Here is a 57,671-nt window from a genome sequence, read left to right as displayed (position 1 = left end):
GCTTTAGCTCTTTCCCAAGGCAGGCCTTTTTTCTTTAATGCGGATTGCAGATCCCTTTTGGTTAAATCCAAACCAAAACCCACCGCTACAAAGTTATCAGATTCAATCAGTAAGGATATTTCACCTTCGTAATGAATACTGTCTGTGTCATGAAGATAAAGGTGACTTGAGATAGCGGAATTGGGCTTTAAAAATATAACCGGCTCAGTCGGTACTTCATTATCGAGTTCTTTAATATGCTCGACATAATTTCTGCCAATGCATATGACTTTAGAAGGGGAGTATTGTTTATTTTGAAAACGAACACTATTTCTCATGAGTACGCCTTTTGGTACGTTTATTAATAATAAGCAACATGTTGCTACTCACAACGGTTTCAAGTGCAGTGTTTTTATGTGTAGTTTAAGTACTAAGCTCTACCCACCATGGTGGATTAAGTCGATTTTCGCCTACCCAATCATCTAATTGCTGGTGCTCAAAATATATCACTATGCCACCGCCTTCAGGGCATTCGAAGCGCGCATAGTGGGGGGACCGACTATTTGGGCGAAGCCTAAATCACGATAAAATTGAGTTGATATATCCATATCATTAACTGGCAGTGTTACTCGGTTTAAATTCATTCAATGTCTTTATTTGCTTGAAAAAACGGAGTTACCCCAAGATTTTTATTATCGATACTATAACAAGGTTTATATCACTGATAAAAACTACTCTAGCAAAGGTATATTAAAATAACGAGTTAGTATTATTGCGGTGTGGCATTGAATTATGCGGTAAGCGTTGGACATTTTAACTTCACTTTTGTTGGCCACATGGTTGATGCGCTCAAAGTTGTGGGTATAACTACCTATTGGATAAACACTAAAACGGATACAAAAGATCGAGTCACGTAGACTCGACCTCAAGCGTTGCAACTCGCAATAAGCAATTATGAACATTGATTGCTTAGCTAAGATTCTGAATCGAAATGATGTTTAACCTTTTGCATCATTTTCCCGACGAGTACGATGGTCACCGCACCAATGAGTACGGGAGTCACCAAAAATCCCCAGCTTTGCCCTGACAACATAATGAGTATTGGATTCGCTCCTGCTGGGGGATGGGTTGTTTTAGTGAATAACATGACGCTGACTCCCAACCCCGTCGCTATCGCTAAACTCATTGGCGTTACATCAATGAATTGAAAGAAAAACACTCCAATAAAAGAGGTGATTAGGTGACCTAGTATCACGTTTTTAGGTTGCGCTAGAGGGCTGTCATAAACACCAAAAACAAGTACCGCAGTCGCTCCAAAAGGCGCCATTAGTAGAGCTGTATTGGTTAGCGTTGCATCAAAATACGACAGCAATCCAATCGCGAGTGATGTCCCAAGCCCTGCAATCAGCGCTAAGGTAAATTTGTTCATATTTATTTCCTAAAGCCAAGGAGACAGATGTGTCTACTTGTTAATTGTAGACAAATCTGTCTCCTTTTGTCAATATAGAAACTATTGGAGAGGAATATGAATATTAAACGTCAATTACTAATCGATACCGCTTTAGAGCTTTTTTATGAAAATGGCATTAATTCCATTGGCATTAATGAAGTGCTTAAGGTCTCAGGTATCGCTAAAAAAACCCTGTATCGTCACTTTGAAAGTAAAGACGCTTTAATACTTGCAGCCCTAGAGCAAAGGCATGCAATATTTATGGTGTGGCTAGAGGAGAAACTGCTGGGAGCTGGTTCTAATGACCGTGTAGTAATACAACTGTTTAATGCATTAGAAAGCTGGTTTACCGACTCAGAACCTATGTTGGGGAATTTTCGCGGTTGTTTCTTTATTAATAGTTCCGCTGAGTTTAGTGATCCCAATAGTCATTTATCTCGGTTTTGCCAAAGCCATAAAGCGCAAGTAAGACAGTTGATTACACGGCATGTAAAAGACAGTGATCCTATGCTTGTGGATGCACTATGCATAATGAAAGAGGGCGCCATAACAACTGCTTATGTGACTGGTGACCATACTGTCGCCACTAAATGTATAGATATACTTAAGCGCTTGTAAATTGCCTTGTGAGCTATCCATTACAATTGCTGAAAACAAGGCTGGGTTTCTGGTTGTTGGCTATCTGGTAAAGTTTGACATTTTAAAACTCAGGAGTGGATTAAGCGCCACAACTTTCTAGGCCGAAGGGCCTCAGCTCTAGTTGCTGCAGATAAAATTGTGCAGCCAAAATACTCCAAGCTGATACAAAAAGACCCAGCTGAATTGGCTAGGTCTCTAAAGGGTATTGCTTACACAAAGGGCGAACTACATGCGAGAATCCATCTCTTTCATCTTCAAGCTCATCAGCTGCTTAGCCCACTGGGCTTTATCTATGCCTTCTATCCAGAACACACGGCTTTCTCGAGTTTGGCCTTTACGTAAATAAGAGTCAGGCATTCTAAATACTGCTTGCCATACATTGACCGTTTCTTTCTTAATGAGTGCACCAGAATCGGCAAATAAGCTGATCTCTAATTCGATCATCACATAATGCTCTGTGCTATTGCTCGATAGCTCGAAGGTCAAGCCAAGGCGGCCATCATCGTCCCACTGCTCATTAAAAAAGCTAACTTTTACGCCACTTTTACCCGTTGATTTAAGCAGGGATGCTTGAGCTATCGCATTTGAAGTCAGGTTGTCGGCATTGGCAGGTAATGTGGTCGGCACTGCTGGTGCTGTGTTAGCTACTGTGCTGGCGTCGGTTGCGACAGCGGCAGAAGTTGCTGCGATGGTGGCTGGTAGAGTGACTGCGGTTACAGTGCTGTCTTGAGTCTGACTTTCTAGGATCACATATTCCCAGGTAAAATCATCGTTGAGTTTGACTGTTGCGCCATTCTCTAGTGTGACTCGCCCGACTTCGTCTGCAAGTGCTGGTAAAGCAAAGACTAATAAGACGACAGAAGCGAAGGTTCGCAGAGTGTTATACATGACAATTTACCTGATAAAGGAGATTGTTCTAGCATAGTCAAACTGCAGATAAATTAATACTGACAAGATCAAAAATTCTCGCTTTAAGCTATCAGCCAAACTACATACTGTAACCAATGCTGAATACGGCAGATTCAGTGGCCGAATTATAACCAGCGCCTAAAGACAGGTGCTTACCCACTACATAGCGTAAGCCTATCTCAGCTCCCCAAGTGGTATCTTTGTCAGTTTCCCAAACGGGCTTACCGCCGACAATCAAGGGCACGATATTATTGGTATAGGTATACTCGCTGGAATAAGCGGCGGCGCCGCCATATAAGCTTAACTTAGGCAGCAAGGTATAGCTGAGACCAAAGCGCCACTGGGTATCTTTGGTGTGGGCTTCGCCAGGCTCTTCTACAATGACATCAGTCTCTTTGCTCCGCGCATAGCCAATGTAATAGCCCCAGTTGGCATAATCAGTGTCGTAATGGCTTGGTGCAATGGTGATGCCATACATGTCAGACGTCGCGGGTATGTAGTCTAGCGTAAGGGCGATGACAGGCTTAGGTAAGATGAGTTCATCAAAACTGAAGTCATTAGCACTAACTTGAGTGCTCATTAAAGCCAAAAGGCTGACAATTAGATATTTGGTCATGGTCTTCTCATTTGGCTATCAGGTAATAGAAAATGGATTGTTGTGAATCTTTAGATTACAGTCAACTCACAATGCTCAAATAGCTGTTAAAATTGATATTTGTAACGCTGTTGTTTGTTATTTGATTCTAGGGTGTTGGCTTTTTTTTATAAGATTGATGAGTTACTTTTTGTCTACTCACTATTTGGAGATTTAGATTTTGGATCAGGAATTACGAGCAACTATTACGCAATGGTTAGCCAGTGCTGGTATCGACAGCCAGCCTGCAGATGGGGTTTCAACTAGCATTTTGGTTGTAGCCTGTTTCATTGTGGCATTTATTGGCTACATTGTTGTTAAGCGGGGTGTCGTTAGCACGATGAACATGGTTATCCAGCGTTCTCGTGTCACTTGGGACGACATCTTCATGCGTTATCGCGTACTGGAGAAAATAGCCAAACTGGTGCCTGCGCTGATCCTCAATATTATTCTGCCGCTAGCGTTGACCGAACATGCTGTATTGGCGAGTTTGGCGGACAGATTGTTAGATGTCACTATCGTTATTTTGTTTGTGCGAGCAGTGTATAGCGGACTTGATGCCGCCAATGAAATTGCAGATGTAAACTTGGTCAGCCGCCGATTACCCATCAAAAGCTTTGTGCAGTTGTTTAAGTTATTCATGTTTTTCGTCGCCATTATCATCTCTGTTTCAGTGCTTGCTGACCAATCGCCAGTCTACTTTCTCAGTGGTTTAGGTGTCGCAACGGGTTTGGTGATGTTGGTCTTTAGGGACACCATATTGGGTTTTGTGGCCGGAATTCAGTTGGCCGCCAATAGAATGGTGAGCCCAACAGATTGGATCCAAATGGACAAGTATGGCGCCGACGGTGCGGTAGAAGAGGTGTCGCTGACCACGGTTAAAGTGCGAAATTGGGATCAGACGATTACCATGATCCCAGCTTATGCTTTGGTGTCTGATGCCTTTAAAAATTGGCGCGGAATGTCTGAATCAGGTGGTCGCAGAATCAAGCGTTCGGTGCAAATAGATATCTGTTCAATCGGTTTTTTAACCGAAGACGATAAACAACGCTTAGCTAAGATTAATCACCTTAAGTCTTATTTCACTGCTAAATCGCAGGAGATCGCTACATTTAACGCTCAAGTTGTTGATGCCGACATGCCCGTGAATAGTCGTCACCTAACCAACATCGGCACGTTCAGAGCTTACATGTTGTCCTACTTGAAACAGCATGAGCAAATACATAAAGACATGACATTGATGGTTCGTCAGCTTGCGCCGACATCATCGGGTGTCCCTATTGAGCTATATATTTTCACCAACGATACTCGGTGGACAGTGTATGAAGACATTCAGGCTGATATCTTTGACCATGTGTTCGCCATATTGCCGGAGTTTGGTTTAAGGGTTTACCAAGGGCCAACAGGCGCAGATGTTCGCAGCTTGCAAAGCCACTAAACCGAACTGAGAAGTTAATTTAAAGAAAAAAGGCACGTATTTACGTGCCTTTTCGATGGGCTATTTTTAAACTGAGCTCGGGTTTACGATCACATTGATGCCGTCGTTAAACTAAATGTCGACCCCCATCAATCTTGAGCACTTGTCCCGTCACATACTGACTCTGCAACAAGTAAGTCACCGCATTTAAAATCTCACTCTCGCCACCCTCTTTCTGTAGCAGTGATTTTTTGAGGGCTTTTTGCTTGTACTGCTCATCGTCATCGGGGTTAAACATCAGCATGGCGGGCGCAATACTGTTGACCTTAACACTAGGCGCTAACTTAGCGGCAAACGATAAGGTTAAGTTGTGCAGTGCTGCTTTACTGGCGGCATAAGCGGCATGCTTCTTACTGCCTTTTTCAGCGACATAATCGGTAATGTGAATAATATCAGCAGCGCCTCCGGTGTAGGCATTGAGCTGCTCTGTCAGGGCAAGGTTGATAGCATAAGGCACGCTGACATGAATACGCATCATCTTGTCGATAATGGATATGGCAGAGGCTGCATCACCGTCTGGTAACCAATCGGATGCATTATGGATAATGGCTCTGATTGCAGGTTGCTGTTTTAGCGTGACCAGTAGCTCATCAAGTTGTGATGCATCTTCAAAGTCACATCGATGCAGCTCGACACCTAAGGTTTCAAGCTCTTGCAGTTGCGGGTATTGGCTACGATAGGTGCCAATCACCTTGTGTCCTAGCTGGGCTAAATGTTTAGCAAGATAAAAGCCGATACGCTTACCGACTCCCGTAATTAAAATGGGGGCTGTCATTATACCACTTCCGTTAATCTAATTCCTTTAGGGCTTGATAGCCGAGGTGCTGATTTTATTTATCTTAAAAACTCTGCACGGGTTGAAGCATTCGATTTAAAGTTTCCACCCAGTGCTGTCGTTTGAGTTTTAGATTGAGTATCCATAACCCCTCTGGACTTTACGCAGTAGTGCGTGGCGTCAATGCTCACCGCTACATTATCGGTCGCCAGTAATGTTTGCAGTGCGACTAAAATTTGCTTGGTTAAGCGCTCCTGCACCTGAGGGCGTTGAGCAAAAAATCGCACAATGCGGTTGATCTTCGATAAACCGATAATGGTGTTATTGGGTATGTAGGCGACTTTTGCGAGCCCATCGATGGTGACAAAGTGGTGCTCGCAGGTGCTGACCACGCTGATATCGGTGATCCGTACCATTTCATCGATAGCCATTTTATTTTCAATTTGGGCAATTTTGGGGAAATTTGCATAATCTAAGCCTGCAAATATTTCGTTTACATACATCTTGGCAATACGATGCGGAGTTTCTTGCAAACTGTCATCGCTAAGATCGAGCCCTAGGGTGGATACGACTTCAGTCATTAAGCCTTTAATACGTTCATATTTTTGCTCGGCGGTCATATCCGAGGGCGTTAATGGCGTTTCGAGCCCTTGGGCAATGAGTGCTTCTCTCACTTGTTCAGCCTGTGATACATCCATAGTTGACTCCTGCTGTGAATGAATAATTTGGCAATTGGGCATTAGGATTTACGGTACTCGAGTGACAATGAAACAGAGTCTGCAAATCTTAATGCATGGGGTTTATCAATCGTCACACGGGCATATTGCACCCATGGATGTTGACTACTGATGTCGAGTACGTCAGACACGAGCTTTTCTAACAGTAGGAATCGTCCCTCTTCCACATGTTGGATAACCGCTTTGGTCACTTTCTTGTAGTTGAGCGCTTCGTCTACATTATCTTCTCGAATCGCATTGCTTGCGGGGTAGTGGATTTCAATGTTAATCACCACGTCCTGCATCTTCTCGCGCTCTTCGATATTGAAGCCGATGTAGGTGCGCAGGCGTAAATTGGTCACTTTTATAATGGCATTGCTGGTCGTCATTTAGAGTCCTTTTAAATGGATACTGATGGTATTCAGTATCTGTTCATTCAGTGGAAATTTAAAGCACTGAAAGCAAAAAGCTAATAGTTATTCTCGGCTAAGGCATCCATCCAGTCGTATATCGAACGTTAGCTTCCTTAGCTACGGGCTTTCAAACTCACGCGAGGCCAAAAGTACAATTATAGGCAAGAATACGGATAATCCCGCGATTAAGATCAACTCTTAACGACTCATTTACATCAAGCAGAGATCTAAAAGTCAACTGACATCGTACAGATTAGTCATGTTTAGCGCTGAAGATGAGTCCGCTATGGGGAAAAATGAACGTGTTTGGCTAGGACTGGGTTATGCCGGGCTGTTGCCTTTTATCTTATCCACATTAATGGTTTGGCTGGGTTGGCAGCTGCCGTGGTTTAGTGCCCATTTTGCGTTTATTAGCTACAGCGCGATTATCCTTAGCTTTATTTCCGGCACTCTTTGGGGCCGTGCGCTAGCCCTATCGACGAGTGGCACCATAGGTCGATTACTGATCCTCAGTAATCTTTATTCAATACTCGCTTGGGTCGCTTTATTACTCAATCAAGAGGTCATCAGTCTGGCAATTCTGTCGGTAGGTTATTTAAGTTTGCTTGCGGTTGAGAAAAAATCGCAAGCGCTATGCCTTAATGATGACTATCTCTCGATGAGACATCGCCTAACGTTGGTGGCTGTGAGTATGCATTTACTGATGTTGATCCATCAGTTGTTTGGAGGTTTGCAATGAAACTACGTATTTTTTATGACTCACTTTGTCCGCTTTGTGACGCTGAAATGCAGCATATAAAAGCCCGAGATATTGGCGATGATATAGAGCTACAAGATCTTAATCAGAGTGATTTCGCGAGTAAATTTCCAGAGATTGATTTCACTGTTGCTAACCGCATACTGCATGCCCAACGTCCAGATGGTTCAATTATTACCGGGCTTGATGTTACTTACGAAGCTTGGACAGTGGTCGGCAAAGAGAGGTGGGTTTCATTGTTGCGCTGCTCATTAGTGAAACCATTCTCCGATAAAGGTTATCTATTTTTTGCTAAGCATCGCTACCGTATCTCTTACCTGTTAACCGGTAAGAAGCGTTGCGAAAGTGGTACTTGTTCCCGCTAGCGTGAGTGGTTTACACGATTCATCTCGATTCAACTAGAATTAATTTTGACCACAATGCAATCAATCCCATGACTCAATCGTTATAGGGTTGAATGTGTTATCTATCAAAAGGAATAATCGATATGAAATCTACAACAGCACTCGGCGTAACCGTGGCAGGTATTTTGGCTGCCAGTTTATCTTTAGGTGCACAAGCGGTACCTGATCAACCGAAAGAGTGGGAAAAATGCGCTGGTATCGCTAAAGCGGGTGCCAATGATTGTGGTGCTTTAGATGGTAGCCATGGTTGTGCGGGCCAAGCTAAAACTGACAACTTGGCGGCTGAGTGGGTTTATGTGCCCGCTGGAACATGCGACAAGATAGCCGGCGGCGAAGTAAAAGCGGTTAAACCGGCTAAAAGCTAATGTTAGCTACGGCTATAGCAGGCGCAGGTATTGGCCTGCGCATTCCTCACGTACAACAGATTCTGGCTGACGACAGTGTTGAGATCCCTTGGCTTGAAGTATTGGTTGATAACTGGCTGGTGGACGGCGGACTGAATCAACATCTGCTCAATCGTATTAGCGAGCGTTTTCCGCTGGTGTTTCACAGCGTGGGCTTGTCTCTTGGCGGTGCGAATACGCTAGATGTTGATTACCTCAATAAGATCAAATCACTCAAGCAAGCGTGTGGCGGCCATTTGTATTCGGAACACGCGAGCTTTTCTGGCAACGACGATTTTAAGGTGGCTGACCTGCTACCGCTGCCCTATACCGCCGAAGCGGTAATGCATATCAGTAACAGGATAAAGCAAACTCAAGACATTATGGGTGAAAGAATATTGCTCGAAAATGTGTCTACCTACATGAGCTGTCAACATAATGAATTGAGTGAGGGGGAGTTTATCGCCGCGATTGCCGAAGAGGCAGATTGCTATCTGCTGCTTGATATCAACAATGCTTTTGTGACGAGCGTGAATCTTGATCAGCAGTTGCAGTCATTTTTAGATGCTGTACCTGCACAGCGGGTGAAACAGATCCACTTGGCAGGCTTTCATCAAAAAGGTGACTATCTGCTTGATGCGCATAACCACCCCGTCGATCCGCAAGTCTGGAACGCTTATCAGCGCTATATAGAGCTTAATGGCAATATTCCCACCATGATCGAGTGGGACAGCGAGATCCCTTCATTAAATAGACTGTTGCAAGAGCGACAGATTGCCGCTGATATCATGCAGTTCAACAGCAAGCCATCAGCGGGGGTTGACCAATGCGCTTAGCTGACTGGCAAGGGGCGTTTATTCAAGCGTTGCAAGCTGATGGCGATGATAGTGAGTTGCTCAGCATGGTCAATCAGCGTGAACAGTCGCGGCTGAGTGTCTATCGCAATAATGCATTTCAGGCGTTGTTAAATGGTTTACAGACCAGTTTTCCAGTGTGCCAAACGGTGCTAGGTGAGGGCTGTTTTAGTCAGTTAGCGCAGCAGTATTGCACCGCTTATCCACTTAACGACGCTAATTTAAATCATTATGGCGCACAGTTTTCACAGCTGCTCGCTAAAGAGATAAAGCAACATCAAGCGTTTGCGGGACTTGAGTATCTGCCTGAACTCGCGGCGCTAGAGTGGTTGTTAAAGCAAGGTTATTACGCACAGAACCGTACAGATTTTTTGCAACAACCGCAGGTGTGTAAACTTGAAGGGCTGGGACAACTGAGTGAAGTGCAGCAACAACAAGCGGTGTTGTTATTACAGCCTGACATGGAGTTACTTACCTGTAGGTATCCAGTGCATCGCATTTGGTTAAAGCATCAAGCTTCAGCTGATGCAGTGAAATATTCACAGTCGCAAAGCGACACATCTCCACTATACCTATTGACCTTTAGAGAGCGTTTTAAGACGACATTCACGCTGGTTTCAGCTGCTGAAGCACTGCTATTGCTGGCGATAAAGCGCGGCTTGTCTTTGGGGGCATTAACGGATGCTGATGTTGATTTGAACATACTGCCGCAGTTGATCCAACAAGGGTGGATTGCTGGCTATAGGTCAATGGTAACCCATGATGGATAGAGAGCTGTTACAGAGCTTATACCGTTATTGTTTATGTCTCACTCGGCATAATGCGCAAGCGGAAGACCTACTGCAAACAGCCATTGAACGTTGGTTAAAGAGCGAAGCAAAACCAGAGCACCCTAGGGCCTATTTACGCACCGTGATCCGTAATCAATTTATTGATGATTGCAGGCGCTTAAAAATAATTGATTTCGAACCCATAGATGATCATGCTCCCGCCTTACTCGATGAAACATGTTTGGAAGAGGTCGAGCTACAGCATGACTTAATCGAGTATCTGTTTTCGCAGCTAAACGCGGCGGAACGAGAGGTGCTTTATCTATGGGCGGTTGAGGGCTATAGCGCCGCTGAAATTGCTAAGGATTTAGGTCAACCCAGAGGCACCATTTTATCGAGATTGCATCGTATTAAGATTAAATCAGTCGATATTATGCAGCTGTCTGCTCAAACAAATACCACAGGTCAGGGGGGCTAACATCATGAGTAAAAAACACGGCGCCGCCGACAACAACTTTAAAGGCATGGTAAAGCAATATATTGAAGCACAAAGTCTTTCACAAGATGGGCTCGCACGCATGGAAGCGCTGTTAGCGGCTGACTCGTCAACGTTGGCCGCAGACACGCCGTCACTAGCGCAGCCTGCTACCCTGACCGATGCTCAGCTTACTGAATATAATCGTGCTCAGTGCAGCGAAGTACCTGGCGAAATATCTACAGGTGCAAGCGCGGGCAAGATCCCTAACAAAAAATCTCGCAGTATCAGCAAAATGGTTTACGCCATGGTCGCCAGCTTATTGCTGCTGGTGGCAGGATATCAGTTGTCTTCGAGTGTGGAGTTACGCCGTTATTTACACTCAGGTTCACCGGCCATTGCGGCTAGAGATATGAGCTGGAAAATAGCCGATGAAGTCGCCCGTAATCATGTGAAGATGAAACCACTGGAAGTGCAAACACAAAACTTAAACCAGCTTAGAGAGTATTTCACTCAACTGGATTTCACCTTGGTTAATTCGAGTTTGTTAGATAACTCCGCAAGTAAAATGTTGGGCGGCCGCTACTGCTCCATTCAAGGGCTAACAGCCGCGCAGATCCGCTTTAAACAGGATAACGGTGCACCCGTTACTCTGTATGAGGTGCAATACGATCCCAGTCTTTATGGAGAGCTGCCAGTGCTAGAGCAAGGACAGCAACCCATTGAACAAGTCGTAAGGGGCGTAGAGGTATCAATCTGGATTGAGAAGGGCTTACTGATGGCAACGGCTCGTTCGGTCGATTGAATTTATCTTATTGGTGGACTTGCTGCTGAGCTATCTGTTTTGTGGGTCGATAAACAGGTGATCTCGGCGAAATAGTTGCCACTGATCAATTTTTTTGCCATTTGGCAAAATACAATTACCGCTGGAAAGATCTGAAGTACCGCCCAGTTTTAAGCAGTATTCAGCTGCTGGATTCGGAGTTTGTAGCATCTCGGTCACTTCAATATCCTCATTACTCTCTTTGTGGTCACGCTTATACAGCTGCCACTCTTCCACTCTCTCACCACTGGGCAAGGTGCAATAACCAACTTGCCCATCTTCTTCAGATTCAATCGAGAGGGTACCGCCTTGAGCGACACAATAAGTAGATGCGGGGTTTGCCAAGCTGATAGAGCCCGCTGACGCTTGTTCTGTTTTCTGAGCATCGCAGCCTAGGAGAAATAATGTTGTGATGGTTATAAGACTAAGTAAGGTTATTTTTCTCATGTTGCGTTCTCTGCTGTGTGTTGGCTGATAAGTATCGTTGTAAGTACTAACGCACTGAATACGCAAAAGGGTTAGTTGAGGCTCGACTATAGAAAGAATAGTTAACAAATCGCCTTTTGATTCACTACTTTCATTTATCTCTGTGACGGACTAAACGCAAACTTGGTTACGTCCTTTTTTCTTCGCCTTGTATAAGGCTACATCAGATCTCTTCAGAGTTTGTTCAAAAGTTTCGCCATTTTTATGTTCTGCAACGCCTATCGAGATGGTGACATTGACAGTTTTCCTGTCACTTTGAGTGGTGCTACGTTTAGCTTTGGTTTGTTGCTTACGTTTATCATTGCGTAGCACTATATCGTAGTCTTCTATGGCCTCGCGCACCTCTTCAAGATAGAGGATAACTGATGATACATCTTTACGGGGAAAGATGATGGTGAACTCCTCACCGCCATAGCGGAAGGCTTTACCATTGCCATTTACCTGGTCAATTTTACTGGAGACGAGCTTAAGAACCTGATCACCAACATCATGGCCATAGGTATCATTAAACTTCTTAAAATGATCTATATCTAGCATGGCCACGCTGTATTTACGGCCTAGGGAAAGCACTGCATTATAAAGGGCACGGCGTGAAGCGAGCCCTGTTAGTTCATCACGATAAGCGAGAAAGTAGGAATCTGTCAGGACCGTTAAAATATAAAGAATGGCCAATGCTGTCATGGAAATGGAGATGGGGATCAAGCTAGGATAAATAAAATGTATTGCCCATAATACTAATGTAATGAATATCGAAGTATTGACCAAATTAGACGGCCAAATTCCTCGCATAAAAGCCAATAATAAGCAGATATACAAAGGCGTTAATATTCGAATCTCTATGGTAACCATACTGGGAAGATAACTATCGAGTGTTATCTTGAATTTAGTGTTAACCCAGATCCAACCTAAAGCGACTGCCAAGCTCAATATTACCCCAAGGATCCTCACTACACTATGGGAAGACAGAAGCCCTCTGTCTTTAATAAACGCGAACCAAGTAATGGTGAGAGCACCTGCAAGCAGTAGCGGATCTGAGTATAGATTGAGATCTGTTATTGCAACTTGATCAGTGGTGATACAGAAGTAATATGCCAACAATAAGATGGCTAAATAGGCTAATCGACTGCGGTTGAATTGCAGCGCGATGATAGCGACAGCAGGAAGTAGCCAGTTAGGCAGTTGTTCAATCACTCCTTGCCAAGTTTGTAAGCTTGGCTGAGAGAGCTGAATTATGCTCAATGTTATGCCAGTGAATAAAAGGGGAAGAAAGAAATAGCGACATCGGTGGTAAAAGGCAGACAAAACAAACCTCAACATAAACTTAGTTAAACACTGAACTCAGTAAAAACAGAACTCAATAATCAGCTCTGTCGTTTACATCGAGTCATAGCATGAGTAAAAAACAACAATCTATAGCCTAAGTAAGTCGACACTTTTAGCATAAGATAAAGCCTGTGATTAATATAAAATGAAAAACCTTTAAAACATGTTCCTTCCGAGCTTTATTCGGCAGAACTCGGCATTTCATTTAGCGAAAATCCACAGCAGTAATTATATGTTAAGTTGTTAACAATCAACTGTATAGTCTTAGTTTACAGGTCGTAACCCCTAGTGCTGACAGGCGAATTAACTGAGGGGGTACAGGGCAAAGAAGAGAAGCGAGATATCCGCCGTTAGCGAATATCTCTCATTATTTCAGCTAAGGATTAGCTACCGGTGGAGCAGATTGGGCAGTTTGGCTGTTTGGGTAACTTCATTTCACGAAATTCCATGGTCATGGCATCGATCATCAAAATTCGTCCCGCTAAGGTGCGTCCCATGTTGGCGATCACTTTTATCGCTTCTACGGCTTGTAAACAACCTATCATGCCGACCACAGGGGCAAGAATGCCCGACTCAACACAGCTAAGCTGTTGCTCACCAAATAGCTGACTGAAGCAGTGATAACAGGGCGTGCTGGCTTGGTAATCAAATACCGTGACCATGCCTTCCATTCTAATCGCGGCGGCAGATACTAAGGGCACTTTATGGGAAAAACAACTTTGATTAAGCTGCTCCCGCACCGCCACATTATCAGTACAATCCATCACGATGGAGTGCTGCTTAACGAGCGCTTCAATCTCATGGTCGTCTAACACGGCATTGATAGTATCAATTTGAATATGCGGATTTAAGCTCGTTAACGTCTCTTTGGCTGAGTCAACTTTGGCTTGTCCTACATTGGCATCTTGATGCAATACTTGGCGCTGCAAGTTAGAGACTTCAACCGTATCAAAGTCGACTAGTGTGATTAAGCCTGCACCCGCTACGGCCAAGTACTGGCTGGCTGCACAGCCCAAACCGCCGGCACCGATAATCAATACTTTGGCTTGTTTGAGCTTTTCCTGTCCTTCAAAGTCCATCGATTTAATGGATATTTGACGGCTATAACGCAATATTTCTGCGTCAGTTAATATCTCGTCCGTGACGGTGTGTTGACTCGGCATTAGTATTTGTCTCTTACGCTAGTACGCTATTGAAGGGCTCAACCGTCACTCGTTCGCCTGCGGCTACGCCATCACAATCTTGCTCTAAGATGATAAAACAGTTGGCTAACGTCATTGAAGTCAACATGCCAGAGCCTTGTCCGCCAGTGACGGCGACTTGTGCTTCACCTTCTTCGTTATAGCTCAGTACCGCCCGTTGGAACTCCATTCGGCCAGGAAACTTGCGAATATCTTGGGTTAGCGTGGCCTTGAATGTGACAGGTTTAACTTGGGGTAGGCCTTGCATTTTTTGCAGTAGTGGCCAAACAAGCTTGTAAAACGTCACCATAGAGGAAACAGGGTTGCCTGGAAGTCCACAGAAAACAGCATCACCTAAGTGACCGAATGCAAACGGTTTGCCGGGCTTAATGGCGAGCTTCCAAAAGGTGATTTCACCCTCTTCGTCAAGAATTTGCTTGGTATAGTCTGCGTCACCGACTGAAACACCGCCTGATGTCAGTACCATATCGGCACTTACTGAAGCTGTTTTAAAGGCTTGGCGAATTGCTTCTTTGTCATCTTCAATGACGCCGAGATCTATCCACTCAACGTTAGCGCGGCTGAGTAGGCCTTGAATACTGTATCGATTTGAGTCGTAAATCTGGCCAGGGCCAAGCTCACTGCCGACGGGGCGCAATTCGTCACCGGTTGAGAAAAAAGCGACTTTGAGTGGACGAAATACACGTAACTGACTTGCGCCTATCGTTGCAAGCACTCCCATCTCGGCTGCCCCGATATGGGTGCCTACTTTAAGAACTTTGGTGCCAATAGTGAGTTCTTCAGCGCGATAGCGGACGTTTGCCCCTTTTTTCTTTGGCGCTTCAATGCTGATGTTTGTACCGTCAGCAGTCACTTTTTCTTGCATCTGAACGGTGTCATAGCCAGCCGGAACCGGTGCCCCAGTCATAATGCGAATGCAGCCGCCTTTAACGCATTGGCCTGTAAACGGGTGCCCGGCAAAAGAGTCGCCGATAAGCGTTAACGGCTTAGCAGGGTCAAGCTCATCAAAATTAAAGGCGTAGCCGTCCATTGCTGAGTTGTCGAAAGGAGGTAGGTCGACATGAGAAGCTAGGTCTTCAGCTAAGACGCGTCCTAGGGCTTGTGTCAGTAACACGACTTCTGAATCGGTGACCGGCTGCACTTGCTCTAGTAATTTTACGATAGCCAGCGTGGGATGCATTAGGCTAGGTTGAGAACACGGGTCTGCATGAGTCTGCATCTATCTATCCTTGAGGCTTAATAAGAGTACGTTAAGTAAAAACGAATATAGCGCATTATGCCATGGTGATTGTAGATGACTATGATCTGCTTGGCAGTTTTAACAGCTGATCGCAGCTTTATGATTATTTTTCTTACCACAGGACAAATAAATCAGCGTTCGGTTATGGCTTACATCGATTACTTTATCTTTTTGCCAGCTCAGGCTAAGGGCTGATTCTTTTGAGTTTTTTAATCATACAGTCGCAATATTAGCAATCACCTCTTTATGTGAATGAAAACCATTATTATTTATTAAACAGTAGCTTAAGTAAATTTCATTGCATTTCTACGCTAGCTTGATAACAATAGCGACCATAAACAGAATAGTCAGAGGAATTAAGATGTTGGCCCAGAAGATGATTGACCAATTAAACGACCAGATCAACATGGAGTTTTTCTCCTCTAACCTGTACTTACAGATGAGTGCATGGTGTGAAGACAAAGGTTTTGAAGGCGCGGCTAAATTTATGCGCACCCATGCTGATGAAGAGATGGGGCATATGCACCGTTTGTTCACTTATGTCAGTGAAACAGGTGGCATGCCACTGTTAGGGACGATTGAAGCGCCACAGGCTGACTTCCCTTCTTTGCTGGCGTTATTCGAATACACTTATGAGCACGAGCAATTGATCACTAAAAAGATTAACGAGCTTGCTCACGCAGCATTCTCTAATCAAGATTACTCTACCTTTAACTTCTTGCAGTGGTATGTTTCAGAGCAGCATGAAGAAGAGAAACTATTCAAATCAATCGTAGATAAAATTCGTTTGGTGGGTGAAGACGGCAAAGCCTTGTTCTTCGTCGATAAAGATTTAGCACAAATGGCGGTTGAAGAGTCTGCCAGCGTGATGTCTAGCACTGCTTAATCGCGGCTAGTACATAAAAAAAGAGCAGCTAGGCTGCTCTTTTTTTATGGGCTTAATTTATGACTGCTAAAGGGTTAAGCTTAATTAACGACATAGCTAAGTGCTTTGCGGTTAATGATACGGTTAATGGCGGTTTCATTTTCAAGAAAGGTAAGCAGTTTTTCACTGGATAATGGTTTAGACATTAAGTAGCCTTGGGCATAGTCGCAGCCGAGCGCTTGTAAAAAATCCCATTGCTCTTCGGTTTCGATTCCTTCGGCCACAAGTGGCATCTCTAAACTTTGCCCCATCATAACAATGGCTTTAACGAGTTTGGCATCAGACTGGTTAACCGTTGCGTTATCGATGAAACTCTTATCAATTTTGATCACTGAAATAGGGAATTGGTTAAGATAGCTTAATGCCGAATAGCCAGTGCCAAAGTCATCGAGGTAGATATCGATACCAAGCTGCCTGATCGAGTTAAGGATCTGTAAGCTATAAGGCTTGTCTTCAATCAGCATGCTTTCTGTTATCTCTACATGCAAGTAATGCGGTGCTATGCAGTGGTGTGCTAACGCTTGCTTGAGTATCTGATAAAAACTGCGACCATTAGAGTTAATGCATTGGCGGCCAGACACGTTAATGGCGACTTTAAGCATATGACCTTGTGAATGCCACAGAGCCAAGTCGGTAAGCGCTTGATTTAAAATCCACTCCCCTAACGATTCAATCAACCCAGCCTCTTCAGCGATGGGAATAAAGAGCGTGGGAGAGATAATGCCAAACTCAGGATCTCGCCAGCGGATCAACGCTTCAACGCTGGCAACTGTGCCGCGCTGCATATCAACAACGGGTTGGTATTCCAAATAAAATTCAGACTGTTTTACTGCTTTTCGTAACCGTTGCTCGAGTCGCATCCGCGCTAACATCTCCACGTTCATCTCTGGTGAGAAGTACTGGAAATGTGCTCGGCCATCTCGCTTGGCTTGGTACATCGCAGTTTCGGAGTTTCTCAGTAGCGTCTCTATGTCTTGGCCATCTTCTGGGTAGAATGAGACCCCGATGCTGGCGGATATATTACTTTCAATCGCATCGAGCTTTATCGGTTGCCCTAACACCTCTGTTAGTTTCTGCGCCAGATGCTCTGCAGTTTCAGTTGTATTATGTTGCGGTGAGATAATGGCGAATTCATCGCCACCGATACGAGCAATAGAATCTTTCGGCCCCAGTACGGCTTCAAGGCGCATGGCTGATTGTTTGAGGATTTTGTTACCAGCGGCATGACCATGCAGTTCATTAATGAATTTGAAACGATCTAAATCGATTAAGAAAACGGCAATCTGAGATTGATGTTGGCTTGCGGTATCAATGGCGTGCTGTAATCGTGATGAAAACAGATGGCGATTAGGCAGCTTAGTCAGTGAATCGTAATTAGTCTTGTACCACAAGTCTTGTTCATACTGCTTATGGTTACTCACATCCAGGAATAAACCTATGTGCTGGCAAATATCACCTTGGGCATTCTTTACTGCAGTGATCGACAGATACTCTGGATAAACGTTGCCATCTTTGCGCTTATTCCAGATCTCGCCTTCCCAATGATTGGTGTCAGCCAGTGATTGCCACAGTTGACGATAAAATTGTGGATGATGATGGTTGGAGCTTAAAATACTCGGTTTATGCCCTTTAACGTCTTCAAGGTTATAACCGGTGATTTTAGTAAAAGCGGGGTTGACCAACTCGATACGATTGTCGGCATCGGTCACCATAATGCCTTCGGCAGAGTGTTCAAATACCGCAGATGCTTGTTGTAATGAGATTTGGGCCAGCGTGCGCTCGCTTAGCATTTGGTTAAGTGCGGTGGATATTTGTGCTAATTCATCGTTGCCTTTAATCTCAATTTTCAGCTGTAGATTTGGGTCTTTTGCCATCTTTTCAACATCACGTACTATGACGGTGATTGAATTGATAAGGCTATTGCCGATGTATTTACCTAAGATAAATATAATATAGAAAAACAATATGCCAGTGAGCAGATTAATATACAGAGAGTACAAAATCTGTTGTTTTTCGATATCGCTTTGACGGGCTATTTTCTCTGTCAGTTGAATGTTCATTTGATGCAACAATTCGATCCCCGCACTGGCCATTGACCACCAATGTGCGCTGCTAATCACTGGGGTTTGGTTTTGTAATCGCTGTAAGGCTTGATGCATTGCCGTGTATTCATCCACAATTGTTGTGGTGCTCAGGAATGGCTGTTGCGTGCTTTTAATCTGCTGTAGGTGCTGAGAGTAACGATCAACAGTGCGTTCAAGAGCGGCAATGAGTTGCAGTTGATGCTCAGTTAAGTTTTGCTTGCGCTTAATCTCTGTAAGGGCTATTCCGAGTTCAGCATAGTGCTGCTCAAAACTCATGTTATCCGTCTGCTTTGCCGATGTGACTGAGCGATAGAAGTCATGCATTAAGCCCTGATGGCCCATGAGATCACTAATGATGCGTGCATGTTTGATGAGGCCAACTTGTTGTTGTAGTTTTTGTCGTAACGCTTGGATCTCTTGTTGTTCAGGGCTATTCAAAAATGCATTCAACTTAGTGCGATTATCTTTTGTCATTAACAATCTAGCGTTGTTAATGGAATTATTAAGCTGGTTGCTGATGCTTAAAATGGCACCGTATGAGTCAAGGTTTATTGTTGGCGCCGCAAGCAGCTGGTTGACTAAGCCGCGCTCTTGCCCTGCTAGCTCTTGGATTTTTAAGGTGTTTACAAGATCGGCTTGAATCATTACTAGGTAGGAATCTTCACTTTTCAAGCGCAGTTGCGAGGCAAAATTGATCAGTTTTTGATTTAGTTGCGAGTAATAATTAAAGTACTGACTATTGTCGAGATTGAGCACTTGGCGACGAAACTGTGTCAAGCGTTTGCGTTCAGCACTGCTGCGGTCAATCCGCTCCTGTAGTGCAATCATTAACGGATAGTCGTCTTGGCTGGTTTGTATTACGTTCTTAAGTGAGCTGTTATGGGCTAAATTTTGTAATGCTTGATCTGTGGTTTGCCACTGCTGCTGTAGCTCAGTGGCAAATTTTTTGCCGCCACTGCTTAAGTAGCCAGCTGATAAACCGCGCTCTTTTTGTAGCTCGAAAATGACGTTCTCAACGCCGAGAGTGACCTGGGTGGTTAACGCATTCGCGGAGGCACTTTGATATTGCTTAAATAGCGATATGGAATGCAGCACAGCAAACACCACCAATATAAACATTGGCAATGAGGCAAATAAGAATAGCTTTTGTTTAAAGCTTAAGCGGTTCAATAGGCTTAACATTCGGCGACAACCCTTTCGCGTAATACTCTAATTATCAACATTGTTGTTTTAATCATTAAAAATAAAAAGATGAGATTAAAAACGCGCCAAATAATAACCATATCAAGATTGTGGTGTCTCAGTTAATTCACCAAAGTCTAATCTAGGTCACGAATTTAGTTGTTAGTGTCAATGCAGTGACTAAAACTTTCTTCTAATTGGTTTTTTTTTGACACTGTCAATTACCTGAAATGCTAATAGATGCGTTGTTGCTAAATTATCTTATCGTTAGCTTGGCTAGAAAAATGCTTTCGCTTAAGCGATTTTATCTTTGAGGGGAATAGATCTAGGCAAAGAAGTAGACCGCATAAAAATGCGGTCTACTGGTATAATTAGAGCGTGGAACAAGAAGTTAGAGCAGCTAATTCAATGGTTATTCAACGGCATTACTGCGAGTTACGAAAAGCCACAATGTCTTCAATCGTCAGTACGGGCATATCATGTTGCTGACCAAAACTGATAATCTCAGGTAAACGCGCCATCGTGCCGTCGGGCAAAGTCACTTCACACAAAACGCCAAAAGGTTTCAATCCAGCAAGCTTCATTAAATCAACGGTGCCTTCGGTATGGCCACGACGCTCCAATACGCCACCAGGTCGAGCACGTAGCGGGTAGACATGCCCTGGGTGCGCAAGATCATCAGGTTTTGCGCCATCAGCGATAGCGGCTTTTACCGTGGTGACTCGATCTGCTGCCGATACGCCAGTGGTGACACCAACTTTAGCTTCGATGCTGACCGTAAAGGCTGTACCGTATTGGCTGTTGTTGTTAGCGACCATGGGGGGCAGCTCAAGTTGCGCAATGCGCTCATCGGTAAGGCAAAGGCATACAATGCCGCTGCATTCACGAATTAATAGCGCCATCTGCTCATTGGTTAGTGTTTCTGCTGCATAGATAAGGTCGCCTTCATTTTCTCTATCTTCATCATCAACAACCAAGACGCCTTTTCCTTGTTGGAGGGCGATAAGTGCTGCATTGACACGTTCGATAGCATTGCCATAAGGCGCGAGTAAAGACTGATTCATGGTTAACATCCTTTAATAAACTACATTGGGTTGCCAGAATCAGGGCGTACAGAAAATGACATGTGACTTTGGTCATATAAAAATGACAAAGGCATATGCTTAATAAGAGCTGTGCGTATTCACCGCAATGCGTAAAAGCACTTTGGATGACTAGCGTATTCTTATATTCTCTTTCATCCGGACTTAGTACATGCAGCGACATAGTGCGCTGTAGTATTCATTACCGTCGGCTCTGGAGTAGGTGCAACCTCAATATGACGTGCGTCATCACTAAGGCGTGTTTACCAGATCTGCTGACCCTACCTGTGGACCTCTTGTCGTATCGGTAGGCGCTCGCGGGCTTTTATGTCGTAATGGCCCACTTCATTCAATGAAATCGGTCATCAGTTAATAACTTACCGCCGGTGGGGAGTTACACCCCGCCCTGAGAATTATGCTTATCTTACGTTTGTTGATTAGATAAGCGCCGCCATGTTGCGTCAATTTGATTAAAATGACAAGCTGGCGAATACAGAAGTGTGGCCATGGTGATGAATTGTCTCGCCGCGATACTTTTGCCCATAAGGATGTGCCACATGAAATTGATTTTCGCTCTTACACTAAGCACCGTAATGCTACTCGGATGTACTAATATGACCGTAAAACCACAAATCGAACCCCCTAAAGCTGACAAAGTTCCGCATATCATGGAGCTGCATGGTGAAACTCGTGTCGATGACTATTACTGGATGCGTGACGATGAGCGTAAAGACCCTAAAATCATTGCTCACCTTAATGCTGAAAATGAATATACAGTGGCGCAATTTAAGCCTTACGACGCACTCAAAAAACAGTTATTTGAAGAGCTGATTGGCAGACTCGATAAAGATGAGTCGAGTGTGCCTTATTTTTGGCATAACCATTGGTATTACCGCTATTACAAAGCAGGTTTTGAATACCCAGTTGTTGCCAGAAAAGTCGAGTTGGCAAGCAGTGAAGAGTGGGTGTTACTCGATGTCAATGAGCGCGCTAAGGGTCATGATTTTTATGGTTTAGGCGGGGTGTCGGTCAGCCCTGATGAAACGACATTGGTGTTTGCTGAAGATCTGCTTAGTCGCCGAATTTACACCCTCTATTTTAAAGATCTTAACAGTGGTGAGCTAATCAAAGATAAGCTCGAAGGCACTGACGGGGACGTGGTATGGGCAAATGACAATCAGCATCTATTCTATATCGCTAAAGATCCACAAACTTTGCTCGGATATCAAGTGTTCCGTCATAAGCTAGGGACGGCTCAAACTGAAGATGTATTGGTGTATGAAGAGAAAGACGACACATTCTACATTGGCCTAGGCAAATCGCTCGATGAAACCTCGATTGCCTTGTACGCTGAAAGTACCGTTACCAGTGAAGTGTTAATGCTCAATGCCAATGCAGCCTTAGGCGAGTTTAAGCCGGTACTGCCTCGCGAAGAGGGGCATGAGTACTCAGTCTCTAAATTGGGTGATAGCTATTACATCTTAACCAACTGGCAGGCGAGTAACTTTAGATTAATGAAAGTGGCGGTTGATCAAGCTGCTGACAAACACGCTTGGCAAGATGTGATTGGCCACGATGAGCAATCGAGAATTGAAGACGTTTTACTGTTAAAGCAATACATGGTGGTGCAAACACGTGAGCGTGGTATCAGTCGGATCCATGTGTACCCAGTAAAAAACCAAAACTTTGATATCACCGCGGGCTTTGAGCTTAAATTCAATGACCCTGCCTATGTTGTCGGCTTTGATGTGAATGCCAACCAACTGAGTGATAAACTTCGAGTGTATTACTCTAGCCCAACCACGCCTGAATCTGTCTATGAGTATGATCTCACCGAACCAAATCAACGCCAACTGCTTAAGCAAGAACAAGTGCTTGGTAGCTTTGATGCAGAGCTTTACCAAGCAGAACGTGTCTTTATTAAAGCCAGAGACGGTAAAGAGGTACCGGTAACCCTGGTCTACCGTAAAGATATGTTCAATAAGGACGGTACTAACCCAATGTATCAGTATGGCTATGGCTCATACGGTTATACGGTTGAACCCGACTTTAGCTCCTCGATTTTAAGCTTGCTCGATCGCGGCTTTGTGTATTCCATCGCGCATGTTCGAGGTTCGGAAATGCTTGGGCGTAGTTGGTATGACGATGGTCGTATGCTCAATAAGCAAAATAGCTTTAATGATTTTGTTGATGTTACCCAAGCATTAACTGCGCAAGGTTATGCCGATAAAAACAAAGTCGTTGCGGCGGGTGGCAGTGCGGGTGGCTTGTTAATGGGCGGAGTGATAAACCAAGCACCACAAAGCTATTTTGCGGTTGCAGCTCACGTGCCGTTTGTGGATGTGGTCACCACTATGTTGGATGAATCTATTCCGCTAACGACCAACGAGTATGACGAATGGGGCAATCCGAACGAGAAAACCTATTTCGATTACATGCTGAGTTACGCGCCTTATGACAATGTAACACCACAAGCCTACCCCCACTTGTTGGTGACGACAGGCTTGCATGACTCACAGGTGCAGTATTTCGAACCTGCGAAGTGGGTTGCGAAGCTGCGTGATATGAAGACGGACGATAATGTGCTGCTGTTTGATACCGATATGGAAGCGGGACATGGGGGTAAGAGTGGTCGTTATCGCCAATATGAAGACAAAGCACAAGAGTACGCCTTCTTCATTGGCTTGCTAGGTTTAGGTAATGGTTTAGATAAGAGTCTGGATAAGGAAACTGCTAAGTAGTGGCAACCGAGTCAGTCTGGTTTTTGTATATGGTGCGCTGTGCAAACGGCCACCTATACACAGGCGTTACCACGGATGTTGCACGGCGCTTTAACGAACACCAGAGTGGTAATGCCAAGTCAGCCAAGTTCTTACGCGGTAAAGGCCCGTTGAGCTTGGTCTACTCTGAAACGGTAGGCGGTCGCAGTGATGCGCTTAAACGAGAAATAGCGTTAAAGAAGTGGCCAAGGTCGAAGAAGTTGGCGTTGATAGCCAACGATGGTTAACCATTGGGCATTCCGACATTCTGTCGAGTGTTTGTGGCTAGCAGTTGGAATCATAGAAGGTAGAGTATCAAGCTGCGCTTGACCAAAGTCGTGGCGCTTCGCCCACACACTGCTCGTCCTTATCCTCCTTGCATCCACCACGACGCCCCGACGAAGTTACATGCATTTGGTACGAGCCTCATACTCCAACAAAAATCGCCTAACGACTCAGATGGTACATCCATGTACCCCCGAGCTTGAACCATCATCTGATAGGCAGGATGCCTGAATGTCTTGAAGTGCATGGATGCACGGGAAAGACCATGATGGTTCTACGGCATTTTTATCTCTGTATTTCGGCAACTTCGATGGGGAAGTGGGTGTTATTTGATAGCTTCGGATTTAGAGTTGGATCTAGTTTTTTTAAATTGAAAACACAAATGTTGGACCGTTGTGCTTTTATAAACCAGTGTAGATGCGGCTGAGGTCTTTGATGGCATGGATGCCATCGTAGAGCTTACAGGGCCAATTCTGTTCCATACAGAATTTGGCATTCCCTCCATCCCTGGAGGTCAGACGAACTTGCGGCGAGCCTCAGTAGCGTCTGCACATGCGCTGGCCGCAGTCATTGGAACCACAGATGTATCAAGCTGCTCATTAGCTTCAAGACAAAATACATGTCGTGGCGTTTCATGCATATTAGGCTAAAGCGTGTATCTGGCCATCAGGTTGTTCATTTTGAGTTGATCTATAGCGATATGAGGAGTGTCATTATGATGTAAGGAGCATCACTGATCATGTGTTCACGAATAGTACCCAACATCACCGCAGACCATTGGAACCAACAATATTGAAGTTAACTTTGGATTACGGAGTGACGATAAAGCTGAAGGAGATTATCGAACCTCAGCTGATAATCCAGCTGAGATCCTGAAAGGGTGGGCAGGACACTGTCGTACTTTAATACGCTTGCGGTCGGCATAACCAACCGAAAGCACATTAACCGACAACAGCACCCGCGCCGTGAAAGTTTGCTCTGTTCAGAGTTAATTTTAGACCAAATTTTAAGAATGAGTTATAAAAGTGAGTTCGAATCACTTATCTGGATGACAAATCTGACTCAATATCGAATTAGCCCATGCTCTCGGAGCCGTTGATATTGTCGACGTTGAGGTCGCTTTTAGTTTGGCTATCTTGTGTTTACAGGTATATGGAGGGGCTTCTATTTTGCGACAACATTAGGTCAGCTCCCTCTCAAATCTTCTCTGGGTTATTGAAGACTTTTTTTCATTTCCTCAATGGTATTTTTTAATTTATCAGGGTTAAATCCACTGATTATTTTTATATTCTCTGCGGTTGGGTTAGACGTTGGCATCACAATAAGTGCAGGTGTTCCCTGGAAACCAAGCTGAGAAAAAAGTTGGTAATTATCATCTATACCATCAGTTTTATGTTCAGCGGCTTCAAAATCAGCTATTTGGATACCAGCAAGTTGTGCTTGCTGATTAATATCTGCTTTAGTGAGCTTTCCTTCATTCTTTCCAGTAGCAAAAATACTGTCATGGTAAGTCATATAGGCTTTGCTGCCCTTTTGTTTAAAAATCCATTGACCTACTTTTGCTGCATACATAGAAGGCTTCCAGCGTTGCGCGAATATGGGCGTCTCTTTAAAAATAAATTTCACATCAGGATTATCTTGGATCAATTGCGTAATAATCGGTGATATTTTTGAGCAATATACACATTGATAATCAAAAAACTCAATAACACTTACTTTGCTATCTTGAGGACCTATAAAAGGTGTTTTCTTGTCTTGAGTGAGTTGTTTGGCCATTGAGACCGCAACTTCAACTGCTTTCTGGGCCATTTCAGCTTTTTTCTGTTGGTTTAATTTCTCAGACGCTTTAATTAAGAACTCAGGGTGCTGAACGAGGTAATCACTGACAACCTCACCAAGCTGGTCTTTTTGGGCCTGATTAAGGTCAGTTAGATCTAATTTATTGGTGTCGCAAGCACTAACGCCAAGCGCGATGAATAGAGGAACTAATATCTTTTTCATAGACATTTTTTAATCATTTATAGTGTGGGATATTAAGTCAAAAACAGTAAACCTTTAATTTGTTATGTAAAGTTAACTATTGTCCATCTTTCACTTGATTGGGGTAAAACCTATTTCCTTGTTGTTTGAGATCTTAGATACAACCCTCAGCCGCCAATATTCGATGGGAATATCTGTACTGCCGTTGGCCGCAGGTCATTGGCACCATCAATTTCAATGTTTCGGAGTTAGGCTTTAGATAGGGGATGTCGCTGAGATAAAGCTAAATGGGGTGGGCAGGGCACTGCTGTACTCTAGTGTGCTTTCGGTCAGCATAACTGACCGGTAAGCACATTAATCGACAACAGCACCTGCGCCGGGAAGGTTTACTCATTTAAGAGTTAGTTTTAAAAGCGAGTTTGAATCGCTTATCTGGATGACTAATTCGACTCAATGCCGAATTAGTTCATGCTCACAGAGCCGTTGATATTGTCGACGCTGAGGTCGCCGCTACCTGAATCAACAATGCTAAGGCCTTTGGTGTTGTCGACTTCGATGTCACCAGAGCCGTCGTCAATAACGACATGGCCATTGATGTTGGTGACCGTCATATCTCCAGAACCATCATTAATGTTGGTATCGCCACCGATCCCTTTTACGTTGATAGACCCAGAACCATCTTCTAGGGTGAGCTTGCCTGTGGTGTTGCTAATTGATACTGAGCCAGAGCCGTCGATGATGCTGAGGTTATGTCCGCCTTGAATCCAAAGATCACCTGAGCCATCCTCAAGGTCGATATTTGCTGAGACATCTTTGATCTCAATATCACCAGAGCCATCTTCAAGCTTAAGCATCATAGTGGCGGGTACTTGAATGGTTAAATCAATATAGGGAGAGCGGCTGAAGTTGATATTGCTGTCAAACTCGGCGATCAATTTTGCGTTGCTCCCCTTTCTATTTAAGCTTAAATCGGCTTTAACATCGCCATAGGTATATATGTCGGCAATGACGGTGATCTGAGTGAGTCCTTCAATGCCTTGGATCTTCAAGTCTCCAGCACCCGTATCGGCGATGAGTGTGTCGATGCCAGCGGCTTCAATCTTAATTGTTTTTTTCTGGTGATCCATAGGACCGGCACTCGCGCCATTAACATTGATGATGCAACCGGAGAGGGTTAGCGTAATCGCTGCGGCAAAAAGGCTAGAGAGTAGTTTCATTAGACGATGTCCTTGTTATTTTTGTTTTTTATTTTAGTGATCAATATTTAGTCATACTGCTTTGCTTTTTAATGTTTGCAGATAACGTGCCAAGTGGTTATCTAATTGTTTTAATTATGATGTTTTATTGTTACCTTGATTCGCAGTGGTGAATTCTCTCATCAATTTGGCTAAAGTCGACATTATTGGTGATTTTACTCAAGGCGTTGATAGCAAAGAGTCAAATTAATTTGCGTACTTTAGAATGGAAGCAAACTTATGAATTATTTATCAGTAAATCAGCAAGGTTGGGATCGCCGCGTGCAAACCCATGTCACTTCTGATTTTTACGATGTTGCTGGCTTTTTAAAGGGTAATAGCTCTTTACAAGAGATAGAGCTAGCAGCGTTGAATGTAGAAGGCAAAAGCCTATTACACTTGCAATGCCATTTTGGCTTAGACACGTTATCGTGGGCACGACTTGGAGCTAAGGTCACAGGTGTCGACCTCTCTATCGCCGCGATTGAGCAAGCCAATTTACTGGCGGCAGAAGCGGGATTAAATGCTGATTTCGTTTGTACCGATGTTTATAACGTGGCTGAGCAGGTCGCGGGGCAATTCGACATCGTGTTTACCTCTTATGGCGCAATCGTGTGGTTACCCGATTTAGACCAGTGGGCACAGACCATTGCGAGTAAACTCAATGCTGGTGGTCAGTTCTATATGGTGGAGTTTCATCCAGCTCAGGCTGTCTTTGAAGGTTATAGCTATTTTCATCAAGATGAACCCGATATCGAAGATGAGGCTACCTACACCGAGAATGCGACAGATGAAACCGATACTTTTGTCAGTTGGGCGCACTCTTTATCAGATGTCATTAATGCGTTGATTGGTGCAGGTATTGAAATTGAGTCATTCAATGAGTTTCCCTTCAGCCCCTATGACTGTTTTGAGGGGCTAACCAAAGAGGCTGTTGAAGTCGAGTTACCGGCAGGTAAAACACAATGCGAGCGTTTTTATGTAGAGCAGCAAGGCCAGCGTTTACCGCTGACCTATGCTATCTCAGGATTCAAGAAAGCTTGAGCTAGATAGGCGTTACTAAAGCAGCGCCTTATGGCGCTGCTTTTAGCTAAGTGAATGTAAAGCTATGCTTATCTAGGTTTAATCTGACAAGCTAGTTACTGCGCAGTACTGGGTACTTTTGGTATTCGTTATCATAGTAAGGGCTACGCTCATAGAACCAACGCAGTCTTGCCTTAGGGTCGGCAGCAAATTCACTGTCTTTTAATGCTTCATTAAACTCAGCTTGCAATGCTGGGTCTTGTTTAAGCATTTTGGCCGCCAGTGGTTCAACCGCGTAGTTTTCAATATATTCGGTGCGAGTGAAAATAGGGTTAAAGAAACCCCACTGAAACAGTGAATCAGGCGATTGTGGTTCAAGCAGCAGTATGGCTAAGTCACCCAAAGGTTGCTCGGTATCGATACGGACTGTACCGACGGGTAACGTTGTGGTGATGTTGTTGCTACTGACCTTGGCTTCGACGCGCTGGTGGCCTTCGTAATCAGCAGTGCCAAACTTAGCGCCTGCAAATTGATATTGCTGCAACTTTTGTTTGCTTGGTTTGGTGAGGGTGGTCATGCGGATACCGTGAATACTCAATCGCTCAATTACGTCTGTCCATTGAGGCGGCACAAAATACGCCGTTGGACGATTAACTTTAATATCTGCTTTAGTCCCCCCAATCACTGGTAAGTTCTCGTATAGCTTGGGCTCACCATTCCAACGCACAATCTCGCTACCACTAATGGCACTTTGCTCCATTGAGTAGCCGATGCCTTTGAAGTCCCAACCCTGTTTCTGCTGTTCTTGTTTCCAAGTTAATGTGAGTCGTGGCGAGTAGCGATACTTATCTTGCTGAATAGCAGTCTTTAGCTTGGTTGATTCTTTGCCAATGGTTTTCAACGTGGCTTCGAGCATGACATAAGTGCCAAGTACTCGCTGCTTAAACGGTTTTAAGCTGTGGTTCTCTATCAAGATGGTCGGCAGATGGCGTGCGTCGCCGTAGCCATTAGAAAAACGCGGACTGGCGTTCCACAAAGACATTCCTTTAGTGATGTCTGTATTGTCTAGCGCGAACACTAGTGGCCCGGGGGTATGACCTTCATTAACAAGCGCTGCTTCAATTGCTGGGCGATAACTGTGCTCTAACCACTTATAGCTTGCAGGGCTCTGACCTTGAGCTAAGTTATAGCCAAAGGTAACATCGTACTGATAGTCGATGCCATCGGTAACGTGTATGTCAATATACAGTTCAGGTTGCCAGATATTGATAGCCCGCAGCATATGCTGCATTTCGAGTGTATCAGCTTTAGCGTAGTCACGATTAAGGTTGAGATTATTGGCGGTAGTACGCCAACCCATGTTTAACGGGCCTCTCTGATTGACGCGATTATATTCTGTTGAGCGCTCGTGGGCGTCGACGCTGAAAATAGGCACAAACAGCAAGTTAGCATGGTCGAGCAGCGATGCTTTACCGCCGAAGATGATATCTCGTAGTAACATCATGCCAGCGTCTTTACCGTCGATTTCGCCTGAGTGGATCCCCGCTTGTACTAACACACTTGGTTTACTGTTCTTCAGTAACGTGACGGCATCTTCGGCACCCTCTTTGGACGCGACAATCATCCAAATATCACGCCCTTGTGGGCTTTTACCTATGCTGACTTTTTTAAGCATATCGCTTTGGGCAATGAGCTTATCTAACCAGGCAAATGTTTCGTCGTAACTTGGGCTGGTTTTAAGGCCATTCTTTTCAAAAGGGGTCGCCCACTCACTGTCAGGAGCCGCTAACAGCGATTCGCTTTTTCCATGCCATTCAATATTAGGCGGTAAAATGGCGTCATTAACGTAAGTTGTTGCCAGTTGAGGCGTGGTGTCGTGTTCAGCTGCAACAGTGCATAAGCTGGTGGCACTTGTCGCAAGCGCAATAAGGCCAGTAAGGGCGACGTTCCTCGTCTGGATGGGTGTTAGGCGCATGATAGGATATCCATCTATTAGATCAATTTAGAATTATTATAAGTCCTTTATATTTCATCAAAATGCCAATGAGTGCAATAGGATAACTGTGTCTAATTATGCTGATTGGTCGAGTTACGGTATGGCATTAAGGACTTTGGTTTATAAGAAGTCTTCAACGTACTCCGGCAACTTTGATGGGGAATGGTTGTTAACCGTTAGTTTGAAGGGAATAATGAGTTTTATCGTTTTCTGTTGTGAACTCAATGGCCGAATGCTTGTACTTTTCTAACCCAGTGAAGATGTGGTCGAGGCCGTCGAAAACAGGGGCAATTTTATTCCCGGCATCATCCATCTTTGGAAGCCAGATGTTTTCGTTGAGCTTACAGTGACCCATTCTTTCATAAAGCATGACAGCGAGCTTCAGTCGCGTCTGCACATACGGTCGCTCATTCACATCTGACCCATAGGGATATGGGAAATGTGAGGTATTTGCAGCTATAGAATGAGACATCCATTGCGCCAATGAATAAGTCCTCCCGTAAGGAGGACCTATTTACCTAACCCACTTCTACTTCTGTTTCATCTTCGAAGATAGCTTCAATTGGCATCTCGAATAAACGGGCAACTTTGAAGGCCAGCGGTAAACTGGGATCGTACTTGCCTTTTTCAATCGCATTGATGGTTTGCCGTGAAACTTCGAGTTTGTCAGCCAGATCAGCTTGGGTCCAATCTCGTTCAGCTCTAAGTACTTTGAGACGATTTTTCATCGGTAGGCTAACCTTCCTTTAATAATGCCAACCATATAGGTCAAGGCGATGAGTGCAATGAGATAAGAGCTGTTTAAAGGCGGTAAGGTACCTGCTTTAGCTAAGATTGAATAGCTAGAAAAGCTAATAATGGCGACACCGACAGCTAGCGCTAATGCATCAAGCTGTACTTTACGTTCCAATTCATCGAGTTGGGTGAGAAAGTGTTTGTAAGACAGCAGCATAGCGATACCTATAACGGTATGTATCCCAAAGGCGATAGTAAGAGTGAGTACGCTATCAAGCATATCCGTTTTGGCTAAATAGGTGCTAATCATAAGGGTCAGCGCCCAAAGCAGTGCCAGTAGGTTAACCCGATTGGCATTTTTCAGATCGCGCTTAGGCAGCCCTTTGGCACAGATTGCACTTAGTATGTTCTTCATCGATACAGTTCCTTTTGTTTTGCTGCAATGTAAAGTAAGCTTGACTTAAAGTTAGGCTTGTTTGATATGTAAGTCAAGTAGGCTTTACTTTAAGTTTGATTCACTTTACTTATTAAGGGCTGAATCTAATCGTTAAACTAACGATTTTAAGTCAAAAAAAATCCCCGTTTAGCTGAGCTAAACGGGGATTTTTAAGCACTTACGCTAATGATTGGCGTTAAGCGTTTGGTCCTGCATTCTTGATTGCATCAGGCACTTGGTATTTTTCAAAGTTAGCTTTAAAGCTGTCAGCTAAGTGCTGTGCAAACTCTGCGTATTGTTGCTTATCTTCCCAAGTGTTGATTGGGTTTAACAAATTACTGTCTACACCTGTGACCGACACTGGTACATGTAGGTTTAGCTTTTCAAGGTGCTCAGTTTCAACATCTTTTAGCTCACCGCTGACTATCGCATCGACAATGGCGCGAGTCGTTGGGATATCAAAACGCTTACCAATCCCGTGTGGACCACCAGTCCAACCTGTATTGACCAAGTACACTTGGCTACCAAATGATTCGATACGCTTCATTAATAGCTCAGCATATACGCCTGCTGGGCGTGGGAAGAAAGGTGCGCCGAAGCAAGTTGAGAACGTTGACTGAATGGCGGCTGTTGAACCCATCTCAGTAGAACCCACTTTAGCGGTATAACCCGACAAGAAGTGATACGCAGCTTGCTCTTTGGTTAGCTTAGAAACCGGTGGTAATACACCCGAAACGTCGCATGTTAGAAATACAACTGCATGAGGCTCTGCACCGCAGTTTTCCTCTTTACGTTGAGCGATGTGCTCAAGTGGATAGGCTGCACGGGTATTTTCTGTCAGTGAAGAGTTTGTGTAATCAGGTACACGGTTCTCATCGGTGACGACGTTTTCAAGTACAGTGCCGAAACGTATAGCATCCCAGATCACAGGCTCGTTCTTCTCACTAAGATCGATACACTTTGCGTAACAACCGCCTTCGATGTTAAATACGCCACCAGGTGCCCAGCCATGTTCATCATCACCGATAAGGAAACGTTTAGGATCAGCTGAAAGGGTTGTTTTTCCCGTTCCTGATAGACCGAAGAACAGTGTGGTGTCGCCGTCAGTACCCACGTTAGCTGAGCAGTGCATTGGTAATACACCTTTCGCTGGAAGTAGGAAATTTTGTACCGAGAACATCGACTTTTTCATCTCGCCAGCATATTTAAGGCCAGCAAGTAGCACTTTGCGTTCTGCGAAATTTAAGATGACAGTCGCATCTGAATGAGTACCGTCACGCTCTGGCACACATTCAAAACCGGGTGCATTGATGATCTGCCAAGTCGGCTTATCAGCCGCATTAAACTCTTCTGGAATGATGAAAAGATTACGGGCGAATAGTTGGTGCCATGCATATTCAGTTGTTACAGTAACAGGCTGGTAATGCTCTTTACTTGCACCGACTTCTAGATTCGATACGAAAGTGTCTTTATCCGCTAAGTATGCTTCAACACGATCCCAAAGGGCGGTAAAAGCGTCAGCTTCAAATGGCTTGTTGACGGGGCCCCATTCAATATCAGCTTCTGAGCTAGACTCTTTCACGATAAAGCGGTCATTGGGTGAACGACCAGAACGTTCGCCGGTTTTTGCAACTAAAGCACCGTTTGCAGTCAATTCACCTTCGCCGCGTGCTAACGCAAGCTCGACTAATTGGCCTGTAGAGAGGTTAAGGTACTCGCGGTTAGATCCATCCGCCATGTGTAAGGTCTCCATCTGTAGGGTCGTTTAAGTTTGCCGGTCTATGGCGCCAGCTATTTTGTCTGAGGCGATTGTAACGTATGCGCAATTGAATATGTGCACTAGTTCAAAAAAAAGCTTAAAAAGTGACTACTGCTACATCATGGTGCCCGATATTCATGTTAGGAGGGCAGATTTTAATCATAAAAAAGGCGCTCAATGAGCGCCTTTAATCGATTTAATTAATTTAATGACTACTGAGTGACATCACTGCTTGGGGCAATAGCATAAATCGCTTCGACATCAATGCTGTCAAATACATACTTACTATTGCAGTACTCACAACCCATCTCGATTTTACCTTCCTCTGCAATAATAGAATCAATCTCTTCTTTAGCGACGGTGCGAATCGCTTGAGCACTACGCTCTTTTGAACATGTACAGCTAAACGTAACCGCAACAGGGTCGAATAAAAGGACCTCTTCTTCATGGTACAAGCGATGCAGTACATCCTCGGCTTCAAGCTCAAATAGCTCTTCTTGCTTAACGGTTTCAGTCAACACTGATAAGTGTTCGAAATCGTCATTATGCTCGCCGTCAGTAGGCAAAACTTGCAGGAATATACCGGCCGCTTGCTTAGTGTTTGCAAACAGCTTTATTTTAGTCGGTAGCTGCTCTGACTGTTCAAAATAAGCCTCTAAACATTCGCCCAATGTTTCCTTGTCGAGTGCGACCACACCTTGGTAACGCTCGCCATCATTAGGCGTTAAGGTGATAACCATGTGTCCTTTGCCAAACAGAGCTTGTAGTGGAGCATCATTGGCAATGTCTCCAGTCCAGCGAGAAACGCCGCGCAGCTGCTGTAGGTTATTACCATTTATGACGGCTAATGATACCGGGCCATCACCTTGCAATTGAATGCTAATATCGCCGCTGAATTTTAATGTGGCTGTTACCAGTGATGTCGCAGCCATCAATTCACCCAATAGATGTTGAATGGCCAGTGGGTAGTCATGCGCTGCAATGACTTCTTGGTAGCTCTTTTCTAGTTGTACCAATTCACCACGCACGCTAGCGTTCTCAAACAGGTAACGATATAAATTGTCTTTAGTCATTTCGGTATTCCAATTTTAGCTTTCTTTAAAGCGCATTATTTGACGACGCTGCTTCTTATCCGGCTTCTGCTCAGGAGCGGGATTATGAAGTATATTTAAACGTCTTTGCTCAGCATATGTCTCACGTTTAGCTATGCTTTGCGGTGTTTCTTCATAAAGGGTTTGCGCGATTAACCCTTTTTGGCGATGTTCGGACATTTTTATGATGACGATCTCTTTTTCGTCATACCCTTGCCTTAATCTAATGGTGGCCCCTACCTCGGCATATTTACTCGATTTGGTACGTTGGCCGTTGTAGTGTACTTTACCACCATTAATCATCTCTTTTGCGATGGCGCGAGTCTTATAGAAGCGTGCGGCCCAGAGCCATTTATCTAGCCTGACTTTTTCTGCTTGTTGCTCGTTGTCGTTCATGAGCGACTCCAGTGGTAGATTAACCTTTGTTAAAGTAGGGGTAAGTTCACAAGCTGAGTATTAAGATACAAATGAGTGTGTCCCTACTCGTATAATAGTGGCGTGCTTCACACCCTTTTAAGGCGCGTAAAGTTAGCATGTTTGGCCTATTATCGCCAACATTGCTGCTGTTATGGGCTTGTTGCGGGGTGCAGTGTAGGTTAGCATGAGTCAGGATTGGCTAAATTATCATAATCAGAACAGAGACCTGTGCAGAGGGTCCACATAAATATGGATTTATTAGATAAGTTTTTAACTAAAGCGGCTACAGTGCCTCAAAAACCTGTTAGCTCCGCGATATTTAGTATCGGTGTTGTGCTAATGCTGTTTCTATTAGCGCAGATCACATGGAAGTTAGTTCCTGAAAATTCAGCTGTTTCTCGCTGGACGCCGACACCTGCCTCTTCGACAGTTTCAGGGGCAGTTAACATCTCAGGCTTGCACGATTTAGGGTTATTTGGGCGTACTGACGGTACTTCTACCAAACCTAAAGTTGCTCCAACAGAAGAGGTTATTACCGACGCACCCAAAACATCGCTGTCAATTCAATTGACTGGCGTGGTTGCATCAACAACTGAGCAAAAAGGTTTAGCGGTGATTGCGTCAAGCGGTAGCCAAGATACCTATGGCTTGGGCGACAAAATTAAAGGCACATCAGCGTCGTTAAAAGAGGTCTATGCCGATCGTATTATTATCACTAACAGTGGCAGATACGAAACCTTGATGTTGGATGGACTTGAATACAACACCAACAGCAATGCTAATCAGCAACTGCAACAAGCCAAGAGCTTACCTAAAAGCAGAAAAATAGATCAACGTAAAAACCGTGAAGTGGCCCGTGAGTTAAGTCAGTCACGTGAACAAATCTTGGCTGATCCCAGTAAAATCACCGATTACTTAGCAATCTCACCCGTTAAAAGTGGTGGAGAGCTCGCGGGCTACCGACTCAATCCCGGTAAAGACAGAAAGCTATTTATTGAGGCGGGTTTTAAGCCCAATGATTTGGCAAAATCGATTAATGGTTATGACTTGACCAATATGGGTCAAGCATTGGAAGTAATGGGGCAATTACCAGAAATGACTGAAATTGCCTTAATGGTTGAGCGTGAAGGTCAACTGATCGAAATTATGTTTAGCTTGCCGCAATAAAAGAGCAGCAACCAATAAAAATAAAGGCTGCTGCAATAAATAATTGAGCTTGCCGCAATTAAAGGTTTTAGGGGACGTATTACAATGAATAATAAAAGGATTAGACGCAGACTAATCGCTGGCATCGTCATGGGGGCATCATTACTCGCACCACAACTTGCTTGGTCTGAACAATATGCGGCTAACTTTAAGGGCACTGATATTCAAGAGTTCATCAACATTGTTGGTAAGAACTTGAATCGCACTATTATTGTCGATCCTACCGTACGCGGCAAAATTAATGTTCGAAGTTATGACCTTTTAGATGACGACCAATACTATCAATTTTTTCTCAATGTACTTCAAGTCTACGGTTACGCTGTTGTCGAAATGGATAACAACATCATTAAGGTCATCAAGGATAAAGATGCTAAAACAGCGTCAATTCGAGTTGCTGATGATAATGCGCCTGGAATGGGTGACGAGATGGTCACTCGTATCGTTGCGCTTTATAACACCGAAGCTAAGCAGTTAGCGCCATTGCTACGTCAGTTAAATGATAATGCCGGTGGCGGTAACGTAGTGAACTACGACCCATCAAACGTATTGATGATCTCGGGCCGTGCTGCCGTGGTCAATAAGTTAGTTGAAATTGTGCGCCGCGTTGATAAACAGGGCGACACCGCAGTTGAAGTAGTCAAACTTGAATTTGCCTCAGCGGGTGAAATTGTCCGTATCGTCGATACTCTTTATCGTTCAACGGCTAATCAAGCCAAAATGCCAGGCCAAGCGCCTAAAGTTGTGGCTGATGAACGTACTAACGGCGTTCTGGTCAGTGGTGACGAAAAGAGCCGTCAGCGTGTTGTTAAGTTAATTAGACAATTAGATGCTGAGCAAGCGAGCACGGGCAATACCAAGGTACGTTATCTACATTACGCTAAAGCTGAGGATTTAGTTGAAGTGTTAACTGGTTTCGCTGAACAACTGGTGGACGACAAAGGTGGCGCAGCTCAAGGTACTAAGAAGCGCCGTAACGAAATCAATATTATGGCGCATAACGATACCAATGCGTTGGTTATTAGTGCTGAACCTGACCAAATGCGCACGATTGAAAGCGTAATAAATCAGTTAGATATTCGCCGTGCTCAAGTACTGGTTGAAGCCATTATTGTTGAAGTCGGCGAAGGCGACGATGTTGGTTTTGGTGTGCAGTGGGCAACAAAAGCAGGTGGTGGAACACAGTTTAACAACTTAGGCCCGACTATTGGTGAAGTTGGTGCGGGTGTGTGGCAAGCACAGGGTGAGGAAGGTACCAAGGTATGTGACGCACAAGGTGTTTGTACTACTAACCCTGACTCTCGTGGTGATATCACCTTACTAGCGCAAGCACTAGGCAAAGTGAATGGTATGGCTTGGGGCGTGGCAATGGGCGACTTTGGCGCGCTAATCCAAGCTGTTTCAAGCGATACTAAATCAAACGTACTCGCAACACCTTCTATTACTACTCTTGATAACCAAGAAGCCTCATTCATTGTGGGCGATGAAGTACCGATCCTTACCGGTAGCCAGAATTCAAGTAATGGTAACAGTAACCCATTTCAAACCGTTGAACGTAAAGAGGTCGGTGTTAAGCTAAAAGTGCTTCCTCAGGTCAACGAGGGTAATGCGGTCAAGCTAACCATTGAGCAAGAAGTCTCAGGTATTAATGGTAAAACCGGTGTCGATATTACTTTTGCCACTCGCCGTTTAACCACGACTGTCATGGCAGATTCAGGTCAGATAGTGGTGCTGGGTGGTTTAATTAAAGAAGAAGTGCAAGAGTCCGTACAAAAAGTACCATTTTTGGGCGACCTCCCGATTATTGGTTATCTGTTTAAGTCATCTTCTAGCGGTAAGAAAAAGACCAACTTAATGGTGTTTATTAAGCCGACGATTATTCGAGATGGTATTACCATGCAAGGTATCGCAGGTCGCAAGTACAACTATTTCCGTGCGCTGCAACTTGAGCAACAAGAGCGTGGTGTTAACTTGATGCCAGATTCTAATGTGCCAGTTCTGGAAGAATGGGATCAAGAGGCATATCTGCCCGATGAAGTGAACGAAGTGCTGAATCGTTATAAAGACGGTAAAGGGCTAGATACTAAGATGCGCCAAACAGATGCTGCTTTAAAGAGTATTTCTGAGAATAAAAATACTGACGCAGAAAAAGCACAAGCGGCTGAAGATGCTGCTGAGGCCGCAAAGGCAGAAACCGCAACTGATATTGATAAAGATTCAGCTGATGAGTGATAATAAGATCCAAGCAGATGATGAACTAGCACAAGTATCGAATGAGCTTGGGCTAGTGTCTGAAGCAGAAGCTGACGAAGTCTTTCACTCGACGAGCAAAGAGCGGTTGCCCTTTGCATTTGCGCATCGATTCAACGCTGCATTAGATAAAGATGAACATGGCGTTTTATCGCTTTACCATACCAACGGCACCCCGTTATCGGCGCTGCTGGAGGCTCGTCGTTATAGTGGCAAGTCGTTACCACTGGTCAAGCTAGAGGATATTGCGTTTGAAACACGCTTAACCCAAGCGTATCAAGCCAATTCATCAGAAGCGCAGCAAATGATGGAAGATATTGGTAACGAGATGGACTTGTTTACCATCGCAGAAGAGCTACCTCAAACAGAGGATCTGCTTGAGGGTGACGATGATGCGCCGATCATTAAATTGATCAACGCGCTCTTGTCTGAAGCGATTAAAGAAGAAGCTTCCGATATCCATATCGAAACCTATGAAAAGCAACTTGTTGTGCGTTTCCGCGTTGACGGTATCTTAAAAGAAGTCCTAAAGCCTAACCGCAAACTATCGTCACTATTAGTGTCGCGTATTAAGGTAATGGCGCGATTAGATATTGCAGAAAAACGCGTCCCGCAAGATGGTCGTATTTCATTGCGTATTGCTGGTCGAGCCGTTGATGTACGTGTATCGACTATGCCATCAAGCCATGGCGAACGTGTGGTACTGCGTTTACTCGATAAAAATGCTGGCAATTTAGATCTGGTTCAGCTGGGAATGACAGAAGCTGTCCGTGTCAAATTCGATGAGTTAATCCGCAGGCCCCACGGTATTATCTTGGTCACCGGGCCCACTGGTTCTGGTAAAAGTACCACCTTGTATGCAGGCTTAACCGAACTCAATTCAGTTGATACCAATATTCTAACCGTCGAAGATCCTATCGAATATGAGTTAGAGGGTATTGGTCAAACGCAAGTAAACACCAAGGTTGATATGACTTTTGCTCGTGGTCTGCGCGCTATTTTGCGTCAAGATCCTGATGTAGTCATGATTGGTGAAATTCGAGATCTTGAAACGGCGCAAATTGCCGTACAAGCTTCATTAACCGGTCACATGGTGCTATCAACACTGCACACGAATACTGCATCTGGTTCTATTACGCGGTTACAAGATATGGGTGTTGAACCTTTCCTTGTTTCGTCGAGTTTGTTGGGCGTGCTCGCACAGCGATTGATCAGAACCTTATGTAAGCACTGTAAAGAAGAGCATGTACCCGACGAGCGTGAAAGAGAGCTACTGGGTATTGCATTTGATGACCCACGTACAATCTACCGTGCTAAAGGCTGTCAGATCTGTGGCCATAATGGCTACCGTGGCCGTACCGGTATCCATGAGCTGCTCATTGTCGATGATCATGTCCGTGAATTAATCCATACCGGTCGCGGAGAGCTAGCGATAGAGAAACATATTCGCAAAACCGTGCCGAGTATTCGTCATGACGGTATGAGTAAAGTGCTTGCAGGGAAAACCACCCTTGAAGAAGTGCTGCGTGTCACTCGCGAGGAATAATCAGTGCCAGCATTTGAATACAAAGCATTAGATAAAGCCGGCAAGCAACAAAAAGGCGTTGTTGAAGCAGACACTGCAAGGCATGCCCGAGGCCAGCTCAGAGAGCTACGTTTAATGCCACTGGAAATAACCCCAGTGGTCGAAAAAGAGAGTAAAACAAAATCGGCAGGGGTGAGCTTTTTTAAGCGCGGAATATCAGTGTCTGAACTGGCATTGATCACTCGCCAAATTGCAACGTTAGTGGCGGCGGGCTTACCGATTGAAGAGGCCCTTAAAGCCGTCGGTCAACAATGCGAAAAAGATCGCCTCGCCAGTATGATTATGGCGGTTCGTTCACGTGTTGTTGAAGGTTATAGCTTAGCTGACTCGATGGCTGAGTTTCCCCACATTTTTGACGAGCTCTATCGCGCTATGGTGGCATCAGGTGAAAAGTCTGGTCACTTAGAAGTGGTATTGAATCGTCTTGCAGACTATACCGAGCGTCGCCAGCAACTCAAAAGTAAAATGACTCAAGCGATGATCTATCCTGTTGTCCTAACGTGTGTTGCAGTGGGTGTGATTGCTATTTTGCTTGCAGCCGTAGTGCCTGAGGTGGTTGGTCAGTTTGAGCACATGGGCCAAGCATTACCTTGGACTACCGAGTTACTCATCAGCTCTTCTGATTTTATTCGAGACTATGGACTGGTTGTTCTTGGGCTGCTTATCGGACTGTTTGTGTTATTGAAGCGCTTACTCGTGGTGCCAGCCAATAGAATGAAATACGATACGCTGTTATTGCGTGTTCCCGTGGTCAGTAAGGTCAGTAAAAGTTTAAATACCGCTCGTTTTGCTCGTACTTTGAGTATCCTCGCAGCGAGTTCGGTGCCATTGCTTGATGCTATGCGTATTGCTAGCGATGTATTGATTAATGTAAGAGTTAAAGCGGCCGTTGAAGAGGCCACATCGCGTGTGCGTGAGGGCACAAGTTTGGGTGCTGCTTTAGCAAATACTAAACTTTTTCCGCCAATGATGCTCTATATGATTAGCTCTGGTGAAAAAAGTGGTCAACTCGAGCAGATGTTGGAGCGGGCTGCAGATAACCAAGATCGGGAGTTTGAGTCAAATGTCACGATTGCACTTGGTGTATTTGAACCTATGTTGGTTGTGAGTATGGCCGCAGTGGTGTTATTTATTGTGTTAGCGATTCTTCAGCCAATTTTAGCGCTGAATAATCTGATCAGTGGTTAACGAATAGTTTCGATGTTGGCATTGCCATATAGCGAGATATATAAGTCATTCAGTTAAAGGAAGTTTTCAATGCAAATTCGTAGTAAACAAAAAGGTTTTACACTTTTAGAAGTGATGGTCGTTATCGTTATTTTAGGTATCTTAGCCTCGATGGTCGTGCCTAACTTAATGGGTAACAAAGATAAAGCTGATCAACAAAAAGCGGTTTCAGACATTGTCGCGCTAGAAAATGCGTTAGATATGTATCGGTTAGACAACAGTATCTATCCAACGACAGAGCAGGGCTTAGAAGCGTTAGTGCAGAAGCCAACGATGTCGCCAGAGCCACGTAACTACCGCGAAGATGGTTATGTTAAGCGTTTACCACAAGATCCATGGCGCAATGATTACCTGCTTTTAAGCCCAGGTGAAAATGGTAAGTTAGATATCTTCAGTGTCGGGCCTGATGGCCAGGCTGGTACAGAAGATGATATCGGTAACTGGAACCTGCAGAACTTGCAATAAGATGACATTGTCACGAATTGTTCGAGCACGTCAAGCGGGCTTCACCTTAATGGAGGTGTTGCTCGTGGTGTTACTGATGGGATTAGCCGCTTCGGCTGTGACTTTAAGTATGGGCGGCGCAAGCCAAGAGAAAGCGCTCGAACGTCTGGCTGTGCAATTTATGATGTCAGCTGAGATGGTGTTAGATGAAACGGTACTTAGCGGTCAATTCATTGGTATTGTTGTTGAAAAAGACAGTTATGAATATGTCTATTACGACTACGACGACGGTAAATGGAAGCCCTTAGAACAAGACCGGCTGTTATCTGCAAGGCAAATGGAACCTGGATTTGAGTTACACCTTGTTCTAGATGGTTTGCCGCTAGTGCAAGAAGATGAAGAACAAGACAGCTGGTTCGATGAGCCTTTAATTGAGCCATCAGCGGACGACAAAAAGAAATATCCGGAACCGCAAATCCTGCTATTCCCGAGTGGTGAAATGAGTGCATTTGAACTGTCTTTCGTCACCCGAAATGAAATGAATAAAGAGATTGAAGTGGTTGTGTTTGGCGATGTGCTGGGTAGATTAAAATTGGACCATGAAGATGATATCTAGTTATTTTCCAGCATTTTCAAGCGCAAGCAACAGAGTGAGTGCTTATGTTTATTAAGCAACGCGGTATGACCTTACTCGAAGTGATCGTCGCGCTAGCGGTTTTTTCTATTGCCGCGGTATCGATTACCAAAAGCTTAGGCGAGCAGATGGCTAATATGCCGATATTGGAAGAGCGCACCATGGCACAGTGGGTCGCGCATAACCAAATGGTTGAAGCCCGCTTAGAGTCTAAGTTTCCTGATATTGGTCGTAAAGATGGCCAAGAGCGGTTAGCGAGCAAAGATTGGTACTGGCGCAAAGAGGTTGTTAAGACAACGGATGATAATTTTAGAATGATACGAATAACCATCAGCGACGATGAGCGCTTTGGTCGTGTCATTGCCGAGGTGAGCAGTTATGTCCTCAAGTCTGACTAAATCTAATCGTGGCTTTACGCTGCTTGAGATGTTGATCGCTATTTCGATTTTTGCTTTGTTAGGGCTGGCAGCCAATACGGTACTGCACACAGTGCTACAAAACGACACGGTTACGCGTGAGTTTGCTGGCAAGTTAAAAGCGATGCAACAAGGCTTTGGGATCATTGAGCGTGATCTAAACCAAATGGTGGCTCGCACGCCAAGGCTGCTTGACGGCGGTCGCGGTACCACGGTATTTCAAACCGGTGACAACATGCTCGACTCAGAATCTGAGTCGCTAGTGTTTTTCCGTTTGGGTTGGTTAAACCCTGATGGTCTATTGCCTCGAGGCAGCCTACAGTCGGTAGCCTACGTAGTGATAGAGGGACAGTTACAGCGTTGGTATTACCCTTATCCAGAGCCTGAAATTGGCGCTGAACCGATAAAAACGGTGATAATGGAAAAGGTTATTTCTGTTGAGTATGCTTTCTTTAGCGACGATAAGTGGGAACGAAAAACCGACGCTACCAAATTACCCAAGGCGATAGCCATGGAAATTGAATTTGAAGATTTAGGCAAAGTTCAGCGTAAGTTTCTATTGCCGTTAGGGGCCCCAGCGGGCAGTAACTCGAGCAATAATAACGGCGGTAATAACAATAACGACACAGAAAAAGACAAAGAAAAAGAAGACACGGGTAATGGTTCGGGCAATAACGGTAAAGGGACTTAACGATGCGGACTAAGCAGCGTGGAGTCGCACTCATTGTCGTATTATTGATTGTAGCAATAGTGGCAATAGTGGCGACCAAGATAACCTCTAGAAACCAGATATCCGTTAGGCGCACCATTAATTTGGCGCAATACGATCAAGCTTTTTGGTATGCCATCTCGGCTGAAGAGATCGCGAAGAAGGTCTTAAAACAAGATTTAGAAGACTCTGATACTGTGCATATGCAACAGTACTGGGCGCAAGCCGATGTGATTTTTCCAGCAGAGAATGGGGAGATCGCCGGTAAAATAAGTGATATGCAGTCATGTTTTAACCTGAATGCATTATCACAGACGACTAAGACAGTAGAAAATGGTCAGCCCAAATTACCTTTGCCCGCAGTGCAATTTAAAGGCTTATTAGTGGCATTGGGTATGGATGACTTTGCGGCCGAGCGCTTAGCGCAAACCTTAAAAGATTATATAGATGAGGATACGACTGCAGGGCCTTACGGTGCAGAAGATGCAGACTATGAGGCGCGTAATGTCCCTTATCGTGCAGCTAATACTTTGCTGAGCCATAAGAGTGAACTGCGTGCGGTGATGGGGTTTACCCAAGATATCTATCTGAAAATAGCGCCGTATGTGTGTGCAGTACCGGGCAATAGCACTATGGTGTTAAATGTTAATACGGTCCCTGTTGAGCAAGCGGCACTGATTGCTGGCATGCTCGATAATAAAATTTCGGTGGGTGAAGCTGAAAGCATCATTAACCAACGCCCAGGTGATGGCTACGAAAAAATAGACGAGTTTTGGGAAAACTCCTCTATCGCCGGCCTAGCCAGTGACGCACAGCTTAAATCAAGTTTTGGTGTGACCAGTAGCTATTTCCTACTGCAAGCGGGAGCCAAAGTTGATAACGCCGTCTTTAGGCTTGAAAGTGTGCTCAAAGGCGATAGCAAAACGCTAGAAGTGTTATCCCGGCAGTTTGGCGGACAAAAATAACAACAGTCCTTTAATGAGTTAAAGAGACTTGTGGAGACAGATCAGTGAGTGAAAGATTATTCATCCGTTTAGGGCAATCATTTGAGCAACCATGTTCGTGGATCGTTTGGTCTGAACAGGAGCAAGAAATTATAGGTTCTGGCGAACTGAGTGACGCCAGTGCGCTATCAACTCTGACTGAAAGAGCGGGTAACCGTGCGGTAGACGTTTTAGTCCCGGCCTCTAGCATTACATTGACCGCAGTGGACCTGCCAGAAAAGGGTCAGCGCCAAGCGATTAAAGCGCTACCTTTTATGCTGGAAGAAAATTTAGCTCAAGATGTTGATGAGCTTCATTTTGTGGTGGGCCCCCGCCAAGGTGACGCACTCAGTATTGCCGTTGTGGCACACGAACAGATGCAAAATTGGATTGAATGGCTAGCTGAAGCTGGGCTTAAAGCCAAGTGTATCGTCCCTGATTGTTTGGCACTGCCGCTGGCAGAGTGTGACTGGGCCGCTATTACTTTTGGGCAAGATATTCTGCTTAGAACAGGCGAAAGCAGTGGTGTTAGCCTTAATAAAGACTGGTTAGATGTGGCTTTACCACAATTGTTACCTGATAGCGCAAACACCACCACTGTCGCAGGCTATACCGAATTAACGTTGACGGGTGTTGATATTAAAGAGCAGCCACTCGACCTCCCTATGCTGGTTTTGGCTCGGGGTATACTGAATGCCCCAATGAATTTACTGTCAGGGGTTTATCAGCCTAAACGCGAATATGGTAAACATTTGAGTCTATGGCGCAATGCCGCCGTTGTATTTGCCGTGGTTGTGATATTGGCTCTGGTAAACAAAGGGCTCAACATTCATCAGATGAATGCCAAAGCTGATGCCGTAAAGCTACAAAGTGAACAGATCTATAAGCAAGTGGTTCTGGGCAGTTCTCGAGTCGTTAATTTACGGGCTCAAATGGAAAGCTATGTTCGCAAGATGCAGGGCGGCGGCAGTGGTAGTGAATTTTTTGCGATGCTAGAAGGTACAAAAGTCGCATTTGCTCAAGTCACGGATTTAAAACCCACCTCATTACGCTTCGACAGTAGTCGCAGCGAGATCCGCATGCAGGTTAAGGCCAAAAGCTACGATCAGATTGAAAAGTTTAAAGAGATAATCTCTCGCTCATATAAGCTCGATGGTGGCGCAATGAATAGCGGTGAATCAGAAGTCACTAGCACCTTAACCATCAGGAGCAAATAAGATGGATAACATTAAAGTATGGTGGGCTGGACTGGTTCTGCGTGAAAAGCAGATGGTCAGCGCTTGTGGTGTAGTGTTATTGATTGGTATTTTGTATTGGGGTATTTGGACTCCGATAGCTAATGCTGAAAATGAGGCGCAGCTCAATCTTGAAGGGCAACTTAGTACGCTAAATTATGTAAAGAAGACCGCTAACCGTATAGCGGGCTTGAAACAGACAAGCCAAGGTAGTGCTTTTAAAGGCAGCTTAAGTGCAGCAGTTAATCAAACCGCAGGTCGTTTTGGTTTGACCATTACCCGTATGCAGCCGCAAGGGAATAAAATCCAAGTATGGATGGATGAAGTTCCGTTCGAAACCTTGCTTAGCTACCTTTATGAGTTGGTTCAAAATCAAGGCTTGTCGTTAGAGAGCCTCGATTTGGCAGAATCTGATACGCCTGGTTTTGTAAATGTTCGCCGAATTCAGTTATCCAAGTAGGATGTTGTTGTGAAATTAGTTAAAAAAATAGCGCTCGGTTTTTTCATCTATTTGGTGTTCCTGCTGGTTTTGTTTCCTGCAAGTATGGCCGTTAAATTGGCCCCTATCCCAGCCAATATCGTTCTCAATGGTGTGTCGGGTACTATTTGGTCTGGCAGTATTGATATGCTTAGCGTGCAAAAACGTCAAGTTGAACAGGTGCAATGGGATTTAAGTATTGCTTCATTATTAACCGGAACGGTTAAGGCTGATATAAGTATCGGGACGCGTAGCAGTGCAGTTAATGGCAAAGGCGTTGTGGCTTATTCATTTGGCGGACTCGATGTCAGTGGTTTGCGTTTTGACGCACCAAGTGACTTCTTGCTTGGCAAGACTCGTTTACCGTTTAAGACCAAAATCAATGGTGATATTAGTGCGTTAGTGAATACTTTTGAACAAGGATTGCCTTGGTGTGAGCAGCTAGTCGGTAAGCTATTTTTAAATAAGGTACAAGTCACCAATCAGTTTGGTAATTACCCACTCGGTGACATTGCTTTAGGCTTAAGTTGTCTTGATGGCAACGTGCAATTAGCCACTGATGAAAAGCTAAACGGATTGGGTTTAGATGGCACCATCGTATTGGCCGACAATAAGATGATGCAGGTAAATGCCAAAATTCGTGAAGTGAATACTCAACCGGATGATTTGAAAAAAGCCCTGGGATTTTTAGGTAAAAAAGACAGCCAAGGCTATTACCCTATTACTTATCAAGGCCGATTGCCGATCTAGGCATTACTCACGGTCATTAAAAAAGGGCACTTTATAGTGCCCTTTTTAGATCGACAAGCTCGCTTTAAATCACGCTGTCGCTGGCGAGTAATTCGTCTAGCAGGTGACGATAATCTGCTATTGCAGGAAAATCGGTAAATGGTTTAACTGGCTTCTGACTATCGGGGTTGGCAACACCTAATTGATAGCCCACCCCTGCCAGTTTCGCAGCCGCTAGAATCGCTTCGTTATCATCAATGAATAAGCAGCGAGCTGGGTCTAAATTAAAGCGCTGAAAAAGTTGCTGCCAGAATAACGGATGCTCTTTTGGGTAGCCGGTTTCATGGCTAGAGATCATTTCATCGAGCCCAAGTGCTAAGTCCGTATGCTGCAGTTTTAGGGCTAGGCCTTTCGGGTGTGCATTTGTTACCAGAATACGGCGCTTATCTGCTTGCTTTAACGCATATAAAAACGGCAAGCTGTCTTGGCGTAGCTGGATCTTATCCACGAGCGTTTTATGTAAGGTCATTATATCTAACCCCATCTGCCGTTCCCAATAGTCTAAGCAGTACCAATCGAGGGTACCCTCTACATTTTGGTAACTCGTCTCAACCCACTCCATTGCTGTTTTCTCTGTGATATTACGTTGTTCACTGAGCGCTTTGGGGATTAAATTTAGCCAAAAATGGTTATCGAAATGAAGGTCGAGCAGAGTGCCATCCATATCGAGTAGAACGGTATCAATTTTGCGCCATGGGAACATAGTTTGCTGATCCTCAAAAATTCAGGTTGTAGATTGCAGGTAGAATAGTAAGATTGTAACTGATCTCGTAAATTTATCTGCATCAACACTGGGATGTGTATGACTAACAAGAACGTTAAACCGGAAATATTGCATGCTGAAGTCGTCGCCAAGAGTCGATTATTTCAAATTGAACAAGTGCATTTAAGGTTTTCGAATCAAGTTGAACGCCAATATGAGCGGATGAAAGGCAATAACCGTGGTGCGGTAATGGTTGTGCCAGTACTTGATCAAAAACAGCTACTGTTAGGTCGAGAGTACGCGGCGGGCACGCACAGTTACGAGCTCGGTTTTCCGAAAGGACTGATTGATCCGGGTGAGAACGCTGCAGAGGCTGCCAACCGAGAATTACAGGAAGAGATTGGTTTTGGCTCGAAAAAACTGACTCATTTGATGGAATTAAGCTTAGCACCAGGATATTTTGCGAGTAAAATGCAGATATTTCTGGCTGAAGAGCTTTACCAGAGTGAGCTGGAAGGGGATGAACCAGAGCCGATAGAGTTGGTCAAATGGCCACTTGATCAGTGGCTGAGTTTATTACAAGAGCAGGATTTCTCAGAGTCACGTAGTGTAAGTGCTTTATTTTTAGCGCAAAAGCATCTACAACTTAAGTAGTTCAACAAATATATTCGGGTAGTGAGGCTGTTGGAGTCGTTATGAAGCCAGAGAGTTACATCGATCAAGTCATTGAAATCGCCACAGTGGCGGGTAAAAGAATTCGCGATATTTACCAAAAAGGTGATTATGATCGCGAGATAAAGTCAGATAACACCCCTGTTACCTCGGCTGATATCGCAGCGCATAATATTATTACCAAAGCGTTGAATGAGTTAACCCCCGATATTCCAGTATTATCGGAAGAAGCTGCTGATATCCCTTTCGCACAGCGCAGTGACTGGCAACGGTATTGGTTAGTCGACCCACTGGATGGTACTGGCGAATTTATCGCAGGTAGTGGTGACTTCTCGGTCATCATCGCATTGGTCGAGCATAATCGTCCTATCGTAGGTGTTGTTTATGTGCCGATGACTGAGGTGTGTTATTACGCGATCGCCGGATTAGGCGCTTATAAGCGTGTAAAAGGTAATGATCTACGCATCAGTAGCCGTCAGATTGGCAAAGATGATAATAGCCCGTTGCGATTGGCGGTCAGTCGGCGTCAAGATCCACAATCGGTGATAAAGCTGTTTAATCAGAATAAGCACTGTGAACTCGTCGTTCTCGGGGGAGCTGCATTGAAAAGCTGTTTAGTGGCTGAAGGTCGCGCCGATAGCTATGTGCGCATAGGCCCCACTGGAGAGTGGGACACTGGCGCCGCGCAGATTATTGTCGAAGAGGCAGGCGGGCAGATTATGGATCTTGCACTGCAACCACTGAGCTATAATGAGCGTGAAAGTTTAGAGAACCCAAATTTCATTGTCGTTGGTTCGCCGAATTTAGCCTGGGACGAGATCCTCACAGCTGAGAGCTAAGTCCTCAGCAGATTGAAGCCATCACAGTGTGATGGCTTTTTTATGGGACTTATTTTGTCATTGTCGTGTAGTTGTAGATCTCGTCAGCCATTTCAAAAGGAAAATCATGTTATTTAGTCGCCGCTTTTTGCCCTACTTCATTACCCAGTGCTTAGGGGCATTAAATGACAATGTATTTAAAAACGTGCTTTTACTGATGGTGAGTTACTCGCAAATTGAGGCTTTACCGATAGATGTGCATCTGTTTGTAAACCTTGCCGCAGGTTTGTTTATACTGCCGTTTTTATTGTTTTCCGCCCATGCTGGCCAAATTGCAGATAGTATTGATAAAGCGATACTGATCCGTCGCCTTAAGGTTGTCGAATTTTTGATTATGTCGGCGGCAGTGTTCGCCATACTCTCCCATAGCTATCTTATTATGTTGCTCTTGCTGTTTTTAATGGGAACGCAGTCTGCATACTTTGGTCCTGTTAAATACTCACTACTGCCACGCGTGCTTAAAGAGAATGAACTAGTATCGGGCAATGCTTGGGTAGAGATGGGCACGTTTTTAGCCATCTTAATCGGCACACTATCCGCAGGGCTGATTGTAGCGAGTGACAATGCCACTTATTGGGCGGCTGGCAGTGTCTTGATACTGGCGATGATCGGCTTACTCGCCAGTTGTATGATCCCCAGTGTCCCGACACCTAATCGGATAAAGCCTCAATTTTCGATTATTTCTGCTACGGTTGCGAGTATTCGTAAGGTCCGAAAAACTAAGGATATCTGGTTAGCCATCTTGGCGATTAGTTGGTTTTGGTTTGTGGGTGCAACCTATTTAACCCAGATCCCTAACTTTGCACGGATCACGCTCAATGCCGACCCAACAGTAGTCTCTTTGTTATTGCTACTGTTTTCAGTAGGAATTGGTATTGGCTCTTTTGTTTGTGAACGCTTGTCTTTCAAACAGGTCGAGTTGGGTGTCGCACCGATCGGACTTATGCTACTCGGCGGCTTTGGCATTGATTTGTATGCTGCATTGCCTGTGGTTTTAGCGTCAGAGCCTGTATTTGATATCCGTTCCTTTATCGCTGATGCTAGTCATTATCGCCTCATGTTTGATCTATTCATGATAGGGGTCGGTGGCGGTCTGTTTATCGTGCCGCTATATACCTTTATTCAAGCTCGCGCAGATGAAAGTGAGTGTGCGCAAGCTATCGCCAGTAATAACATCATGAATGCGCTCTTTATGGTGACATCGGCTATTTTCGCCATGTTGGTGCTAAATGGATTGCAGTGGAATATAGAGCAACTGTTTTTACTGCTCGCTTGCGGCAACGTATTGGTGCTTTTACTGCTATTCGTTTTTTGGCCTGAGCTTGTCGTGAGCGCCATGAGTTATGTGGTGCGTAGAGTGCTGAATAGAGTGACGGTGTCTAATAAGACCAAATTGGCTCCCTTACTGCAGGATAAATCGATGCCGCTAATTGTCGAGTTAACCCCGCTTAACTGGCGTACATTGCTGGTTCTTTACGGTATGTTTAATCGACCAGTGTATTTCGTTACAGATCCACTAAAGGCTGCACAAAGAGGTTTGCTGGCATATATCATTAATAAGCGACAATGGCATGGTGTTACGCTATCGCAATCAGCCCCTGTGTTGGTCTGTATCGCTGGCGCTCAAGCTCAGCCAGTAATTGCCAACGCTAAATTACTCAAGTGCCGTATAGAGCAAAGACAAGCGAGTGGGTTCAGAGGGCAAGTTGAGGTAGGATTTTCGATATGAAAAAGTCGGCTACCTCATGCTTGACGAGATAACCGTTTGACGCGTTTTAATGGTTAAATAGCATCTAACCATTGGTGGACTTCAGCGTGGTTGCCTTTAAATAGTATACGCTCCGCTTTTTTATCAATTTGATATTGATACATAGGGTCGTAATACTTGCTTAGCAGGAGTTCAATCCATTCAAGATGCGCTGTCGTGTCGCCACGGCTTTGTTGAATGTTAAGTGCGTTAGTGATGATGGCTTGGAATTCGTCATGCTGTTTTCCGCCAAGACGCTTCTTGATACCGGTGATACTTAACGCAAGGTATTCCGCGAATGCATTATATCCCGCTTCTTCACCTAAACGTTCAATATAGCCGCTATGCATTTTATGCACATACTCATTGAGCAAGCGTGTCAGTCTGGCTTCTAGGGGCTCTTCTAGCACGACGATATTAGCGGCTTGCATCCCGTTATAAAAAGGTTTTGGTAATGCTGAGCGGCCAATGAGAAAGCTTTCATCTTCAAGTAGTAAGTGTTTGGCGTCGCTGTCTTGATGTTTTAGCAGTGCCACAGCGAGTGCGTTTTCAAAGTTAATCTGCGTGGGTTGAGGTTCATGGTAACGGCCAAAGCTTGAACCACGATGATGCGCAATACCTTCTAGATCGACCGCATCATTGCGGGCTAATAAAAAGTCAGTCTTGCCGCTGCCGGTGATCCCACTTAGGATCAGCATTGGCTTTTGGCTTGGTGCATTATCGATAGTTTCAATCAGAAATTGGCGCATCGCTTTGTAGCCCCCTTCAATAAAGGGGACGTCGATGCCAGCCTCTTTTAACCATTGCTGGGTTAATTGAGAGCGTAAGCCGCCACGAAAGCAGTACAAATAAGCATTAGGATTTTCGGTGAAAAAACGCAGCCAAGTATCAACTCTTTGCTGTTTAATCTCTCCGCCCACAAGTGAGTGCCCAAGTGCTATAGCTGCTTCTTGGCCTTTCGCCTTGTAACAGGTGCCGACAAGCTTGCGCTCTTCATCTTCCATTAGTGGATGATTAGTGCTGCCAAGAAAGGCACCTTTGTCAAATTCAACAGGTGCTCGCACATCCATTATAGGGTGATCACTGACGAGTATTCGTCTGTACTCAGTTGCGCTCACAATGTTGAGTGGCATTAGATAAGCTCCACTGTCGTCGCGGCTTTCTCGACGAGTTGGCCGATACAGATAGGTGCTACACCGTTATCGGTAAGCAATTTTTGTAGCGTAGCTTCACCTTCAACCGACACAGATATCAGTAAACCACCACTTGTTTGGGGATCGCAAATAATCGCTTTCTGCTCGTCCGTTAATGGAGGTAACTGCTCTGCATAACTGTCGAAGTTTCTGTGAGTTCCTCCAGGAATGCAGCCCATTTCTAAATAGTGCCGTGCGTTGGGGAGCAAGGGTAACAAGCTAATATCAATTTTTGCCCCTAGATCTGCGCCATGGCACATTTCTAAAAGATGTCCTGCTAAGCCAAATCCAGTGACATCTGTCAGTGCATTTACCTGTGGGATCTTTGCGATATCAGGGCCTAATATGTTGAGTTGGCACATCGCCTCTGCTGCAGTATTAAGATCCGCATCAGCGAGCTTTTTCTGTTTTTGCGCAGTGGTTAAAATACCGATACCGAGTGGTTTAGTCAGATAAAGTTTGTCACCAACTTTTGCAGTACTGTTCTGTTTTAGCTCTTCAAGTGGAATTTGTCCGGTTACGGCCAAACCAAAAATAGGCTCAGGTGAATCGATACTGTGGCCACCTGCAAGCATAATGCCCGCATCTGCACAGGCTTGTCTGCCACCATCAACCACTTGTTGCGCCACTTCAGCGGGTAATTTATTGACTGGCCAGCCCAAAATAGCGATTGCCATCATAGGTGTACCGCCCATCGCATAGATGTCGCTTATTGCATTGGTCGCGGCGATGCGTCCGAATGTAAATGGATCATCAACAATCGGCATAAAGAAGTCGGTGGTGCTGATAATACCAGTGGTATCGTTCAGTTTGTAAACCGCGGCATCATCTCGCGTTTGGTTGCCAACAAGCAACTTAGGGTCGTGAAATACTGGCAGTTGAGTTGCGAGTATAGTGCCAAGCACTTTAGGAGAAATTTTGCAGCCGCAACCAGCGCCGTGGCTGTATTCGGTAAGTTTGATTTGTTGATCTGACATGAGCTTAAAACGCCCTAAAAGAAGCTAATTAGCCGATCATCATAGACCCATCACCTTATGACTTCAATGAAGTCATAAGGTAAGTTGATGCTTAAGGGGGATCTTGCAGATAAGCATAATAAAAAGCCACTCTATTGAGTGGCGTTAATTATGTTAGCTGAAACTGGCCGTCAGACTGTGCCAACTTTTCTGCTGTTGTTTGAATTGAAGTTTTAATTCTTTGACTCGCGTCATAAGGTCTCTATCTGCAAGTTGTTTACGCTTGGCTTCGAGTAATATTTTTTTAGCATCGTAATATTCAACTAAATGCGCTTTCAATGTTTCATATTCAGCTTGCAGCTTTTCGACTATTTCGTCGCTATTGGGTAGATGGGCCACTTTATTTTGAGTGCGTTTTAACTGCATCTGTAAGCGAGCGCTCTCAATACGCTCTTGTGGCACCACACGGCGACTATGAGTCAGGCCAACGAGTGCTAAGCCATCAATTAGCCACTTGGTTGGGTCATACTGCCACCAGTGAATACCGTTGCGATAGTCGTTTTCAAAAATATGATGGTAGTTATGATAACCCTCGCCGTAGGTTAATAAGGCGATGAAACCGTTATCACGCGCGGTATTTTTATCGGTATACGGCTGTGACCCCCAAATATGGGCAAGAGAATTGATAAAGAAAGTACAGTGATGCACAACCACTAAGCGCAGCAGGCCTGCGAGTAGTAACATGCCGAGGATGTCGCCATTTAACCAACCGAGTAAAATTGGCAGGCCAAAATTCATAATAATCAATAAGGGTAGGTAGTATTTATGCTGCCACATCACAATTTTATCATTCTGTAGGTCACGCACATTCTTGTAATCGTGGTAACGCTGAGATTGATACTCACGTAGCATCCAGCCTATATGGCTATACCAAAATCCCATTTTAGCGGAATAGGGGTCTTTGTCGTTGTTATCGACATGCTTATGGTGAACTCGATGATCAGATGACCAATGCAATGCGCTATTTTGTAGCGCTAAAGCACCACCAAGAGCATATAAGAAACGCACTGAAGCATGTGCTTTGTAAGTGCGGTGAGACCAGAGTCTATGGTATCCACCAGTGATCGATAAGCCACTAGCAAAGGCCAGTACGACAAAGGCAACCCATTCAATGGCTTCAAAGCCGTGGGCAATACCGTACCAAGGAACAAATAACACAGCGGAGGCAAATGTGATGGTAAATAGACTCACATTCATCCAAAGAATAGGAGGTTTTTTCATTATTTTTAATAATCTCTAGTTGAGCGTACAGCTGTACGCTAATTTAACTTGGATAAGAACTTGGGTCAAGTTTGTTGATGCTGCGTTTTGTGTAAAAAAGCGTTATTATTCGAAATATAATTTTTGTGAGTAGGTGCAACATGGGCATAAGAGCACAACAAAAAGAGAAGACGCGTCGGGCGCTGGTCGATGCAGCGTTTAATCAGTTGAGTGCTGAGCGTAGCTTTTCTAGCCTAAGTTTGCGCGAAGTTGCGCGTGAGGCCAATATTGCTCCAACCTCATTCTATCGTCATTTCAAAGATATGAATGAGCTGGGCTTGACCATGGTTGATGAAGGTGGACTGACACTACGGCAAATGATGCGTAAAGGGCGTCAACGTGCTGAGGCGGGTGGGAGTGTCATTCGAATCTCAGTTGAAACTTTCATGGAAGTGATGGAGTCGAATCCAAACGTGTTCCGTATTCTATTGCACGAACGATCTGGCACCTCAGCTCCCTTTAGAGCAGCAGTAGCACGTGAGATAGAGCATTTTATCTCTGAACTTGCACATTATACGGAAGCTACAGCTCATAGATCGCCAGACTTAGCTCATGCACAGGCAGAAGCTTTGGTTACCTTGGTGTTTAATGCCGGCGCCGCCGCATTGGATATGAAACGTACTGATCGTAAGGTATTAGCTGACCGCTTAGTGATTCAGTTGCATATGATTGCTAAAGGTGCAGATGCTTTACAAAGTAAAAGAGATCATAAGTAGCTAACTCAATAACAAAAACGGCATCCCTTTGGATGCCGTTTTTGTTTAATAAAGGGTGAGGTTACTTTTTCTCAAGAAAAACACCAGACTCCATATGGTCGGTGTAAGGGAATTGATCAAATAACGCAAATCGAGTGATCTTATGCGTTTTACTTAACTCTTTGAGATTGTCTAATAGTGTATTGGGATTACATGAGATGTAAATGATACGCTCATAGCCTTGGACTAATTTAACCGTGTTGTCATCGAGCCCAGCACGAGGTGGGTCAACGAAAATGGTATTACAGTTGTAGCCGTCGAGATCGATACCTTCTAAACGTCGATAGCTGCGCTTTTTAGCCATCGCATCGGTAAAGTCTTCAGCAGACATGCGAATGATCTGCAAATTATCTACTTGGTTAATTTTAATATTGTATTGAGCTGACTCAACCGATGGTTTAGCCAATTCTGTTGCTAATACTCGTTCAAAATTTTGTGCCAGCGCGATAGAAAAGTTGCCGTTACCGCAATAAAGCTCGAGCAGATCACCGGTACTGTTCTTAGTGACATCAATTGCCCACTCAAGCATCTTGACGGATACTTTGCCGTTTGGCTGCGTAAAGCTGTTTTCAATTTGATGATATTGCAGCTGTTCGCCTGCCACGTTAAGTGATTCGATGACGAAGTCTTTGTCAAAGACAAGCTTTTGCTTGCGCGCACGACCAATTAAGTTGACGTTAAACTGGCTACTGAGTGTTTGCTTTAAAATTTTAGCTTGCTCTTCCCATTCGCTATCGAGTTGCTTGTGATACAGCAGCGATACTAAAATCTCACCACTTAACGTCGATAGAAAGTCAATTTGGAATAAGCGATGACGCAAGATAGTGTTTGGCTTTAATAGTGCAACCAAAGCAGGCATCATTTTATTGATAAGTTCACTTGCTGGCAGGAACTGATCGCAACGTACTTTACTATCAAGTGCTTTATCGAACATATAGTAGTAGAGGTCTTCACCTTCATGCCACATTCTAAATTCAGCACGCATGCGATAATGAGCAGGCTCAGAGCCAAACGATTCAAGTTCTGGAGTATCAAAATCGGTAAATAGCTGCTTTAGCTTGACGCGCTTTGCTTCGAGTTGCACATCATAGGTTGAAGGGTCCATTGCTGCTAAATTCATATTTTGATCACCGTGAGCATTAAATTAGGGGCGGAATATTATACTAGATAGCTGGGATGTCCAGTTTCCCCTCCTTATTAGACCTAGCTTGTAGGAAAATTTTAACGCAAAATAGTCAATTCTGCTGGGAGTTTCCGAACCACGCAGCTGTATGAACGGATTTACATAATAGTGGAGCACGCATTTGTCTGGACCTATTCTCATTTTTGACTCAGGAATTGGTGGTTTATCGATTCTGGATGAGATCAGAACACTGATACCTGACAAGGACTGTTGTTACTTATTTGATAATGCGCGTCTACCTTATGGTGAGTTAGCGGAGTTAGCACTGATCACCGGCTGCGTTTCACTTATCTGCGAACATGCTAAGCGGATTAATGCCGCTATAGTAGTGGTTGCATGCAACTCAGCCAGTACCCTAGTGCTTCCTATACTAAGAAAGCGGCTATCGATTCCGATTGTTGGCGTGGTACCAGCAATTAAACCTGCAGCAAAAATATCAACACAGCGACATATTGGGCTGCTTGCCACTCCAGGTACGATTAAACGGCCTTATACAAAGGAGCTGATTGATGCATTTGCTGAAGATTGTCGAGTCGAGCTATTTGGTTCATCTGAACTGGTTATGTTGGCTGAAGCAAAACTAGCAGGAACCGCTATCGATATGGCCAAGCTTACTTTGCTGCTCACGCCTATCCGAGAATCGGCACTCGATACCTTGGTGCTAGGTTGTACCCACTTTCCAATACTGGCAGCTGAGATACGGCAAGTACTAGGCAATCACATCACTTTGCTTGATTCGGGTAAAGCGGTAGCGGATCGGGTTGCTTATTTACTAGGAAACGATGCGGCGGTGATATCAGATGACAAAAGACGTGTAAATTACAGTGCGGTGTATACGACGGATGATATTGCAGTAGGGTTGAGAGAAAGGTTAGTTGAAGAGGGGTTCACTAAAATAGAACCACACTCCTCAACACACCTTAGCTAGGCTATGCCTGGCTTTCTGCTTTATCAGCATCTGAATCTTGAGACTTAGCCTCACGAACCTTCAATGTTCTTTCTTGAAAATCATATTCGTTTAACTTAGACATTGCTTTCTTTGCGCCAGCTTCAGACATCTCGATAAATCCGAAGCCTTTACGACGACCTGTTTTACGATCTCGTACTAAGCGGACAGAATTGACCGGACCATACTCACCGAATAAAGCTTTCACTTCACCTTCATGAACACGGTATGGCAGGTTACCTACATATAAGGTCATAGTAGGACCAGTGTAAGGTTCGTTACTGGCAACAGCAGACGTTCCTGATTTAGATTGAATAGAAAAGATAACGCTTGCGATGATCGCGCCAGTAAAGAAAGCAATGGCAGCGTTTAGATCTGGAGCGATCTGAAAAATAGCTAATGCACCAATAATGGCAACGGCTAAAACGATAAAGAATGACTTCTGCATATATATAATCTCTGAAGTGTAAATGAATGGATCGATAACTAACTGTTAATAACTTGCTTATGGTAATGAATTATTAGCCAATACACTAGTGTGTTGCTGAAAAAATGAACTTTATCTACATTCTCTTCCTTTATAGGCAGATTTATCGTCGTAAAAAGCGCGATAAATGTGCACAAATAGACATCTTGGCGAAAAGTTAGGCAAGCGGACATTTTCTTG

The 57,671-nt window shown here is 44.5% G+C and carries 57 protein-coding genes, 2 pseudogenes and 1 riboswitch (1 of these 60 running past the window's edge); of the genes and pseudogenes, 30 read left to right on the top strand and 29 right to left on the bottom strand.

Annotated features, from left to right (window positions below; all coding sequences use genetic code 11):
• From CXF86_RS11470 to CXF86_RS11460, 3 genes and pseudogenes are all read right to left on the bottom strand, one after another.
• Positions 1-317: the 5' portion of a fumarylacetoacetate hydrolase family protein gene (locus CXF86_RS11470; RefSeq protein ID WP_102039035.1), read on the bottom strand. Its footprint begins 313 nt before the window's first position; 317 of the gene's 630 nt are visible here — the first part of the coding sequence; it begins with the start codon at positions 315-317; the stop codon falls past the left edge of the window.
• A gap of 85 nt (positions 318-402) precedes the next feature.
• Positions 403-623, bottom strand: a pseudogene (locus CXF86_RS23070) (VOC family protein).
• 329 nt (positions 624-952) lie between these two features.
• Positions 953-1,408, bottom strand: a complete 456-nt coding sequence (locus CXF86_RS11460) for an HPP family protein (protein ID WP_102039034.1) — start codon at positions 1,406-1,408, stop codon at positions 953-955.
• Positions 1,409-1,504: 96 nt separating this feature from the next.
• Here CXF86_RS11460 and CXF86_RS11455 point away from each other — a divergent pair, with 96 nt between their 5' ends.
• Complete coding sequence (locus tag CXF86_RS11455) at positions 1,505-2,047, top strand: TetR/AcrR family transcriptional regulator (protein WP_102039033.1); 543 nt, start codon at positions 1,505-1,507, stop codon at positions 2,045-2,047.
• A gap of 246 nt (positions 2,048-2,293) precedes the next feature.
• On the opposite strand, the gene CXF86_RS11450 is transcribed toward CXF86_RS11455, so the two are convergent.
• Positions 2,294-2,956: a DUF3157 family protein gene (locus CXF86_RS11450; RefSeq protein ID WP_102039032.1), complete on the bottom strand. Its 663-nt coding sequence runs from the start codon at positions 2,954-2,956 to the stop codon at positions 2,294-2,296.
• A 100-nt stretch (positions 2,957-3,056) separates the two neighbouring features.
• On the bottom strand, positions 3,057-3,593 hold the full coding sequence (locus CXF86_RS11445; RefSeq protein ID WP_102039031.1) for an outer membrane beta-barrel protein: 537 nt from the start codon (positions 3,591-3,593) through the stop codon (positions 3,057-3,059).
• A gap of 199 nt (positions 3,594-3,792) precedes the next feature.
• Here CXF86_RS11445 and CXF86_RS11440 point away from each other — a divergent pair, with 199 nt between their 5' ends.
• Positions 3,793-5,049, top strand: a complete 1,257-nt coding sequence (locus tag CXF86_RS11440) for a mechanosensitive ion channel family protein (RefSeq protein ID WP_101091960.1) — start codon at positions 3,793-3,795, stop codon at positions 5,047-5,049.
• 106 nt (positions 5,050-5,155) lie between these two features.
• On the opposite strand, the gene folM is transcribed toward CXF86_RS11440, so the two are convergent.
• Genes folM through folX form a run of 3 tightly spaced genes read right to left on the bottom strand, consistent with a single transcriptional unit; the run spans position 5,156 to position 6,968 of the window.
• Positions 5,156-5,863 carry a dihydromonapterin reductase gene (folM, locus tag CXF86_RS11435; protein ID WP_102039030.1) on the bottom strand — a complete coding sequence of 236 codons (708 nt, stop codon included), beginning with the start codon at positions 5,861-5,863 and terminating at the stop codon, positions 5,156-5,158.
• A 59-nt stretch (positions 5,864-5,922) separates the two neighbouring features.
• Complete coding sequence (gene folE / locus CXF86_RS11430; protein ID WP_101091958.1) at positions 5,923-6,561, bottom strand: GTP cyclohydrolase I FolE; 639 nt, start codon at positions 6,559-6,561, stop codon at positions 5,923-5,925.
• Between the two features lie 41 nt (positions 6,562-6,602).
• Positions 6,603-6,968, bottom strand: coding sequence for a dihydroneopterin triphosphate 2'-epimerase (gene folX, locus CXF86_RS11425; protein ID WP_101091957.1), 366 nt, complete (start codon positions 6,966-6,968; stop codon positions 6,603-6,605).
• Positions 6,969-7,251: 283 nt separating this feature from the next.
• Between folX and CXF86_RS11420 the strand changes: the two genes are divergently transcribed.
• The 7 genes from CXF86_RS11420 (at position 7,252) to CXF86_RS11390 (ending at position 11,440) form a co-directional block, all read left to right on the top strand.
• The gene (locus tag CXF86_RS11420; RefSeq protein ID WP_101091956.1) at positions 7,252-7,731 is read left to right on the top strand and encodes a DUF3429 domain-containing protein; all 480 of its coding nucleotides are present in this window, start codon (positions 7,252-7,254) and stop codon (positions 7,729-7,731) included.
• Positions 7,728-8,114: a thiol-disulfide oxidoreductase DCC family protein gene (locus tag CXF86_RS11415; protein ID WP_102039029.1), complete on the top strand. Its 387-nt coding sequence runs from the start codon at positions 7,728-7,730 to the stop codon at positions 8,112-8,114. Before CXF86_RS11420 ends, CXF86_RS11415 begins: the two co-directional genes overlap by 4 nt.
• Positions 8,115-8,236: 122 nt before the next feature.
• A complete protein-coding gene (locus CXF86_RS11410; RefSeq protein ID WP_101091954.1) occupies positions 8,237-8,518 on the top strand; it encodes a BufA1 family periplasmic bufferin-type metallophore in 282 nt (93 codons plus the stop codon).
• Entirely contained in the window at positions 8,518-9,372 is an 855-nt protein-coding gene (locus CXF86_RS11405) for an MbnB/TglH/ChrH family RiPP precursor modification enzyme (RefSeq protein WP_102039028.1), read from the top strand. Before CXF86_RS11410 ends, CXF86_RS11405 begins: the two co-directional genes overlap by 1 nt.
• Positions 9,363-10,160, top strand: a complete 798-nt coding sequence (locus CXF86_RS11400) for an HvfC/BufC N-terminal domain-containing protein (protein WP_102039027.1) — start codon at positions 9,363-9,365, stop codon at positions 10,158-10,160. Before CXF86_RS11405 ends, CXF86_RS11400 begins: the two co-directional genes overlap by 10 nt.
• Entirely contained in the window at positions 10,150-10,638 is a 489-nt protein-coding gene (locus tag CXF86_RS11395) for an RNA polymerase sigma factor (protein WP_257982780.1), read from the top strand. Before CXF86_RS11400 ends, CXF86_RS11395 begins: the two co-directional genes overlap by 11 nt.
• Positions 10,639-10,642: 4 nt before the next feature.
• Positions 10,643-11,440 (top strand): hypothetical protein, encoded by a 798-nt coding sequence (locus tag CXF86_RS11390; protein WP_102039025.1) that lies wholly within the window; start codon positions 10,643-10,645, stop codon positions 11,438-11,440.
• 30 nt (positions 11,441-11,470) lie between these two features.
• On the opposite strand, the gene CXF86_RS22925 is transcribed toward CXF86_RS11390, so the two are convergent.
• The 4 genes from CXF86_RS22925 to glp form a co-directional block, all read right to left on the bottom strand.
• On the bottom strand, positions 11,471-11,905 hold the full coding sequence (locus tag CXF86_RS22925) for a DUF333 domain-containing protein (protein ID WP_219622732.1): 435 nt from the start codon (positions 11,903-11,905) through the stop codon (positions 11,471-11,473).
• Positions 11,906-12,055: 150 nt separating this feature from the next.
• On the bottom strand, positions 12,056-13,183 hold the full coding sequence (locus CXF86_RS11375) for a GGDEF domain-containing protein (protein WP_308303184.1): 1,128 nt from the start codon (positions 13,181-13,183) through the stop codon (positions 12,056-12,058).
• A gap of 467 nt (positions 13,184-13,650) precedes the next feature.
• Positions 13,651-14,430: a molybdopterin-synthase adenylyltransferase MoeB gene (gene moeB, locus CXF86_RS11370; RefSeq protein WP_101091945.1), complete on the bottom strand. Its 780-nt coding sequence runs from the start codon at positions 14,428-14,430 to the stop codon at positions 13,651-13,653.
• A gap of 13 nt (positions 14,431-14,443) precedes the next feature.
• On the bottom strand, positions 14,444-15,688 hold the full coding sequence (glp, locus tag CXF86_RS11365; RefSeq protein ID WP_101091944.1) for a molybdopterin molybdotransferase MoeA: 1,245 nt from the start codon (positions 15,686-15,688) through the stop codon (positions 14,444-14,446).
• Positions 15,689-16,070: 382 nt separating this feature from the next.
• Between glp and ftnA the strand changes: the two genes are divergently transcribed.
• On the top strand, positions 16,071-16,595 hold the full coding sequence (gene ftnA / locus CXF86_RS11360) for a non-heme ferritin (protein ID WP_101091943.1): 525 nt from the start codon (positions 16,071-16,073) through the stop codon (positions 16,593-16,595).
• A gap of 80 nt (positions 16,596-16,675) precedes the next feature.
• Here ftnA and CXF86_RS11355 read toward each other — a convergent pair whose 3' ends face one another.
• Both CXF86_RS11355 and ribB read right to left on the bottom strand, forming a co-directional pair.
• A complete protein-coding gene (locus CXF86_RS11355) occupies positions 16,676-19,900 on the bottom strand; it encodes an EAL domain-containing protein (RefSeq protein ID WP_101091942.1) in 3,225 nt (1,074 codons plus the stop codon).
• Between the two features lie 425 nt (positions 19,901-20,325).
• On the bottom strand, positions 20,326-20,964 hold the full coding sequence (ribB, locus tag CXF86_RS11350; RefSeq protein WP_101091941.1) for a 3,4-dihydroxy-2-butanone-4-phosphate synthase: 639 nt from the start codon (positions 20,962-20,964) through the stop codon (positions 20,326-20,328).
• 161 nt (positions 20,965-21,125) lie between these two features.
• Positions 21,126-21,400: riboswitch (FMN riboswitch) on the bottom strand.
• A 139-nt stretch (positions 21,401-21,539) separates the two neighbouring features.
• On the opposite strand from ribB, the gene CXF86_RS11345 reads away from it, so the two are divergent.
• Positions 21,540-23,723, top strand: a complete 2,184-nt coding sequence (locus tag CXF86_RS11345; RefSeq protein WP_102039024.1) for a S9 family peptidase — start codon at positions 21,540-21,542, stop codon at positions 23,721-23,723.
• 11 nt (positions 23,724-23,734) lie between these two features.
• Positions 23,735-23,989, top strand: a pseudogene (locus tag CXF86_RS11340) (GIY-YIG nuclease family protein); the annotation flags it as partial.
• Between the two features lie 1,249 nt (positions 23,990-25,238).
• On the opposite strand, the gene CXF86_RS11335 reads toward CXF86_RS11340, so the two are convergent.
• Positions 25,239-26,033, bottom strand: coding sequence for a DsbA family protein (locus CXF86_RS11335; protein WP_232774994.1), 795 nt, complete (start codon positions 26,031-26,033; stop codon positions 25,239-25,241).
• A 434-nt stretch (positions 26,034-26,467) separates the two neighbouring features.
• Positions 26,468-27,223: a DUF4097 family beta strand repeat-containing protein gene (locus CXF86_RS11330; protein ID WP_101091939.1), complete on the bottom strand. Its 756-nt coding sequence runs from the start codon at positions 27,221-27,223 to the stop codon at positions 26,468-26,470.
• 258 nt (positions 27,224-27,481) lie between these two features.
• On the opposite strand from CXF86_RS11330, the gene CXF86_RS11325 reads away from it, so the two are divergent.
• The gene (locus CXF86_RS11325) at positions 27,482-28,285 is read left to right on the top strand and encodes a class I SAM-dependent methyltransferase (RefSeq protein ID WP_102039023.1); all 804 of its coding nucleotides are present in this window, start codon (positions 27,482-27,484) and stop codon (positions 28,283-28,285) included.
• A 91-nt stretch (positions 28,286-28,376) separates the two neighbouring features.
• Here CXF86_RS11325 and CXF86_RS11320 read toward each other — a convergent pair whose 3' ends face one another.
• From CXF86_RS11320 to hslR, 7 genes are all read right to left on the bottom strand, one after another.
• The gene (locus tag CXF86_RS11320; RefSeq protein ID WP_102039022.1) at positions 28,377-30,239 is read right to left on the bottom strand and encodes a M14 family metallopeptidase; all 1,863 of its coding nucleotides are present in this window, start codon (positions 30,237-30,239) and stop codon (positions 28,377-28,379) included.
• A gap of 190 nt (positions 30,240-30,429) precedes the next feature.
• Positions 30,430-30,732, bottom strand: a complete 303-nt coding sequence (locus CXF86_RS11315; RefSeq protein ID WP_102039021.1) for a hypothetical protein — start codon at positions 30,730-30,732, stop codon at positions 30,430-30,432.
• A gap of 46 nt (positions 30,733-30,778) precedes the next feature.
• Positions 30,779-30,988, bottom strand: coding sequence for a helix-turn-helix transcriptional regulator (locus CXF86_RS11310; protein WP_101091937.1), 210 nt, complete (start codon positions 30,986-30,988; stop codon positions 30,779-30,781).
• Entirely contained in the window at positions 30,985-31,410 is a 426-nt protein-coding gene (locus CXF86_RS11305; protein WP_101091936.1) for a hypothetical protein, read from the bottom strand. The genes CXF86_RS11310 and CXF86_RS11305 overlap by 4 nt, the downstream gene beginning before the upstream one ends.
• Before the next feature lie 217 nt (positions 31,411-31,627).
• Positions 31,628-33,169, bottom strand: a complete 1,542-nt coding sequence (locus CXF86_RS11300; protein ID WP_101091935.1) for a phosphoenolpyruvate carboxykinase — start codon at positions 33,167-33,169, stop codon at positions 31,628-31,630.
• A gap of 233 nt (positions 33,170-33,402) precedes the next feature.
• A complete protein-coding gene (gene hslO / locus CXF86_RS11295) occupies positions 33,403-34,263 on the bottom strand; it encodes an Hsp33 family molecular chaperone HslO (protein WP_101091934.1) in 861 nt (286 codons plus the stop codon).
• 15 nt (positions 34,264-34,278) lie between these two features.
• Entirely contained in the window at positions 34,279-34,677 is a 399-nt protein-coding gene (hslR, locus tag CXF86_RS11290; protein WP_101091933.1) for a ribosome-associated heat shock protein Hsp15, read from the bottom strand.
• A 270-nt stretch (positions 34,678-34,947) separates the two neighbouring features.
• On the opposite strand from hslR, the gene gspC reads away from it, so the two are divergent.
• From gspC to CXF86_RS11230, 12 genes are all read left to right on the top strand, one after another.
• On the top strand, positions 34,948-35,865 hold the full coding sequence (gspC, locus tag CXF86_RS11285; RefSeq protein ID WP_102039020.1) for a type II secretion system protein GspC: 918 nt from the start codon (positions 34,948-34,950) through the stop codon (positions 35,863-35,865).
• A gap of 84 nt (positions 35,866-35,949) precedes the next feature.
• Positions 35,950-38,133, top strand: coding sequence for a type II secretion system secretin GspD (gene gspD, locus CXF86_RS11280; protein WP_102039019.1), 2,184 nt, complete (start codon positions 35,950-35,952; stop codon positions 38,131-38,133).
• Positions 38,126-39,697 (top strand): type II secretion system ATPase GspE, encoded by a 1,572-nt coding sequence (gene gspE / locus CXF86_RS11275; RefSeq protein ID WP_101091930.1) that lies wholly within the window; start codon positions 38,126-38,128, stop codon positions 39,695-39,697. Before gspD ends, gspE begins: the two co-directional genes overlap by 8 nt.
• A gap of 3 nt (positions 39,698-39,700) precedes the next feature.
• Positions 39,701-40,924, top strand: a complete 1,224-nt coding sequence (gspF, locus tag CXF86_RS11270) for a type II secretion system inner membrane protein GspF (protein WP_101091929.1) — start codon at positions 39,701-39,703, stop codon at positions 40,922-40,924.
• 69 nt (positions 40,925-40,993) lie between these two features.
• A complete protein-coding gene (gspG, locus tag CXF86_RS11265) occupies positions 40,994-41,428 on the top strand; it encodes a type II secretion system major pseudopilin GspG (RefSeq protein ID WP_101091928.1) in 435 nt (144 codons plus the stop codon).
• On the top strand, positions 41,391-42,023 hold the full coding sequence (gene gspH / locus CXF86_RS11260) for a type II secretion system minor pseudopilin GspH (RefSeq protein WP_101091927.1): 633 nt from the start codon (positions 41,391-41,393) through the stop codon (positions 42,021-42,023). The genes gspG and gspH overlap by 38 nt, the downstream gene beginning before the upstream one ends.
• Positions 42,024-42,067: 44 nt before the next feature.
• Entirely contained in the window at positions 42,068-42,439 is a 372-nt protein-coding gene (gene gspI / locus CXF86_RS11255) for a type II secretion system minor pseudopilin GspI (protein WP_101091926.1), read from the top strand.
• The gene (gspJ, locus tag CXF86_RS11250) at positions 42,420-43,148 is read left to right on the top strand and encodes a type II secretion system minor pseudopilin GspJ (RefSeq protein WP_101091925.1); all 729 of its coding nucleotides are present in this window, start codon (positions 42,420-42,422) and stop codon (positions 43,146-43,148) included. The genes gspI and gspJ overlap by 20 nt, the downstream gene beginning before the upstream one ends.
• 2 nt (positions 43,149-43,150) lie before the next feature.
• A complete protein-coding gene (gene gspK / locus CXF86_RS11245) occupies positions 43,151-44,131 on the top strand; it encodes a type II secretion system minor pseudopilin GspK (protein ID WP_101091924.1) in 981 nt (326 codons plus the stop codon).
• A gap of 44 nt (positions 44,132-44,175) precedes the next feature.
• Complete coding sequence (gene gspL / locus CXF86_RS11240) at positions 44,176-45,366, top strand: type II secretion system protein GspL (protein ID WP_102039018.1); 1,191 nt, start codon at positions 44,176-44,178, stop codon at positions 45,364-45,366.
• 1 nt (position 45,367) lies between these two features.
• Entirely contained in the window at positions 45,368-45,844 is a 477-nt protein-coding gene (locus CXF86_RS11235) for a type II secretion system protein M (RefSeq protein WP_102039017.1), read from the top strand.
• Positions 45,845-45,853: 9 nt separating this feature from the next.
• Positions 45,854-46,612 carry a type II secretion system protein N gene (locus CXF86_RS11230; RefSeq protein WP_101091921.1) on the top strand — a complete coding sequence of 253 codons (759 nt, stop codon included), beginning with the start codon at positions 45,854-45,856 and terminating at the stop codon, positions 46,610-46,612.
• Between the two features lie 64 nt (positions 46,613-46,676).
• Here the strand turns inward: CXF86_RS11230 and yrfG are convergent, their stop codons facing one another.
• Positions 46,677-47,354, bottom strand: a complete 678-nt coding sequence (gene yrfG, locus CXF86_RS11225) for a GMP/IMP nucleotidase (protein WP_102039016.1) — start codon at positions 47,352-47,354, stop codon at positions 46,677-46,679.
• 99 nt (positions 47,355-47,453) lie between these two features.
• On the opposite strand from yrfG, the gene nudE reads away from it, so the two are divergent.
• The 3 genes from nudE to CXF86_RS11210 all read left to right on the top strand — a co-directional run bounded on the left by nudE (position 47,454) and on the right by CXF86_RS11210 (position 50,633).
• Positions 47,454-48,008, top strand: coding sequence for an ADP compounds hydrolase NudE (nudE, locus tag CXF86_RS11220; protein ID WP_101091919.1), 555 nt, complete (start codon positions 47,454-47,456; stop codon positions 48,006-48,008).
• Between the two features lie 41 nt (positions 48,009-48,049).
• Positions 48,050-48,865 carry a 3'(2'),5'-bisphosphate nucleotidase CysQ gene (gene cysQ, locus CXF86_RS11215; protein ID WP_102039015.1) on the top strand — a complete coding sequence of 272 codons (816 nt, stop codon included), beginning with the start codon at positions 48,050-48,052 and terminating at the stop codon, positions 48,863-48,865.
• 106 nt (positions 48,866-48,971) lie between these two features.
• Positions 48,972-50,633 (top strand): MFS transporter, encoded by a 1,662-nt coding sequence (locus CXF86_RS11210; RefSeq protein WP_102039014.1) that lies wholly within the window; start codon positions 48,972-48,974, stop codon positions 50,631-50,633.
• A 53-nt stretch (positions 50,634-50,686) separates the two neighbouring features.
• On the opposite strand, the gene mnmH is transcribed toward CXF86_RS11210, so the two are convergent.
• The 3 genes from mnmH to CXF86_RS11195 all read right to left on the bottom strand — a co-directional run bounded on the left by mnmH (position 50,687) and on the right by CXF86_RS11195 (position 54,081).
• On the bottom strand, positions 50,687-51,784 hold the full coding sequence (gene mnmH / locus CXF86_RS11205; protein WP_101091916.1) for a tRNA 2-selenouridine(34) synthase MnmH: 1,098 nt from the start codon (positions 51,782-51,784) through the stop codon (positions 50,687-50,689).
• Entirely contained in the window at positions 51,784-52,821 is a 1,038-nt protein-coding gene (selD, locus tag CXF86_RS11200) for a selenide, water dikinase SelD (protein WP_101091915.1), read from the bottom strand. Before selD ends, mnmH begins: the two co-directional genes overlap by 1 nt.
• 153 nt (positions 52,822-52,974) lie before the next feature.
• Positions 52,975-54,081: an acyl-CoA desaturase gene (locus CXF86_RS11195; protein ID WP_101091914.1), complete on the bottom strand. Its 1,107-nt coding sequence runs from the start codon at positions 54,079-54,081 to the stop codon at positions 52,975-52,977.
• Positions 54,082-54,221: 140 nt separating this feature from the next.
• Between CXF86_RS11195 and fabR the strand changes: the two genes are divergently transcribed.
• Positions 54,222-54,836: an HTH-type transcriptional repressor FabR gene (gene fabR / locus CXF86_RS11190; RefSeq protein ID WP_101091913.1), complete on the top strand. Its 615-nt coding sequence runs from the start codon at positions 54,222-54,224 to the stop codon at positions 54,834-54,836.
• Positions 54,837-54,897: 61 nt separating this feature from the next.
• Here the strand turns inward: fabR and trmA are convergent, their stop codons facing one another.
• On the bottom strand, positions 54,898-55,995 hold the full coding sequence (trmA, locus tag CXF86_RS11185; protein WP_101091912.1) for a tRNA (uridine(54)-C5)-methyltransferase TrmA: 1,098 nt from the start codon (positions 55,993-55,995) through the stop codon (positions 54,898-54,900).
• A 184-nt stretch (positions 55,996-56,179) separates the two neighbouring features.
• Between trmA and murI the strand changes: the two genes are divergently transcribed.
• Positions 56,180-56,986: a glutamate racemase gene (murI, locus tag CXF86_RS11180; RefSeq protein ID WP_101091911.1), complete on the top strand. Its 807-nt coding sequence runs from the start codon at positions 56,180-56,182 to the stop codon at positions 56,984-56,986.
• A gap of 1 nt (position 56,987) precedes the next feature.
• Here murI and CXF86_RS11175 read toward each other — a convergent pair whose 3' ends face one another.
• Complete coding sequence (locus CXF86_RS11175) at positions 56,988-57,452, bottom strand: RNA recognition motif domain-containing protein (protein WP_101091910.1); 465 nt, start codon at positions 57,450-57,452, stop codon at positions 56,988-56,990.
• Between the last annotated feature and the right edge of the window lie 219 nt (positions 57,453-57,671).

The sequence above is a fragment of the Shewanella sp. GutCb genome (genome assembly GCF_002836135.1).
GTDB lineage: Bacteria > Pseudomonadota > Gammaproteobacteria > Enterobacterales > Shewanellaceae > Shewanella.
Note: the sequence above shows the minus strand (reverse complement) of the source record. Positions and strands in the feature narration are given on the sequence as shown.

Excerpts from the sequence above, each read along its gene's own strand:
- CXF86_RS11460 (WP_102039034.1), bottom strand. The coding sequence starts at position 1,408 with ATGAACAAATTTACCTTAGCGCTGATTGCAGGGCTTGGGACATCACTC.
- CXF86_RS11455 (WP_102039033.1), top strand. The coding sequence starts at position 1,505 with ATGAATATTAAACGTCAATTACTAATCGATACCGCTTTAGAGCTTTTT.
- CXF86_RS11450 (WP_102039032.1), bottom strand. The coding sequence starts at position 2,956 with ATGTATAACACTCTGCGAACCTTCGCTTCTGTCGTCTTATTAGTCTTT.
- CXF86_RS11445 (WP_102039031.1), bottom strand. The coding sequence starts at position 3,593 with ATGACCAAATATCTAATTGTCAGCCTTTTGGCTTTAATGAGCACTCAA.
- folM (WP_102039030.1), bottom strand. The coding sequence starts at position 5,863 with ATGACAGCCCCCATTTTAATTACGGGAGTCGGTAAGCGTATCGGCTTT.
- folE (WP_101091958.1), bottom strand. The coding sequence starts at position 6,561 with ATGGATGTATCACAGGCTGAACAAGTGAGAGAAGCACTCATTGCCCAA.
- folX (WP_101091957.1), bottom strand. The coding sequence starts at position 6,968 with ATGACGACCAGCAATGCCATTATAAAAGTGACCAATTTACGCCTGCGC.
- CXF86_RS11420 (WP_101091956.1), top strand. The coding sequence starts at position 7,252 with ATGTTTAGCGCTGAAGATGAGTCCGCTATGGGGAAAAATGAACGTGTT.
- CXF86_RS11415 (WP_102039029.1), top strand. The coding sequence starts at position 7,728 with ATGAAACTACGTATTTTTTATGACTCACTTTGTCCGCTTTGTGACGCT.
- CXF86_RS11410 (WP_101091954.1), top strand. The coding sequence starts at position 8,237 with ATGAAATCTACAACAGCACTCGGCGTAACCGTGGCAGGTATTTTGGCT.
- CXF86_RS11405 (WP_102039028.1), top strand. The coding sequence starts at position 8,518 with ATGTTAGCTACGGCTATAGCAGGCGCAGGTATTGGCCTGCGCATTCCT.
- CXF86_RS11400 (WP_102039027.1), top strand. The coding sequence starts at position 9,363 with ATGCGCTTAGCTGACTGGCAAGGGGCGTTTATTCAAGCGTTGCAAGCT.
- CXF86_RS11395 (WP_257982780.1), top strand. The coding sequence starts at position 10,150 with ATGATGGATAGAGAGCTGTTACAGAGCTTATACCGTTATTGTTTATGT.
- CXF86_RS11390 (WP_102039025.1), top strand. The coding sequence starts at position 10,643 with ATGAGTAAAAAACACGGCGCCGCCGACAACAACTTTAAAGGCATGGTA.
- CXF86_RS22925 (WP_219622732.1), bottom strand. The coding sequence starts at position 11,905 with ATGAGAAAAATAACCTTACTTAGTCTTATAACCATCACAACATTATTT.
- moeB (WP_101091945.1), bottom strand. The coding sequence starts at position 14,430 with ATGCCGAGTCAACACACCGTCACGGACGAGATATTAACTGACGCAGAA.
- glp (WP_101091944.1), bottom strand. The coding sequence starts at position 15,688 with ATGCAGACTCATGCAGACCCGTGTTCTCAACCTAGCCTAATGCATCCC.
- ftnA (WP_101091943.1), top strand. The coding sequence starts at position 16,071 with ATGTTGGCCCAGAAGATGATTGACCAATTAAACGACCAGATCAACATG.
- CXF86_RS11355 (WP_101091942.1), bottom strand. The coding sequence starts at position 19,900 with ATGTTAAGCCTATTGAACCGCTTAAGCTTTAAACAAAAGCTATTCTTA.
- ribB (WP_101091941.1), bottom strand. The coding sequence starts at position 20,964 with ATGAATCAGTCTTTACTCGCGCCTTATGGCAATGCTATCGAACGTGTC.
- CXF86_RS11345 (WP_102039024.1), top strand. The coding sequence starts at position 21,540 with ATGAAATTGATTTTCGCTCTTACACTAAGCACCGTAATGCTACTCGGA.
- CXF86_RS11335 (WP_232774994.1), bottom strand. The coding sequence starts at position 26,033 with ATGTCTATGAAAAAGATATTAGTTCCTCTATTCATCGCGCTTGGCGTT.
- CXF86_RS11330 (WP_101091939.1), bottom strand. The coding sequence starts at position 27,223 with ATGAAACTACTCTCTAGCCTTTTTGCCGCAGCGATTACGCTAACCCTC.
- CXF86_RS11325 (WP_102039023.1), top strand. The coding sequence starts at position 27,482 with ATGAATTATTTATCAGTAAATCAGCAAGGTTGGGATCGCCGCGTGCAA.
- CXF86_RS11320 (WP_102039022.1), bottom strand. The coding sequence starts at position 30,239 with ATGCGCCTAACACCCATCCAGACGAGGAACGTCGCCCTTACTGGCCTT.
- CXF86_RS11315 (WP_102039021.1), bottom strand. The coding sequence starts at position 30,732 with ATGTCTCATTCTATAGCTGCAAATACCTCACATTTCCCATATCCCTAT.
- CXF86_RS11310 (WP_101091937.1), bottom strand. The coding sequence starts at position 30,988 with ATGAAAAATCGTCTCAAAGTACTTAGAGCTGAACGAGATTGGACCCAA.
- CXF86_RS11305 (WP_101091936.1), bottom strand. The coding sequence starts at position 31,410 with ATGAAGAACATACTAAGTGCAATCTGTGCCAAAGGGCTGCCTAAGCGC.
- CXF86_RS11300 (WP_101091935.1), bottom strand. The coding sequence starts at position 33,169 with ATGGCGGATGGATCTAACCGCGAGTACCTTAACCTCTCTACAGGCCAA.
- hslO (WP_101091934.1), bottom strand. The coding sequence starts at position 34,263 with ATGACTAAAGACAATTTATATCGTTACCTGTTTGAGAACGCTAGCGTG.
- hslR (WP_101091933.1), bottom strand. The coding sequence starts at position 34,677 with ATGAACGACAACGAGCAACAAGCAGAAAAAGTCAGGCTAGATAAATGG.
- gspC (WP_102039020.1), top strand. The coding sequence starts at position 34,948 with ATGGATTTATTAGATAAGTTTTTAACTAAAGCGGCTACAGTGCCTCAA.
- gspD (WP_102039019.1), top strand. The coding sequence starts at position 35,950 with ATGAATAATAAAAGGATTAGACGCAGACTAATCGCTGGCATCGTCATG.
- gspE (WP_101091930.1), top strand. The coding sequence starts at position 38,126 with ATGAGTGATAATAAGATCCAAGCAGATGATGAACTAGCACAAGTATCG.
- gspG (WP_101091928.1), top strand. The coding sequence starts at position 40,994 with ATGCAAATTCGTAGTAAACAAAAAGGTTTTACACTTTTAGAAGTGATG.
- gspH (WP_101091927.1), top strand. The coding sequence starts at position 41,391 with ATGATATCGGTAACTGGAACCTGCAGAACTTGCAATAAGATGACATTG.
- gspI (WP_101091926.1), top strand. The coding sequence starts at position 42,068 with ATGTTTATTAAGCAACGCGGTATGACCTTACTCGAAGTGATCGTCGCG.
- gspJ (WP_101091925.1), top strand. The coding sequence starts at position 42,420 with ATGTCCTCAAGTCTGACTAAATCTAATCGTGGCTTTACGCTGCTTGAG.
- gspK (WP_101091924.1), top strand. The coding sequence starts at position 43,151 with ATGCGGACTAAGCAGCGTGGAGTCGCACTCATTGTCGTATTATTGATT.
- CXF86_RS11235 (WP_102039017.1), top strand. The coding sequence starts at position 45,368 with ATGGATAACATTAAAGTATGGTGGGCTGGACTGGTTCTGCGTGAAAAG.
- yrfG (WP_102039016.1), bottom strand. The coding sequence starts at position 47,354 with ATGTTCCCATGGCGCAAAATTGATACCGTTCTACTCGATATGGATGGC.
- nudE (WP_101091919.1), top strand. The coding sequence starts at position 47,454 with ATGACTAACAAGAACGTTAAACCGGAAATATTGCATGCTGAAGTCGTC.
- cysQ (WP_102039015.1), top strand. The coding sequence starts at position 48,050 with ATGAAGCCAGAGAGTTACATCGATCAAGTCATTGAAATCGCCACAGTG.
- CXF86_RS11210 (WP_102039014.1), top strand. The coding sequence starts at position 48,972 with ATGTTATTTAGTCGCCGCTTTTTGCCCTACTTCATTACCCAGTGCTTA.
- mnmH (WP_101091916.1), bottom strand. The coding sequence starts at position 51,784 with ATGCCACTCAACATTGTGAGCGCAACTGAGTACAGACGAATACTCGTC.
- selD (WP_101091915.1), bottom strand. The coding sequence starts at position 52,821 with ATGTCAGATCAACAAATCAAACTTACCGAATACAGCCACGGCGCTGGT.
- CXF86_RS11195 (WP_101091914.1), bottom strand. The coding sequence starts at position 54,081 with ATGAAAAAACCTCCTATTCTTTGGATGAATGTGAGTCTATTTACCATC.
- fabR (WP_101091913.1), top strand. The coding sequence starts at position 54,222 with ATGGGCATAAGAGCACAACAAAAAGAGAAGACGCGTCGGGCGCTGGTC.
- trmA (WP_101091912.1), bottom strand. The coding sequence starts at position 55,995 with ATGAATTTAGCAGCAATGGACCCTTCAACCTATGATGTGCAACTCGAA.
- CXF86_RS11175 (WP_101091910.1), bottom strand. The coding sequence starts at position 57,452 with ATGCAGAAGTCATTCTTTATCGTTTTAGCCGTTGCCATTATTGGTGCA.